Annotated in this window: 66 protein-coding genes, 1 tRNA gene and 1 other RNA gene (2 of these 68 cut by a window edge); 42 read left to right on the forward strand and 26 right to left on the reverse strand. The window is 29.1% G+C overall.

Annotation, left to right across the window (positions count from 1 at the left end; genetic code table 11):
* A protein-coding gene (locus CLCT_RS03595) for an AAA family ATPase (protein WP_149062277.1) crosses the window boundary here: on the forward strand, positions 1-1,378 show its 3' portion. It extends 221 nt beyond the left edge of the window; only the last 1,378 of its 1,599 coding nucleotides appear in the window; the start codon falls outside the window, past its left edge; the stop codon is at positions 1,376-1,378.
* Between the two features lie 2 nt (positions 1,379-1,380).
* Entirely contained in the window at positions 1,381-1,908 is a 528-nt protein-coding gene (gene mog, locus CLCT_RS03600; protein ID WP_149062278.1) for a molybdopterin adenylyltransferase, read from the forward strand.
* Between the two features lie 12 nt (positions 1,909-1,920).
* On the opposite strand, the gene CLCT_RS03605 is transcribed toward mog, so the two are convergent.
* The 10 genes from CLCT_RS03605 to CLCT_RS03650 are packed head-to-tail and all read right to left on the reverse strand — an operon-like array spanning position 1,921 to position 9,625.
* Positions 1,921-2,295 (reverse strand): rhodanese-like domain-containing protein, encoded by a 375-nt coding sequence (locus CLCT_RS03605; protein ID WP_149062279.1) that lies wholly within the window; start codon positions 2,293-2,295, stop codon positions 1,921-1,923.
* A 2-nt stretch (positions 2,296-2,297) separates the two neighbouring features.
* Positions 2,298-2,633: a rhodanese-like domain-containing protein gene (locus CLCT_RS03610; RefSeq protein WP_149062280.1), complete on the reverse strand. Its 336-nt coding sequence runs from the start codon at positions 2,631-2,633 to the stop codon at positions 2,298-2,300.
* Positions 2,630-4,459 carry a molecular chaperone HtpG gene (gene htpG / locus CLCT_RS03615; protein WP_149062281.1) on the reverse strand — a complete coding sequence of 610 codons (1,830 nt, stop codon included), beginning with the start codon at positions 4,457-4,459 and terminating at the stop codon, positions 2,630-2,632. The genes CLCT_RS03610 and htpG overlap by 4 nt, the downstream gene beginning before the upstream one ends.
* Before the next feature lie 11 nt (positions 4,460-4,470).
* Positions 4,471-4,839, reverse strand: coding sequence for a fluoride efflux transporter CrcB (gene crcB / locus CLCT_RS03620; protein ID WP_039668336.1), 369 nt, complete (start codon positions 4,837-4,839; stop codon positions 4,471-4,473).
* Positions 4,836-5,525: a lysophospholipid acyltransferase family protein gene (locus CLCT_RS03625; protein ID WP_149062282.1), complete on the reverse strand. Its 690-nt coding sequence runs from the start codon at positions 5,523-5,525 to the stop codon at positions 4,836-4,838. The genes crcB and CLCT_RS03625 overlap by 4 nt, the downstream gene beginning before the upstream one ends.
* Positions 5,503-6,708, reverse strand: coding sequence for an SH3 domain-containing protein (locus CLCT_RS03630; RefSeq protein ID WP_149062283.1), 1,206 nt, complete (start codon positions 6,706-6,708; stop codon positions 5,503-5,505). The genes CLCT_RS03625 and CLCT_RS03630 overlap by 23 nt, the downstream gene beginning before the upstream one ends.
* Positions 6,702-7,352, reverse strand: a complete 651-nt coding sequence (gene purQ / locus CLCT_RS03635; RefSeq protein WP_149062284.1) for a phosphoribosylformylglycinamidine synthase subunit PurQ — start codon at positions 7,350-7,352, stop codon at positions 6,702-6,704. The genes CLCT_RS03630 and purQ overlap by 7 nt, the downstream gene beginning before the upstream one ends.
* Positions 7,349-7,585 (reverse strand): phosphoribosylformylglycinamidine synthase subunit PurS, encoded by a 237-nt coding sequence (gene purS, locus CLCT_RS03640; protein WP_149062285.1) that lies wholly within the window; start codon positions 7,583-7,585, stop codon positions 7,349-7,351. The genes purQ and purS overlap by 4 nt, the downstream gene beginning before the upstream one ends.
* Positions 7,586-7,593: 8 nt before the next feature.
* Positions 7,594-8,307, reverse strand: coding sequence for a phosphoribosylaminoimidazolesuccinocarboxamide synthase (gene purC, locus CLCT_RS03645; RefSeq protein WP_149062286.1), 714 nt, complete (start codon positions 8,305-8,307; stop codon positions 7,594-7,596).
* Position 8,308: 1 nt separating this feature from the next.
* A complete protein-coding gene (locus tag CLCT_RS03650) occupies positions 8,309-9,625 on the reverse strand; it encodes a S41 family peptidase (RefSeq protein ID WP_149062287.1) in 1,317 nt (438 codons plus the stop codon).
* A 207-nt stretch (positions 9,626-9,832) separates the two neighbouring features.
* Here CLCT_RS03650 and CLCT_RS03655 point away from each other — a divergent pair, with 207 nt between their 5' ends.
* The 5 genes from CLCT_RS03655 (at position 9,833) to CLCT_RS03675 (ending at position 16,662) form a co-directional block, all read left to right on the forward strand.
* Positions 9,833-12,406 carry an ATP-dependent Clp protease ATP-binding subunit gene (locus tag CLCT_RS03655; RefSeq protein ID WP_149062288.1) on the forward strand — a complete coding sequence of 858 codons (2,574 nt, stop codon included), beginning with the start codon at positions 9,833-9,835 and terminating at the stop codon, positions 12,404-12,406.
* A 160-nt stretch (positions 12,407-12,566) separates the two neighbouring features.
* Positions 12,567-13,706: a [NiFe] hydrogenase, small subunit gene (locus CLCT_RS03660; RefSeq protein ID WP_039668343.1), complete on the forward strand. Its 1,140-nt coding sequence runs from the start codon at positions 12,567-12,569 to the stop codon at positions 13,704-13,706.
* 2 nt (positions 13,707-13,708) lie between these two features.
* On the forward strand, positions 13,709-15,424 hold the full coding sequence (locus tag CLCT_RS03665) for a nickel-dependent hydrogenase large subunit (RefSeq protein WP_149062289.1): 1,716 nt from the start codon (positions 13,709-13,711) through the stop codon (positions 15,422-15,424).
* A 15-nt stretch (positions 15,425-15,439) separates the two neighbouring features.
* Positions 15,440-16,132, forward strand: a complete 693-nt coding sequence (cybH, locus tag CLCT_RS03670) for a Ni/Fe-hydrogenase, b-type cytochrome subunit (protein WP_039668345.1) — start codon at positions 15,440-15,442, stop codon at positions 16,130-16,132.
* Positions 16,129-16,662 carry a HyaD/HybD family hydrogenase maturation endopeptidase gene (locus CLCT_RS03675; RefSeq protein ID WP_149062290.1) on the forward strand — a complete coding sequence of 178 codons (534 nt, stop codon included), beginning with the start codon at positions 16,129-16,131 and terminating at the stop codon, positions 16,660-16,662. Before cybH ends, CLCT_RS03675 begins: the two co-directional genes overlap by 4 nt.
* A 23-nt stretch (positions 16,663-16,685) precedes the next feature.
* Here the strand turns inward: CLCT_RS03675 and CLCT_RS03680 are convergent, their stop codons facing one another.
* Entirely contained in the window at positions 16,686-17,108 is a 423-nt protein-coding gene (locus CLCT_RS03680; RefSeq protein ID WP_149062291.1) for a PepSY-like domain-containing protein, read from the reverse strand.
* Between the two features lie 134 nt (positions 17,109-17,242).
* Here CLCT_RS03680 and gltX point away from each other — a divergent pair, with 134 nt between their 5' ends.
* The 3 genes from gltX to CLCT_RS03695 are packed head-to-tail and all read left to right on the forward strand — an operon-like array spanning position 17,243 to position 20,465.
* Positions 17,243-18,538 carry a glutamate--tRNA ligase gene (gene gltX, locus CLCT_RS03685; protein WP_149062292.1) on the forward strand — a complete coding sequence of 432 codons (1,296 nt, stop codon included), beginning with the start codon at positions 17,243-17,245 and terminating at the stop codon, positions 18,536-18,538.
* A 1-nt stretch (position 18,539) separates the two neighbouring features.
* Positions 18,540-18,827 carry a YggT family protein gene (locus tag CLCT_RS03690; protein ID WP_012661430.1) on the forward strand — a complete coding sequence of 96 codons (288 nt, stop codon included), beginning with the start codon at positions 18,540-18,542 and terminating at the stop codon, positions 18,825-18,827.
* The gene (locus CLCT_RS03695; protein ID WP_149062293.1) at positions 18,828-20,465 is read left to right on the forward strand and encodes a lytic transglycosylase domain-containing protein; all 1,638 of its coding nucleotides are present in this window, start codon (positions 18,828-18,830) and stop codon (positions 20,463-20,465) included.
* On the opposite strand, the gene CLCT_RS03700 is transcribed toward CLCT_RS03695, so the two are convergent.
* Positions 20,353-20,847, reverse strand: coding sequence for a hypothetical protein (locus tag CLCT_RS03700; RefSeq protein WP_039668350.1), 495 nt, complete (start codon positions 20,845-20,847; stop codon positions 20,353-20,355). The two genes, CLCT_RS03695 and CLCT_RS03700, sit on opposite strands and share 113 nt — an antisense overlap.
* A gap of 86 nt (positions 20,848-20,933) precedes the next feature.
* Here CLCT_RS03700 and mobB point away from each other — a divergent pair, with 86 nt between their 5' ends.
* From mobB to CLCT_RS03730, 6 genes are all read left to right on the forward strand, one after another.
* Positions 20,934-21,413, forward strand: coding sequence for a molybdopterin-guanine dinucleotide biosynthesis protein B (gene mobB, locus CLCT_RS03705; RefSeq protein WP_039668351.1), 480 nt, complete (start codon positions 20,934-20,936; stop codon positions 21,411-21,413).
* Between the two features lie 9 nt (positions 21,414-21,422).
* The gene (locus CLCT_RS03710) at positions 21,423-22,271 is read left to right on the forward strand and encodes a class 1 fructose-bisphosphatase (RefSeq protein ID WP_039668352.1); all 849 of its coding nucleotides are present in this window, start codon (positions 21,423-21,425) and stop codon (positions 22,269-22,271) included.
* Positions 22,271-22,465, forward strand: a complete 195-nt coding sequence (locus CLCT_RS03715; protein ID WP_149062294.1) for a hypothetical protein — start codon at positions 22,271-22,273, stop codon at positions 22,463-22,465. Before CLCT_RS03710 ends, CLCT_RS03715 begins: the two co-directional genes overlap by 1 nt.
* Positions 22,466-22,478: 13 nt before the next feature.
* Positions 22,479-24,365: a methionine--tRNA ligase gene (gene metG / locus CLCT_RS03720; protein ID WP_149062295.1), complete on the forward strand. Its 1,887-nt coding sequence runs from the start codon at positions 22,479-22,481 to the stop codon at positions 24,363-24,365.
* Positions 24,366-25,307 (forward strand): hypothetical protein, encoded by a 942-nt coding sequence (locus CLCT_RS03725; RefSeq protein ID WP_149062296.1) that lies wholly within the window; start codon positions 24,366-24,368, stop codon positions 25,305-25,307.
* Positions 25,308-25,369: 62 nt separating this feature from the next.
* Positions 25,370-26,113 carry a major antigenic peptide PEB2 gene (locus tag CLCT_RS03730; protein WP_039668356.1) on the forward strand — a complete coding sequence of 248 codons (744 nt, stop codon included), beginning with the start codon at positions 25,370-25,372 and terminating at the stop codon, positions 26,111-26,113.
* A gap of 43 nt (positions 26,114-26,156) precedes the next feature.
* Here the strand turns inward: CLCT_RS03730 and CLCT_RS03735 are convergent, their stop codons facing one another.
* Both CLCT_RS03735 and queC read right to left on the reverse strand, forming a co-directional pair.
* Positions 26,157-26,729: a YceI family protein gene (locus tag CLCT_RS03735; RefSeq protein WP_039668357.1), complete on the reverse strand. Its 573-nt coding sequence runs from the start codon at positions 26,727-26,729 to the stop codon at positions 26,157-26,159.
* Between the two features lie 62 nt (positions 26,730-26,791).
* Positions 26,792-27,457 (reverse strand): 7-cyano-7-deazaguanine synthase QueC, encoded by a 666-nt coding sequence (queC, locus tag CLCT_RS03740; RefSeq protein WP_149062297.1) that lies wholly within the window; start codon positions 27,455-27,457, stop codon positions 26,792-26,794.
* A gap of 52 nt (positions 27,458-27,509) precedes the next feature.
* Here queC and ybeY point away from each other — a divergent pair, with 52 nt between their 5' ends.
* Together ybeY and CLCT_RS03750 are read left to right on the forward strand one after the other, a co-directional pair.
* Entirely contained in the window at positions 27,510-27,923 is a 414-nt protein-coding gene (ybeY, locus tag CLCT_RS03745) for an rRNA maturation RNase YbeY (RefSeq protein ID WP_149062298.1), read from the forward strand.
* The gene (locus CLCT_RS03750) at positions 27,924-28,892 is read left to right on the forward strand and encodes a DUF3298 and DUF4163 domain-containing protein (protein ID WP_149062299.1); all 969 of its coding nucleotides are present in this window, start codon (positions 27,924-27,926) and stop codon (positions 28,890-28,892) included.
* A gap of 4 nt (positions 28,893-28,896) precedes the next feature.
* Here CLCT_RS03750 and CLCT_RS03755 read toward each other — a convergent pair whose 3' ends face one another.
* Positions 28,897-29,307 carry a PepSY-like domain-containing protein gene (locus CLCT_RS03755; protein WP_039668361.1) on the reverse strand — a complete coding sequence of 137 codons (411 nt, stop codon included), beginning with the start codon at positions 29,305-29,307 and terminating at the stop codon, positions 28,897-28,899.
* 114 nt (positions 29,308-29,421) lie between these two features.
* Here CLCT_RS03755 and CLCT_RS03760 point away from each other — a divergent pair, with 114 nt between their 5' ends.
* Entirely contained in the window at positions 29,422-29,952 is a 531-nt protein-coding gene (locus CLCT_RS03760) for a rhomboid family intramembrane serine protease (RefSeq protein ID WP_149062300.1), read from the forward strand.
* Entirely contained in the window at positions 29,949-30,440 is a 492-nt protein-coding gene (locus tag CLCT_RS03765; protein WP_149062301.1) for a SixA phosphatase family protein, read from the forward strand. The genes CLCT_RS03760 and CLCT_RS03765 overlap by 4 nt, the downstream gene beginning before the upstream one ends.
* 409 nt (positions 30,441-30,849) lie before the next feature.
* Here the strand turns inward: CLCT_RS03765 and CLCT_RS03770 are convergent, their stop codons facing one another.
* A complete protein-coding gene (locus CLCT_RS03770) occupies positions 30,850-31,050 on the reverse strand; it encodes a molybdenum cofactor biosynthesis protein (protein ID WP_149062302.1) in 201 nt (66 codons plus the stop codon).
* A gap of 95 nt (positions 31,051-31,145) precedes the next feature.
* Here CLCT_RS03770 and CLCT_RS03775 point away from each other — a divergent pair, with 95 nt between their 5' ends.
* The 3 genes from CLCT_RS03775 to CLCT_RS03785 are packed head-to-tail and all read left to right on the forward strand — an operon-like array spanning position 31,146 to position 33,308.
* On the forward strand, positions 31,146-31,829 hold the full coding sequence (locus CLCT_RS03775) for an aspartate/glutamate racemase family protein (RefSeq protein WP_149062303.1): 684 nt from the start codon (positions 31,146-31,148) through the stop codon (positions 31,827-31,829).
* Positions 31,829-32,896 carry a tyrosine-type recombinase/integrase gene (locus CLCT_RS03780; RefSeq protein ID WP_149062304.1) on the forward strand — a complete coding sequence of 356 codons (1,068 nt, stop codon included), beginning with the start codon at positions 31,829-31,831 and terminating at the stop codon, positions 32,894-32,896. Before CLCT_RS03775 ends, CLCT_RS03780 begins: the two co-directional genes overlap by 1 nt.
* A gap of 43 nt (positions 32,897-32,939) precedes the next feature.
* Positions 32,940-33,308 carry a hypothetical protein gene (locus tag CLCT_RS03785; RefSeq protein ID WP_149062305.1) on the forward strand — a complete coding sequence of 123 codons (369 nt, stop codon included), beginning with the start codon at positions 32,940-32,942 and terminating at the stop codon, positions 33,306-33,308.
* A gap of 2 nt (positions 33,309-33,310) precedes the next feature.
* On the opposite strand, the gene CLCT_RS03790 is transcribed toward CLCT_RS03785, so the two are convergent.
* Complete coding sequence (locus CLCT_RS03790) at positions 33,311-34,168, reverse strand: DMT family transporter (RefSeq protein WP_149062306.1); 858 nt, start codon at positions 34,166-34,168, stop codon at positions 33,311-33,313.
* 84 nt (positions 34,169-34,252) lie between these two features.
* Between CLCT_RS03790 and murA the strand changes: the two genes are divergently transcribed.
* Both murA and CLCT_RS03800 read left to right on the forward strand, forming a co-directional pair.
* Complete coding sequence (gene murA, locus CLCT_RS03795) at positions 34,253-35,509, forward strand: UDP-N-acetylglucosamine 1-carboxyvinyltransferase (RefSeq protein ID WP_149062307.1); 1,257 nt, start codon at positions 34,253-34,255, stop codon at positions 35,507-35,509.
* Positions 35,506-36,666: a molybdopterin molybdotransferase MoeA gene (locus tag CLCT_RS03800; RefSeq protein ID WP_149062308.1), complete on the forward strand. Its 1,161-nt coding sequence runs from the start codon at positions 35,506-35,508 to the stop codon at positions 36,664-36,666. The genes murA and CLCT_RS03800 overlap by 4 nt, the downstream gene beginning before the upstream one ends.
* Before the next feature lie 28 nt (positions 36,667-36,694).
* On the opposite strand, the gene CLCT_RS03805 is transcribed toward CLCT_RS03800, so the two are convergent.
* Positions 36,695-36,991: an invasion antigen C gene (locus CLCT_RS03805; protein WP_039668370.1), complete on the reverse strand. Its 297-nt coding sequence runs from the start codon at positions 36,989-36,991 to the stop codon at positions 36,695-36,697.
* 110 nt (positions 36,992-37,101) lie between these two features.
* Between CLCT_RS03805 and CLCT_RS03810 the strand changes: the two genes are divergently transcribed.
* The 9 genes from CLCT_RS03810 to CLCT_RS03850 all read left to right on the forward strand — a co-directional run bounded on the left by CLCT_RS03810 (position 37,102) and on the right by CLCT_RS03850 (position 44,220).
* A tRNA-Gly gene (locus tag CLCT_RS03810) sits at positions 37,102-37,176 on the forward strand.
* A 71-nt stretch (positions 37,177-37,247) separates the two neighbouring features.
* On the forward strand, positions 37,248-37,916 hold the full coding sequence (gene flgA / locus CLCT_RS03815; protein WP_149062309.1) for a flagellar basal body P-ring formation chaperone FlgA: 669 nt from the start codon (positions 37,248-37,250) through the stop codon (positions 37,914-37,916).
* Positions 37,913-38,491 carry a UbiX family flavin prenyltransferase gene (locus CLCT_RS03820; RefSeq protein WP_149062310.1) on the forward strand — a complete coding sequence of 193 codons (579 nt, stop codon included), beginning with the start codon at positions 37,913-37,915 and terminating at the stop codon, positions 38,489-38,491. Before flgA ends, CLCT_RS03820 begins: the two co-directional genes overlap by 4 nt.
* A complete protein-coding gene (gene coaD / locus CLCT_RS03825) occupies positions 38,488-38,970 on the forward strand; it encodes a pantetheine-phosphate adenylyltransferase (RefSeq protein ID WP_170230433.1) in 483 nt (160 codons plus the stop codon). The genes CLCT_RS03820 and coaD overlap by 4 nt, the downstream gene beginning before the upstream one ends.
* Positions 38,961-39,545 carry a dTMP kinase gene (gene tmk, locus CLCT_RS03830; protein WP_149062312.1) on the forward strand — a complete coding sequence of 195 codons (585 nt, stop codon included), beginning with the start codon at positions 38,961-38,963 and terminating at the stop codon, positions 39,543-39,545. The genes coaD and tmk overlap by 10 nt, the downstream gene beginning before the upstream one ends.
* Complete coding sequence (gene hisS, locus CLCT_RS03835) at positions 39,538-40,764, forward strand: histidine--tRNA ligase (RefSeq protein ID WP_149062313.1); 1,227 nt, start codon at positions 39,538-39,540, stop codon at positions 40,762-40,764. The genes tmk and hisS overlap by 8 nt, the downstream gene beginning before the upstream one ends.
* Positions 40,761-42,590, forward strand: a complete 1,830-nt coding sequence (speA, locus tag CLCT_RS03840; protein WP_039668375.1) for a biosynthetic arginine decarboxylase — start codon at positions 40,761-40,763, stop codon at positions 42,588-42,590. Before hisS ends, speA begins: the two co-directional genes overlap by 4 nt.
* Positions 42,587-43,192: a serine O-acetyltransferase gene (gene cysE, locus CLCT_RS03845; protein ID WP_149062314.1), complete on the forward strand. Its 606-nt coding sequence runs from the start codon at positions 42,587-42,589 to the stop codon at positions 43,190-43,192. Before speA ends, cysE begins: the two co-directional genes overlap by 4 nt.
* On the forward strand, positions 43,189-44,220 hold the full coding sequence (locus CLCT_RS03850; RefSeq protein WP_149062315.1) for a UDP-N-acetylglucosamine--N-acetylmuramyl-(pentapeptide) pyrophosphoryl-undecaprenol N-acetylglucosamine transferase: 1,032 nt from the start codon (positions 43,189-43,191) through the stop codon (positions 44,218-44,220). Before cysE ends, CLCT_RS03850 begins: the two co-directional genes overlap by 4 nt.
* Here the strand turns inward: CLCT_RS03850 and CLCT_RS03855 are convergent.
* Genes CLCT_RS03855 through CLCT_RS03875 form a run of 5 tightly spaced genes read right to left on the reverse strand, consistent with a single transcriptional unit; the run spans position 44,213 to position 47,454 of the window.
* A complete protein-coding gene (locus tag CLCT_RS03855; RefSeq protein WP_039668378.1) occupies positions 44,213-44,830 on the reverse strand; it encodes a YggS family pyridoxal phosphate-dependent enzyme in 618 nt (205 codons plus the stop codon). The genes CLCT_RS03850 and CLCT_RS03855 overlap by 8 nt on opposite strands.
* A 6-nt stretch (positions 44,831-44,836) precedes the next feature.
* A complete protein-coding gene (locus CLCT_RS03860; RefSeq protein ID WP_039668379.1) occupies positions 44,837-46,084 on the reverse strand; it encodes an RNA polymerase factor sigma-54 in 1,248 nt (415 codons plus the stop codon).
* Positions 46,084-46,809, reverse strand: coding sequence for an LPS export ABC transporter ATP-binding protein (gene lptB, locus CLCT_RS03865; protein ID WP_039668380.1), 726 nt, complete (start codon positions 46,807-46,809; stop codon positions 46,084-46,086). Before lptB ends, CLCT_RS03860 begins: the two co-directional genes overlap by 1 nt.
* The gene (gene tsaE / locus CLCT_RS03870) at positions 46,802-47,209 is read right to left on the reverse strand and encodes a tRNA (adenosine(37)-N6)-threonylcarbamoyltransferase complex ATPase subunit type 1 TsaE (protein ID WP_039668381.1); all 408 of its coding nucleotides are present in this window, start codon (positions 47,207-47,209) and stop codon (positions 46,802-46,804) included. The genes lptB and tsaE overlap by 8 nt, the downstream gene beginning before the upstream one ends.
* The gene (locus tag CLCT_RS03875) at positions 47,206-47,454 is read right to left on the reverse strand and encodes an RNA-binding S4 domain-containing protein (protein ID WP_039668382.1); all 249 of its coding nucleotides are present in this window, start codon (positions 47,452-47,454) and stop codon (positions 47,206-47,208) included. The genes tsaE and CLCT_RS03875 overlap by 4 nt, the downstream gene beginning before the upstream one ends.
* A 113-nt stretch (positions 47,455-47,567) precedes the next feature.
* Here CLCT_RS03875 and CLCT_RS03880 point away from each other — a divergent pair, with 113 nt between their 5' ends.
* The 8 genes from CLCT_RS03880 to rnpB all read left to right on the forward strand — a co-directional run bounded on the left by CLCT_RS03880 (position 47,568) and on the right by rnpB (position 53,824).
* Complete coding sequence (locus tag CLCT_RS03880) at positions 47,568-48,788, forward strand: argininosuccinate synthase (protein WP_039628318.1); 1,221 nt, start codon at positions 47,568-47,570, stop codon at positions 48,786-48,788.
* A 12-nt stretch (positions 48,789-48,800) separates the two neighbouring features.
* On the forward strand, positions 48,801-49,244 hold the full coding sequence (gene rplI, locus CLCT_RS03885) for a 50S ribosomal protein L9 (protein WP_149062316.1): 444 nt from the start codon (positions 48,801-48,803) through the stop codon (positions 49,242-49,244).
* The gene (gene hslV / locus CLCT_RS03890) at positions 49,244-49,786 is read left to right on the forward strand and encodes an ATP-dependent protease subunit HslV (RefSeq protein WP_039668385.1); all 543 of its coding nucleotides are present in this window, start codon (positions 49,244-49,246) and stop codon (positions 49,784-49,786) included. The genes rplI and hslV overlap by 1 nt, the downstream gene beginning before the upstream one ends.
* Positions 49,783-51,102 carry an ATP-dependent protease ATPase subunit HslU gene (hslU, locus tag CLCT_RS03895; protein ID WP_039668386.1) on the forward strand — a complete coding sequence of 440 codons (1,320 nt, stop codon included), beginning with the start codon at positions 49,783-49,785 and terminating at the stop codon, positions 51,100-51,102. Before hslV ends, hslU begins: the two co-directional genes overlap by 4 nt.
* Positions 51,099-51,971, forward strand: a complete 873-nt coding sequence (era, locus tag CLCT_RS03900; RefSeq protein ID WP_039668387.1) for a GTPase Era — start codon at positions 51,099-51,101, stop codon at positions 51,969-51,971. Before hslU ends, era begins: the two co-directional genes overlap by 4 nt.
* On the forward strand, positions 51,961-52,971 hold the full coding sequence (locus tag CLCT_RS03905) for a hypothetical protein (RefSeq protein ID WP_149062317.1): 1,011 nt from the start codon (positions 51,961-51,963) through the stop codon (positions 52,969-52,971). Before era ends, CLCT_RS03905 begins: the two co-directional genes overlap by 11 nt.
* A complete protein-coding gene (locus tag CLCT_RS03910) occupies positions 52,934-53,473 on the forward strand; it encodes a hypothetical protein (RefSeq protein WP_149062318.1) in 540 nt (179 codons plus the stop codon). The genes CLCT_RS03905 and CLCT_RS03910 overlap by 38 nt, the downstream gene beginning before the upstream one ends.
* 26 nt (positions 53,474-53,499) lie before the next feature.
* Positions 53,500-53,824, forward strand: an RNA gene (gene rnpB / locus CLCT_RS03915) — RNase P RNA component class A.
* Here rnpB and CLCT_RS03920 read toward each other — a convergent pair.
* The 3 genes in view from CLCT_RS03920 to fliD are tightly spaced (at most 17 nt apart) and all read right to left on the reverse strand, a layout consistent with a single transcriptional unit that may run on beyond the window.
* Positions 53,819-54,055, reverse strand: coding sequence for a hypothetical protein (locus CLCT_RS03920; protein ID WP_149062319.1), 237 nt, complete (start codon positions 54,053-54,055; stop codon positions 53,819-53,821). The genes rnpB and CLCT_RS03920 overlap by 6 nt on opposite strands.
* Positions 54,031-54,402 (reverse strand): flagellar export chaperone FliS, encoded by a 372-nt coding sequence (gene fliS, locus CLCT_RS03925; RefSeq protein ID WP_039668391.1) that lies wholly within the window; start codon positions 54,400-54,402, stop codon positions 54,031-54,033. The genes CLCT_RS03920 and fliS overlap by 25 nt, the downstream gene beginning before the upstream one ends.
* Before the next feature lie 17 nt (positions 54,403-54,419).
* On the reverse strand, positions 54,420-55,864 hold the 3' portion of the coding sequence (gene fliD / locus CLCT_RS03930; protein ID WP_149062320.1) for a flagellar filament capping protein FliD. Its footprint extends 844 nt past the window's final position; 1,445 of the gene's 2,289 nt are visible here — the last part of the coding sequence; its start codon lies beyond the right edge, outside the window; it ends in the stop codon at positions 54,420-54,422.

The raw sequence follows: 55,864 nt of genomic DNA on the forward strand, positions 1-55,864 counted from the left end.
TTTGTGGCAAAAAATTCCTTTAGAATATGCTAAAGATTACAATTTAAGTGAGTTTTTTTTGATTCTTATTTTGCTTGCTTTTCTTGTAAGTTTTTTACTCTTTCTTAATAAAAAAAATAAAGATAGACAAAATTTACTTTCTTTAGAAAAAAATATTTTAGAAAAAAATGAACAAAATAACACTATACAAGATGTGGTAAGTGAAGTTAAATTTAAAGATGTAGCAGGGGTTGATGAGGCTAAGGTAGAGCTTTTAGAAATTGTTGATTTTTTAAAAAATCCTCAAAAATATAAAGATTTTGGCGTGAAAATGCCAAAAGGGGTTTTACTAGTAGGGCCTCCTGGAGTGGGTAAAACTTTGATAGCAAAAGCAGTAGCAGGTGAGGCTGGGGTACCATTTTTTTATCAAAGTGGAGCTAGTTTTGTAGAAATTTATGTAGGTATGGGTGCAAAAAGAGTTAGAGAGCTTTTTTTAAAAGCTAAATCAAAAGCTCCAAGTATCATTTTTATAGATGAAATTGACGCGGTTGGTAAAAGTAGGGGAGATTTTTCTAATGTAGAAAGAGATAGTACTCTAAATCAGCTTTTAACTCAAATGGATGGATTTGAAGATAATAGCGGTGTTATAGTGATGGCTGCTACAAATAAAATCGATCTTATGGATAATGCGCTGTTAAGATCAGGGCGTTTTGATAGAAGAATTTTTATATCTCTGCCTGATTTTAAAGATAGAATGCATATTTTACAAAATTATATGAAAGAAAAAAAATCTAGTGTAGATTTAGAAAAAATTGCAAAAGCTAGTGTGGGTTTTAGCGGAGCAGCTTTAGAGACTCTAGTTAATGAAGCGGCCATTAATGCTATAAGAAGAAAATCAGATTTAATAGAAGAAAATGATTTTTTTGCAGTGCTTAATAAGGTTTTAATGGGTAAAAAAAAGATTTTCTCTCTAAGTGATAAGGAAAGAAAAATTCAAGCCACATACCAAGCAGCTAAAGCTTTGTGTGCTTTTTATTTTGATGTTAAATTTGAAAAAATTACTTTGATAGAAGATAGATTTAAAGAGTATGAAAATACCATCAAGTCAAAATCAGAATTGCTAAACAAAATAAAAGTTTTTCTAGCAGGCTCAGTTGCCATGGAGCTTATTTTTAATGAAAGCTATACCAATGCACAAAGTGATCTTTTGAAGGTTAAAGAATTGCTTACTTTCATGGAAACTTTTGCTATGGCAAATGAGGGTTTATTGCAAGAGCAAAAGCAAGAAGTGAAAGAATTTTTAGAATTAATGAAAGAAAAAGTAGTGAGCTTAGCTAACATTCTTTTAGAAAATGAAAAAATAGAAAAACAAGATGTAGAAAAAATCATAATGGAGTAAAAATGGTAAAAATAGGAATTTTAGTACTTTCAGATAGAGCAAGTAGTGGAGTTTATGAAGATAAATCTGGAATAGAGATAGAAAAAATTTTAGATTCTTATATAAAAAATGAAAAAAGTTTTTATTATGAACTAATTCCTGATGAATATGATTTAATTATAGAAAAATTAGCTTATTTGGCTGATGAAGTAAAATGTGATTTGATTTTTACTACAGGGGGTACAGGGCCTGCTTTGCGTGATGTGACACCAGAAGCAACACAAGCAGTGTGCGATAAAATGCTTCCGGGTTTTGGAGAGTTAATGCGTGCAAAAAGCTTAGAGTATGTACCAACAGCTATACTTTCAAGACAAAGCGCAGGCATAAAAGGAAAATCATTGATTATCAATTTACCGGGTAATCCAAAAGCTATAAGAGAATGCATTGAGCCTATATTTCCTGCTATTCCTTATTGTGTGGATTTAATAGGTGGAGCTTATATTGAAAATAATGAAGAAGTAATTTCTGTATTTAGACCAAAGAAAAAGTAAGTCCAGTTAGACTTACTTTGAGGTTTCATATCCTTGTGATAAAAGTGCGTTCATACCACCTTTTAAATTAGTAACTTCTATGCCATTTTGATCTAGCAAAGCAGAAGCTTTAGCGCTTCTTGAACCGCTTCTACAAACTATAGCGATAGGTTTGTTACTTGAAATCTTTTTAATTTCCTCAACGAAATTTTTATTTACACTACCATCTTCATTATAAAAGCTAATTTTAATGGCATTTTTTATAGTACCAGTTTGTGCCCATTCGCTAGGTTTTCTAACATCAATTACTTGATAATTTTCCAAAATATCCGCATTAATATCGATATTTTTAACTTCTGCTAAAACAAAACTAACACAAAGTGCTAAAGATAAAAATATTTTTTTCATAATTAACCTTCCTTTTTTATAGCTTCATAACCTTGTGATAAAAGCGCTACCATGCCACCATCTAGATTAGTACATTCTATACCTAGAGCATCTTCTATCATCATAGCAGTGTGTTTGCTTCTTGAGCCTGTAGCACATACAAAGGCTATGTTTTTATTTTGATAATCTACTTTTTCTTTAAACTCTTGGATGAAATTTTCATTCATAAAGCCATTATCATCGCAAAGTGCGATGAGTGTAGCTTCTTTTATAACCCCGCTTTTCCATTCGCCAGGAGTTCTTACATCTATAATACAAAATTCGTGCAAAATATCTTTAGAAATAGCTATATTTTTCATTTTTCTAAAGCCTTAGAAACGATTTTACTTAAGGCATTGTTAAATTCGCTAGGGTTATCTATACCCATACCTTCACTAAGTTTAGCCATATTTAAAAGAATATGTGCCATTTCATTAGCTAAGGTATCATTTTCTTTTAAGGCTTTTAAAATTTCATGATTAGGATTGATTTCAAGTATAGGTTTAACTTGCTGTTCTTGCCCCATTTGTTTAAGAATTTGTTGCATAGCAAAATCAGGTTTATTTTGATCATAAACAATACAGCTTGGACTATTTGAAAGTCTTTGGCTAAGTTTTACCTCTTCAACTTCATCTTTTAAAACTTCTTTTATTTTGATGAGTAAGCTTGCAAATTCAGCCTTTTGTTCTTCGCTAGTTTCTTCACTAGATAGATGATTGATAGCACTAAATTTTAAGCCTTCAAATTCATTCATCATAGGCATAACTATGGTGTCAATTTCCTCATCAAGCAATAAAACATTGATATTTTTTTGTTTATAACTTTCAAGAAGCGGAGAATTTCTTAAAAGTTTTTCATTTTTTCCACTAATATAAAAAATTTCATTTTGACCTTCAGTTAAGTTTTGTTTATACTCTTCAAGATCAATTAATTCTTCTTTATTTGAGTTTTTAAAGTATAAAAGTTTAGCTATAGCGTCTTTATTTTCACCAAAACCATATAAACCTTCTTTTAAAACTTTTCCAAAATTGTCATGAAATTTAAGATAATTTTCTTTATCTTTTTCTTTGAATTTTTTAAGTTCTGCTAAGATTTTTTTAACACTTGCTTCTTGAACGCTTTTTAAAATTTTATTTTCTTGTAAGATTTCACGACTTACATTAAGCGGTAAATCTTCTACATCAATAATTCCGCGTACAAATCTTAAATAAGTTGGTAATAATTCTTTATCATCATCGCTTATAAAAACTCTTTTTACATAAAGTTTTAAACCACTTTTATAATCTACTCTGTATAAATCAAATGGAGCTTGTGCAGGTATAAAGAATAAAGAATTATATTCTATAGAACCTTCAGCTTTTGTGTGAATATAAAGCATAGGTTTGTTTGAGTCATGAAAGTTTTGTTCGTAAAATCTTTCATAATCTTCAGCTTTTAAACTTGCTTTATTTTGTCTCCATAAAGCACTTGCTGTGTTAATTTGAGTATTTTTTAATTCTTTTTTAGGTTCTTTTTCACCTTCTTCTAACGGCAAATACTCTTCTTTTTCCATAAAAATAGGAAATTGTATGTGATTTGAGTATTTTTCTACTATACTTTCAATGCGGTATGAGTTTAAAAATTCTTCATCTTTTAAATGCAAGGTTATGCAAGTGCCTTGCTCATCTTTATTTGCATCTTCTATTTCATAACCACTAGCATCAGAAGTCCAAAGATAAGCTTTATCATCTAATACTTTTTTGCTTAAAACTTCTATTTTAGAAGCTACCATAAAAGCAGAGTAAAAGCCTACGCCAAATTGTCCTATAAGTTGTGAGTCTTTTTTAGCATCACCGCTTAAGTTTTCTAAAAAACTTTTTGTACCACTTTTAGCAATGGTTCCAAGGTGATTGATCAAATCTTCTTTATTCATACCTATACCATTATCGCTTATGGTTAGGGTTTTTGTTTCTTGATTGAAGTTGATTTGAATTTTTGGTTCAAATTTTAGATTTTTATAAGCATCATCACTCACGCTTAAATAACTAAGTTTATCAAGTGCGTCGCTTGCATTAGAAATAAGCTCTCTTAAAAAAATTTCTTTGTTTGAATACAAAGAATGAATCATAAGTTGTAAAAGTTGATTAACTTCAGTTTGAAATTGCATTTATATCTCCTTTATTTAAAAATTAAAAAACCAATCCATACTGCCAAAAGACAAAGGATAACATTTAAAATAATATTTAGAAAAAAGTGAAAATAATCACCACTTTGCAAAAATAGTAAATTTTCATAAGAAAAAGTTGAAAAAGTCGTAAAAGCACTTAAAAAACCTGTGCTAATTAAACTTTTAGTAAAAATATGCACACCTTTAGAGTTTGCATAAGAAAAAAACAAGCCCATTAAAAAAGATCCTATGATATTAACAAGTAAGGTACCATAAGGAAAATCATGTGGAATGATTTTATTAAAAAAGCTACTAGTAAGCATTCTGGATATGGCCCCTAAAAAGCCACCAAAACCTACAGCCAAAACCGTACTAATCAAGCTTTTGACCTTTCGTTATCTAAGATTGTTTGCATTTTTTCTCTAGTTTGCTCAAGCCAATCATCTTTACTTATATCAACAAGATCAAGAAATACTATTTTTAAAACGCCACTATTTGCGCTAAAGTTTTGTGTATCTAAAATTTTAGCTGAATCAACAATTACCACAGGTTGGACTTTTAGATTAAGTTTTTTACTTAAAATTTTAGCTCCAACTTTAAATTTTAAAAGTTTTTGTGTTTTAGATCTTGTACCTTCTGGAAAAATAGCCAAAATTCTATCTTCTTCTAGTCTTTCTTTGGCTTCTTTTAAAAGTTTTACTAGACCTTTTGGACTTCTATCTATACAAATAATTTTAGGTTTTTTAATCAAAGTTTTAAAAACGGGGAGTTCACCAAGTTCTTTTTTTGCTATCCAAGATATATTTTTTGGACATAAATCTTCCAAAACAACTATATCTAACAAGCTTTGATGATTGATTAAAAGTAAATTAGCTTGAGGATGTATAGAGCCTTGGGTTTGGATTTTATAATTTATTACATATTTTTGCAGTTTTGACCATGCTTTTCTGATTTTCCAAATTTTTTCCTGTGATTGCAATAATAAAAAGGCAATGCATAAAAATATAATAGATAAAATAAATTCAATCCAAAATACTAAAGCCTTAAATCTTTGATAAATCTTCACTTTTTACCCAGCCTATTTTTCCATTATTAAATAAAATTTTTTTATATTCATCTCTTGAATCTAACACTTCTACTTCTTGGTTATATTTTCCAGAATAAAAATGAGTTGAGTTAAGAGTTGGTAAAATTTGCACTTTGCTTTCAGCTTTTAATATGGCTTTATATATGTTATTTTGGGCTAAAAAACTTGCTATTAGAGCCAAAATTGCTAAGCCTAAAGCTATATAGCTTTTCTTAAATACAAACCATAAAGCAAAAATACCACACAAGCTCCACAAAAATACTTGCTTGTAAAAATTAAAGTCATTAGTTTTTGGATTTAAATCACTTTGTGTGCTTATGCTATCTTCTTTAAGTTCTATTTTTAAAGAAAAATCTTTTAATTCTTTAGAATTTAAATTAAAATAAGAAAAATCAAAACGTGTTTTGCTTTTATCTAAAATAGCATAATAAAACCCACTTTGTTTTTCAAAATCACCTTTAATAGCCTCTACGCCTTGTTTTTGAATATCTTTTATGTTAAAACTTGCTAGGTTTGTATTTTCTCCTACAAGTTCTATAAATAAAATTATATTATCATTATCAAAATGGCTTGTTTTTACTTGTTTTACTTCTAAATTATTTGCAACTATGTGTGAGTATTTATTAGAAGGAGCGTCGATTTTTTTAAGTCTAATAGGTTTTATAATTAGTGATGAGCTTTGAAAAATATGATCATTTCTGCTTAAAGAAACGATGATTTTATTTAAATTAGCATTTAAACTTTTTGCTTCAAACCATAATTTTGTATGATATGAATTAGCCTTTTGTTCCCAAATAAGATTAGGATTAATCCAAAGCATATCATCATTTTTTTCAAAACTCACATTTAAATCAAAACTTACATTAGTTGTGGTGATAACCTCAAGATCTATAGCAAAAGCTTCATCTATGTAAGCCTCATCAGTGTATTCTTTTGTATTTAATACTAAAGAACCTTGAGGGATAAAATTTTCATCATTGATTTTGCTTTCATAATTACTCTCATCACTTGGAGCGATAGTTTGATAAATTTGCTTAGCTTGATCGTCTAATTGATTGTAGTTTTTTTCTAAGATGTTATAATCTTCAAAAACGCTATTTTCTTGAGCATATAAATTAAACGCTAGTAAAAAAACACAAAAAACTTTGAAGGTTTTTAGCAATTTAAAAATCCTTCAAACATTTTAAGTCCTACTTTTGAGCCAAGTATATCATCACACATTCTTTCAGGGTGTGGCATAAGTCCAAAGACTTTTTTATTTTCATCGCAAATCCCAGCTATATCATTTAAAGAGCCATTTGGATTGTTGATATATCTTAATAAAATCATATCTTTATCTTCTAGCATTTTAATACCATCTTCGCTATTAAAATAATTTCCTTCACCGTGAGCAATAGGTAATTCTATAATGTCATTTTTTTGGAAATTTTTCAAAAAAGCATTATTGTTTGATACCACTTGTAATGCTTGCATTTTAGAAATAAAACTTAAGCTATTGTTGTGTTTCATAGCTCCCTTTAAAAGACCAAGCTCTAATAAAATTTGAAAACCATTGCAAATACCTAGAACATATCCACCTTTTTGTACATGTTCTTTAAGTGTTTTCATGGCAGGAGCAAGTTTTGCAATGGCTGCACATCTTAAATAATCTCCATAAGAAAATCCACCTGGTAAGATAATTAAATCTGCACTAAAATCTTGTCTTTCATGCCAAATGATTTCAGTTTTTACGCCTAGTTTTTCAAAAGCATAAGCTGTATCAAACTCGCAATTAGTTCCAGGAAAACGAATAATAGCTACTTTCATAATATTATCTCATAATCTTCTATCACAGTATTTGCAAGCAATTCTTTACACATTAAATCAACTTGTTTTAAAGCTTTTTCTTTATTATCACAAGCTATATCAAAACTAATTTGTTTTGAGGTTTTAACATTTGTTATGTTATTAAAATCTAAAGAATGTAAAGCCTTTTCTATGGCTTTGCCTTGAGGATCTAAAACTCCATTTTTTAGTGTGATATTTACAATTACTTTCATTATTTTTCCTAACTTAAAATTCTTTTTAATACTTCTTCATAGGCCATTTTTACATTACCTAAGTCTTGTCTGAAGCGATCTTTGTCTAATTTTTCATTAGTTTTGCTATCCCAAAATCTACAACTATCAGGGCTAATTTCATCAGCTAGTATCATATTTCCTTCACTATCAATACCAAATTCTAATTTAAAATCAATCAATCTTAAACCTTTAGATTCAAAGAATTTAACCAAGATAGAATTGATTTGTCTTGCAATATTTTTTATTAATTCTAAATCTTTTTCACTTTTTACTAAATTTAAAATCAAACAATGTTCATCATTGATAATAGGATCACCTAAATCATCATTTTTATAACAAAACTCAACTACAGCAAAAGGTAAAATTGTACCTTCTTTAATGCCTAATCTTTTTGTTAAAGATCCTGTAGCTACATTTCTAGTAATAACCTCAATAGGTATAATATTGCATTTTTTAACAATTTGTTCTTTATCGCTGATAGTTTCTACTAGATGTGTTTTAATACCTTCTTTTTCTAAAAGATGAAAAATTTCAGTACTAATTTTACAATTTAACGCACCTTTTCCTGCTTCGTTACCTCTTTTTTCTGCATTAAAAGCAGTTAAATCATCTTTAAATTCTGTGATGAGTAAATTCTCATCATCAGTCTTAAACATTTTTTTACCTTTTCCCTCGTATAAAAGATCTAGTTTTGTTGCCATTTTACTCTCCTTTTGTGATATTTAAAATTTTGATTGCATCTATTGCAGTTTTTAACTGTATATCATTATCAATTTGCTCTTTAGTGATGATATTTTTATTGTCTTTATTATCTTTTTTCTTTTCTTGATGTCCGATTTTGTCAAGTTCAGCTTGTAAGTGTTTTTTTAGATCGCTTTCTTTGATTTCAAAGCCATGATTTTCTTCTTTGCTTACTTTTCCTGGGAATACTTCTATATCAGGACTAACCCCGACAGCTTGTATGGTTCTACCACTTGGTAAATAATATTTTGCTATAGTAAGTCTTAAGCCTTCTTTGCCTTTTTCATCCATAGGTAATATAAGCTGTACACTGCCTTTTCCAAAGGTTTTTTCGCCTATGATAATAGCGCGTTTGAAATCTTGTAAAGCTCCGCTTACAATCTCACTCGCGCTAGCACTACCACCATTTACAAGCACTACTAAAGGTGCGTTGGTGATTTTTTTACCAGGATTTGCTTTAAATTCTACATTCTCACTTTCTATTTTTCCTTTTTGTGAGACAATAACTCCTTTATCTACAAAAAGATTTACCAAACCTACAGCTTGATTTAAAATACCACCTGGGTTGGTTCTAAGATCTAGTATAATTCCTTTTACATTAGAATGTTTTTTGATAGCTTTACTAGCTTCATCTACGACATTTTTATCAAAATTAGTCACTCTTAAATAAAGCAAGTTTTCATTTTCGATTAATTTTGTATAAACGCTATCTACTTTTATAATATCTCTTTTTAAATTAACATCAAATGGTTTTGTATCGCCTTTTCTATAGATAGTTAGAGTAACCTTTGTCTTGGGTTCTCCACGCATTTTAGAAACAGCTTCATTTAAAGTCATACCTAAGGTTGATTCGTTATTAATTCTTAAGATAATATCATCAGTTTTAATGCCTGCTTTATCCGCTGGACTTCCTTCTATAGGAGCTACAACGCTAATTGCTCCATCTTTTTGCGTAATGGTAAAACCAAGTCCACCAAATTCCCCATTAGTTTGCTCTTTAAGTTCTTTATAACCTTTTTCATCTAAGAAAGAAGAATGAGCATCTAAATTTGTTAGTAAACCTGCTATGGATTTATCAACCAAATCTGTATAATTAACATCATCAACATAGTATTGTTCTATGATAGACATGGTTCTTGTGAGTTTAGATAAAGCTTCTATTTTCTTTTCTGCTTCACTAGGAGCGGGATTTTTAGCTTGTAAATTAGTAAAAATAAAAGAAGCGGTTACTAAACTACAAATACTAGCTGCGATAATAAGATTTCTTTTTGTCTTCAAAGGAAAAACTCCAAAATAAATATGAATTCATAAAATAACTATCTAATTTTAGTTATTTTTGCTTAAAAAATCGTAAATAAAGTAAATATTTTTATGATATTAGTGTATATATATAAAAAATTATTTATAAATATAACTAAATAAACTTGACAATAATAGACTAAAGTTATATAATACATCTCATATAAAAGTAAAAAAGGAGTAAAAATGGCAAATATACAAGATTTTTTAACAGATTCTATGCTTTCAAATATAGAAAGTGCAATTTCTTTGGCCATTCATTCTAAGAATAGCGAAATAAAACCTTTGCATTTATTATGGGCTTTAAGTGTTGATGGTTCAAGTTTACTAAATCAAGTTTTTAATAAATTAAATGTTTCTAAAGAGGCATTTGAGTTAGAAGTTAAAAGTAAAATTTCATCTTTTCCTACTAGCTCAAATGTAAATAAAGATAATATTAAATTTTCAAATGAATTTATTAATTCTTTAGAAAAAGCAAAAGGCTTAGCTTTAGAAAACAAAGATAGCTATTTAGCTGTGGATATGTGGCTTGTTTCAGAAAGTACGAGTGGGGTTATTAAAGAACTTTTATCTAAATTTGTAGATTTAAATGAGTTTAAAAAAGAATTAGAATTTATTAGAGCTGGAACTAAAATAGAAACCAAAACAAGCGACGAAACGCTTGATTCTTTGTCTAAATTTGGTATTGATTTGACTATGAAAGCCAAAAACAATGAACTTGATCCTGTCATAGGCAGGGAAGAAGAAATTCAAAGATTAATGCAAATTTTAATCAGAAAAACTAAAAATAATCCTATTTTATTAGGTGAGCCAGGGGTAGGAAAAACTGCTGTAGTAGAAGCTTTAGCGCAAAGAATAGTAAAAAAAGATGTTCCTACTTCATTGCAAAATAAAAAAGTCATAGCCTTAGATATGAGTGCTTTAATAGCAGGAGCAAAATATAGAGGTGAATTTGAAGATAGATTAAAAGCGGTTGTAAATGAAGTAATAAAACATAAAAATATAATTTTATTTATAGATGAAATTCATACCATTGTAGGTGCGGGTGCAAATGAAGGAAGTATGGATGCAGCAAATATTTTAAAACCTGCTTTAGCAAGAGGTGAGCTTCATACTATAGGTGCTACAACCTTAAAAGAATATAGAAAATATTTTGAAAAAGATGCTGCTTTACAAAGAAGATTTCAACCTGTAAATGTAGCTGAACCTAGTGTAAATGAAGCTTTGGCCATGCTTAGAGGTATAAAAGAAAAATTAGAAATTCATCATAATGTAACTATTAATGATAGTGCATTGGTAGCAGCTGTAAAACTATCTAAGCGTTATATAGCTAATAGATTTTTACCTGATAAGGCGATTGATTTAATTGATGAGGCCGCAGCAGAATTAAAAATGCAAATAGAAAGCGAGCCAAATTCTTTAAGAAAGGTTAGAAAACAAATTGAAAGCTTGGAGGTGGAAAATGAAGCTTTAAAAATGGAAGAAAATGAAGCTAATGAAAAAAGATTAGAAGAGATTAAAAAAGAATTAGCAAATTTAAAAGAAGAGCAAATCAAACTTAATGCTAAATTTGAAAATGAAAAAGCAGTATTTAATGGCATAAGTGCAAAGAAAAAAGAAATCGATACTTTAAAAAATGAAGCTATTTTAGCTAAAAATAAAGGAGATTTCCAAAAAGCTGCTGAAATAGAATATGGCAAAATTTTAGAGTGCGAAAAAGAGGTGTTAAATTTAGAAGAAAAATGGAAACAAATGACACAAGAAGGAGTTTTACTTAAAAACCAAGTAGATGAGGATTTAGTAGCTGGTATTTTAAGCAAATGGACGGGTATTAGTGTGCAAAAAATGCTTACTTCCGAAAAGCAAAAATATTTACACATTCAAGAGTATTTACAAGAAAGTGTCATAGGACAAGATGAGGCTTTGAGTGCTTTGGCTAAAGCTATTAAGCGTAATAAAGCAGGGCTAAATCAAGCAACTAAGCCTATAGGAAGCTTTTTATTTTTAGGGCCAACTGGAGTAGGTAAAACAGAAAGCGCAAAGGCTTTGGCTAAATTTTTATTTGATGATGAAAAAGCTATGGTTCGTTTTGATATGAGTGAATTTATGGAAAAACACAGCATATCAAGACTTTTAGGTGCACCTCCAGGATATATAGGGCATGAAGAAGGAGGGGAATTAACTGAAGCTGTTAGAAGAAAGCCTTATAGTGTGATTTTATTTGATGAAGTAGAAAAAGCTCATAAAGATGTATTTAATATACTTTTGGGAATTTTAGATGATGGTAGAGCTACAGATAGTAAAGGTGTAACGGTTGATTTTACTAATACTATTATTATTTTAACTTCTAACATAGGTGCAAATTTTATTATGGAGTTAAAGGGTGAAGGAAGAGAAAAAGCTATCAAAGAAGCCCTTAGAAGCTTTTTTAGACCTGAGTTTTTAAATCGTTTAGATGATATTATTACTTTCAACCCTTTAGGGGAAAGTGAAGCTGAAAAAATAGTTAAATTGCTTTTTAATACTTTGCAAAAAAGTCTTGAAAATAGAGGCATTAGGGCAAGTTTGAGTGATAATGCTGCTAGGTTAATAGCAAAGGTTGGTTTTGATGTAGATTTTGGTGCAAGACCATTAAAAAGAGCTTTATATGATATGGTAGAAGATAAATTAAGTGATATGATATTATCTGATGAATTAAATGAAAATGATGAGATTATTATAGATTCTAAAGATGATGGGATTATCATTATTAAACAATAAGCAAGTGTAATACTTGCTTATTTTAGAGTAAAATTATCTTATTAACATTAAATTGTAAATACTTCGTATATTTGTTTAAAAAAATATTATTTTTTTATCTATTCTTAACAATAAATGTTTTAAAATCTTTAATGATATTTCTATATTTAAGGAACAACAAATGAGTGATTTAGATATTTTTAATCGCCGTTTAGACGCATTAGAAAAACTTCCTCTTTTGAAAAATGAGATTTCTATCTCTAAAGCCTTAGAACAATCAGGTTTTTCAAGAAGAGATTTTATGAAATGGGCTAGTGCAATGACTGCATTTTTAGCACTACCTGCTAGCTTTACTCCAGTAGTTGCAAGAGCTGCTGAGCTTAGTGATAGACTTCCAGTGATTTGGCTTCATATGGCTGAATGTACAGGATGTTCTGAGAGTTTATTAAGAAGTGATGCTCCTACTATTGATAGTTTAATTTTTGATCATATTTCTTTAGAATATCATGAAACTATAATGGGTGCAGCAGGTTGGCAAGCTGAGCATAATCTTGAAGCTGCTATGGAAAAATATAAAGGTAGATATATTTTAATGGTAGAAGGTGGTATACCAACAGGTGCTACAGAAAACTTTTTAACTATAGGACCACACGGTAAAACAGGTAGGCAAATAGCAGTTCAAGCTTGTGATAATGCTTTGGCTATTTTTGCTATAGGTACCTGTTCGGCTTTTGGTGGTATTCAAGCTGCTAGACCTAATCCAAGTAATGCTGTAAGTTTAAGTAAAGTTACAAATAAAACAGTTATTAATGTTCCAGGTTGTCCTCCAAGCGAAAAAAACATTATAGGTAATGTGATTCATTATATATTGTATCAGACATTACCAGCGCTTGATGCTTATAATAGACCAAAATGGGCTTATGGATTAAGAATTCATGATCTTTGTGAAAGAAGAGGACGCTTTGATGCGGGTGAGTTTGTGCAACAATTTGGTGATGAGGGGGCAAAAAAGGGGTATTGTCTTTATAAGGTAGGCTGTAAAGGACCTTATACTTTTAATAATTGCTCAAGAGAAAGATTTAACCAACATACTTCATGGCCAATCCAAGCTGGACATGGTTGTATAGGTTGTTCTGAACCAGATTTTTGGGATACTATGGGGCCTTTTGAAGAAGTGATGGCAGGAAGATTGTTTGATACTGTTTATGGTTTGGGTGCTGATAGTATTTCAGATAAAATTGGTATAGGTGTGCTTTGTGTAACAGGTGTTGCTGTTGCTGCGCACGCTGTGATTGCTTCATTAGAAAAGAATAAGGATTAAGAATGTCAAAAAGAATTATTATAGATCCACTTACTAGAATAGAAGGACACTTAAGAGTTGAAGTGGTGGTTGATGAAAATAATGTCATTAAAGAAGCATATTCAGGATCAACTCTATGGAGAGGTTTGGAAACTATTGTAAAAGGACGTGATCCAAGAGATGCAGGCTTTTTAACTCAAAGAATTTGTGGTGTTTGTACTTTTTCACATTATAGAGCAGGGATTATTGCAGTAGAAAATGCTTTAGGTATTACCCCACCATTAAATGCTGTTTTAACTAGAACTTTAATGAATGCAGCTTTATACATGCATGATCATGTGGTGCATTTTTATCAACTTCATGGGCTTGATTTTGTTGATGTTGTAAGTGCCTTAAGTGCTGATGTAAAAAAAGCAAGTGATGAAGCATTTAAATATACCGATATGCCTTATGCAACAGGCGCAGATAAACTTTTAGAAGTACAGCAAAGACTAAAAACCTTTGTAGATAAAGGAAATCTTGGACCGTTTGCAAATGCTTATTATGGACATGCGACTTATCGCTTTACTCCTGAGCAAAACCTTATTGCGCTTTCACATTATTTGGAATGTTTAAGAATTCAAAGAACAATAGCTCAAGCTATGGCGATTTTTGGTGCTAAAAATCCTCATCCTCAAAGCTTAACAGTAGGTGGTGTGACTTGTGTTATGGATCTTTTAAATCCATCAAGAATGGCTGAATATATGACTAAATTCCAAGAAGTAGCTGATTTTATTAATCGTGCTTATTATCCAGATATTATAATGGCTGCAAAAGCTTATTCTAAAGAAGCAAGTGTGTTAAATGATGTAGGAGTAAATAATTTCTACACTGAAAAAGAATTCCAAGTTTCTAGCGATGAATGGCTGTTTGAAGGTGGTATTATTAGAAATGGTGATTTGAGTAAAGTTGAAGAAGTAGATGAAGCTAAAATCACTGAAGAGGCTACAAGATCATGGTATGCAGACAATGAAGCTTTACATCCTTATGATGGTAAAACTAATCCAAACTATACAGGCTTAATTGATGGTGAAAGCATTGATGATAAAGGCAATATGGTTCATAGTAAGGTATTTGATACTAAAGGCAAATACAGCTGGATTAAAGCTCCAAGATATGAAAATTTACCTATGCAAGTTGGACCATTAGCAAATATTTTGGTAAATTATGCTAAGGGTAATAAAATTGTAGTAGAAGCGGTTGATTTATTCTTAAAAACAACAAATTTACCACTTAAAGCACTTATGAGTACTTTAGGAAGAACAGGTGCTAGAGCGATTGAAGCTAAAATCATTGCTGATTATGGTTTAAAAGCATTTGATTCTTTAGTTGAAAATTTAAAAACAGATGAAAGCACTTGTGCTACTTATGTAATCGATAAAAATAAAGAATATAAAGGTAGATTTATGGGAAGTGCACCTCGTGGCGCTTTGAGTCATTGGTGTAGAATTAAGAATGGTGTAATTGAAAATTGGCAAGCAGTAGTTCCTTCTACTTGGAATGCAAGTCCAAAAGATGCAAATGGAGTAGGCGGTAGCTATGAGCAATGTCTTATCGGTATGAAACTAGCTGATGTTAAACAACCTTTAGAAATAATAAGAGCTATTCACTCTTATGATCCTTGTATAGCATGTGCTGTGCATGTAATGGATACTAAAGGCAATAATCTTAGCGAGTATAAAGTTAATGTAAATTTATAAGGAAAGGACTTTAGTATGGATTCTAAACATTCCTTAAATTCAAACAGAAAGGCTGAATACGAATTTAGTATTGGCCTTCGTTTTACACATTGGTTAAGAGCAGTTGCAATCGTGATTTTAGTAGGGACTGGATATTATATTTCTTATGTATTTCAATCTCCATCTATTTCATCTGAACCAACTTTATTTATGCAGGCAAAATATCGCATGGTACACCAAATTTTTGGATTTATCTTAATAGCTTGTGTGATTTTTAAAACATATTTGTTCTTTTTTGATTCAAAAAGTGATGGTGAGAGAAAAAGCATAAAAGATATTTTTAATATAAAATTATGGATAGAGCAGATTAAATTTTACATTTTTTTAGGAAAGCACCCGCATTTACAAGGTGTATATAATCCTTTGCAATTTGTAACTTATTTTTTCTTTTATCTTGTTATGTTTGGGCTTATTTTGACAGGATTAATCCTTTATATGCATGTATATCATGAAGGCTTGGGTGGATTTTTATATAATATCTTAAGACCTATTGAGGTAATGTTAGGTGGATTGGCTGATGTTAGAACCTATCATAGAATTTTAATGTGGGTTGTGTTGATTTTTGTTCCAGTACATATTTATATGGCTGTATTTAACTCAGTTAAAGGTAAAGATGGTGCTTTAGATGCTATCTTTAGTGGTTATAAATTTGTAAGAGAAAATCGTTGAAACTTCTAGTTTTAGGTATTGGTAATATTATGTTTGCAGATGAGGGCTTAGGCGTTCATCTTTGCAAACTTTTAGAAAAAAATTATAAGTTTTATCATGAAAAAGACTCGGTGAGTTTTGTAGATGGTGGAACTTTGGCTTTACAACTTAGCTATATTATAGCCGAATATGATGAAATGATTGTGATTGATTGTATTGCAGCAGATGATGCTAAGATTGGAGATATTTTTTTCTTTCCTTATGATGTAATGCCAAAAAAAGTTAATTGGAGTGGTAGCGCGCATGAGGTTGAAATGCTTCAAACTTTACAATACATGGAGCTTATGGGAGATTTACCTAAAACTCAAATTTTAGCTTGTGTACCAAAGCGTATAGAGCCATTGAGTTTTGAACTTTCAAAAGAAGTCTTAAATGCTTTAGAAAAAATGGAGAAAATTTTACTTGATTTTTTAGAGAAAAAAGGCTTTACTTATGAGAGAGTTGCTAATTATAACATACAAGAGCTTGCTCTAAATTCTTATAAAAGCTAAGCAAAAAAAGCTTAGCTTAATTTTTAATCATCAAATTTTTGTCCTAAGAAATTTCCATTTACATCAGTATAAATTTCCATCATATTATTTAGTTTAAATTTATAACCCTGAATTTCTTTTTCAACTTTAATTATACTTGCATTTGGGTGCATTTTTTTAATCGTTGCTAAAACATTTGGACTTAAAAAAGAAGTATCAATCGGTCTGTATTTTGCATCAATTTCTTTCCAATCTCCATTAATAAAAAACTCAAGTTCGGTTCCATTGTCTAAATAAACATCAAAGCTATCAATATCTTGTTTAACTAAAGCTATGTTTGAGCCTGTAAAGTGCTTTTGTATAAAATTTTTAGAATTTGCTGGTAAAGCATTTACACCTACAACCATATCTTTAGCAAAAACACAACTTGCTAGAGCTAATGCTATTAAAGCTATTTTTAATTTCATTTTTTTATCCTTTAAATTGAATTATTTGTGAAATCATATAAATATTGAGTGAATTTTGTGTGAACTTTGTTTTTTTAAAATAAATAGCAAGTATTTAATTGTATAATGATAAAAAAGTTTTAAAAGGATAAATAATGTATAGGTTTGCACCATCGCCTACTGGAGATATGCATATTGGAAATTTAAGAGCAGCTTTGTTTAATTATATTAAAGCAAGACAAGAAAATACGGATTTTATTTTGCGTATTGAAGATACGGATAATGCTAGAAATATTGCTGGAAAAGAAGAAGAAATAAAAGCTATTTTAAAAGAATTTGGTATAACTTGGCAGTATTATTATGTACAAAGTGAGAATTTGAAATTTCATCGTCAAATGGCTTTAAAGCTAGTAAGTGAAAAAAAAGCTTTTGCTTGTTTTTGTACTGAGGATGAATTAGCTCATAAAAAAGAACTAGCTAAAAGTAAAAATCAAGCATATAGATACGATGGTACTTGTGAAAAACTTGCAGATATTGATGTATTAAATTGTGAAAAACCTTTCGTAATCCGTCTTAAAAAACCTCAATCGCAAATGAAATTTATAGACTATATTAAAGGTGAGATTAGTTTTAATCCCGAAGATATTGATAGTTTTGTGATTATGAGGGCTGATAAAACCCCAACTTATAATTTTGCTTGTGCGGTTGATGATATGCTAGAAGGTGTTACTTGTATTATAAGGGGCGAAGATCATGTTTCAAATACTCCTAAGCAAGAACATATTAGAGCAAGTTTGGGTTATGATAAAAGCATGACTTATGCACATTTGCCTATCATTTTAAATGAAGAAGGTGTTAAAATGAGCAAAAGAGAGGCTCATTCTAGTGTAAAATGGATGCTTGATAATGGATATTTAGCAAGTGCTATTGCAAATTATTTAATCCTTTTAGGCAATAAAACTCCAAAAGAGATTTTTACTTTAGAAGAAGCTATAGAATGGTTTGATTTGAAAAAAGTTTCAAAATCTCCTGCTAGATTTGATACTAAACGCTTGATGCAAATCAACCGTGAGCATATAAAAATGCTTGATAATAATAAATTAAATTCTTTATTAAATTTAGGTAAAGATGTAGCGGAGCTTGCAAAATTTTATACTCAAGAAGCTAGCACTTTAAATGAGATAAAAGAAAAAATACAAGCCATTTTTGCAGTTAAAAATTATAATGAATTTGAAAACGAATGTAAGTTGATTAAAGAAAATTTAAAAGATTTGGATTTACCTCAAGAATATGATGAGTTCAAAAAGATTTTAATGGAAAAAACAAAATTAAAAGGTAAAAATTTCTTTATGCCTTTGCGTTTAGTATTAACAGGGGTTACTCATGGACCTGAAATGAGTGAAATTTATACTTTAATCAAGCCTTTTATTGAAGAAATTATAAAGGAGTAAAATGGGAGTTGGAACAAGTTTGATTGTATCTTTGGTACAAATTTTTTCTTTAGTGATTGAAATTTATGTTTGGATTATAATTATTGCTGCTTTAATTTCTTGGGTAAGGCCCGATCCGTATAATCCTATAGTACAAATTTTATATCGTTTAACTAATCCTGCTTATGCTTTTGTAAGAAGGTTTATTCCTACTACTATAGGGAGTATTGATTTAGCACCTTTGATTATTATTTTAGGATTAAAATTTATCCAAATATTTTTATCAAATTTAATTTTAGGAAGTTTATAAGTGTTGAAAAAAAGTGTAGTGTTACTCTTAGCTGGAGTAGTTTTTGCAAATAGTGCGATGTATTCTTATAAAGAATTAGAACAAAAACCAAATTCTTTAGCTAAGGATTATTATTTATATCGTTTATTAGAAAAAAATGAATTTAAAAAAGAAGAAGTTGAAGGTTTAAAAGAACATATTTATCGTTATGCAGGGCGTATTAAAAATGCTATTGAAATGATCATTCCACCTTTGGGATATAATAAAGAATATGAAGCTTGTTATAAATTTAATACGCAAAATATCTTAGATGCTAATGCTACTTGTCAGCTTATAAGATTAAACAGTTTAACTTTTATACAAGACCTTAATGCTTCAACGCGTAATGAGATGAAAAAAAATATCCCACAAGATAATTCAAATTTAGTAAAGCTTTTAGAAGCTTTTAATGCTAAAGATCCTCTAAGTTATGCGGTTTTAAATTATGATAGTGTAAATTTTTATAAAATTTATGGCTTTTTAAAAGATAAAAAGGATTTTTTTTTAGAAAAAGATTTTGTTGATGAGTTAGCAAAAGAAAAAGAATTTACAAATTTTGTAAAAGAAATTATCATTAAGAAAAAAAATCCATTGATAAGAAAATCTTTGGTCAATGTAGATGCAAATTTAACTTTTCAAGATAATGCTTTTTATCTGGGTGTGAATGCTATTTTAGAAAATGATGATAAAAAAGCATTGGAATTTTTCCAAGTAGCAAAAGATACTTTTAAAAGCAAGCCTTTAGTAGATAATGCAAATTTTTGGATTTATTTAATCACTCAAGATAAAAAGTATCTTGATGAGCTTGCTCAAAGTGATTCTTTAAATATTTATAGTCTTTATGCAAGAGAGTTAAAGGGCTTGCCTTTGCCTAAAATAGAAGAATTAAGTCCAAAAAAACAAAAAAATGATTTTGATATGAAAGATCCTTTTGCTTGGCAAAAACTTGCAAAAGAAATTGCAAAAGGCACTCCTAATGAGCTAGAAAAACTTGCAAAAGATTTTTATACTAAAGAAAATATCGCTATTTATGCTTATATTAAAGAAAGAGCTGAGGGTTTTAAAAAACATTATTTCATTATGCCTTATTTTGAGTATTTAAAAGATTATTCTACACAAAGAAAGGCTATGATTTTAGCTTTAGCTAGACAAGAAAGCCGTTTTATCCCAACAGCCATTTCAACCTCTTATGCTTTGGGTATTATGCAATTTATTCCATTTTTAGCTAATCATATAGGCAATAAAGAATTACAAATTTCAAATTTTGACCAAGATATGCTTTTTGACCCAAAAACAGCCTATACTTTTGCAAATCATCATTTGGATTATTTAGAGTCTAAGCTTAATTCTCCGGTTTTTGTGGCTTATGCTTATAATGGAGGTATAGGATTTACCACTAGAATGCTCAAAAGAGAAGATATGTTTAGAGCAGGAAAGTACGAGCCATTTTTATCTATGGAGCTAGTTCCTTATGCGGAAAGTAGGGTGTATGCTAAAAAGGTTTTAGCTAATTATATTGTGTATTTGCATCTTCTGAACGATAATACACCGATTTCGAAATTTTTTGAAACTTTAACTCAAAACACTGATTCTCAAAACATAAATCAAGTTTTAAAATAGGTTTTTGTACCAACTCATTAAGAGTGATTTTGTAATAACTTGCATAATCACTCTTAATGATATATTTAAACAACTCATCATTTTGACCTAAGGCTTTTGAGTTAGTTTTTTCTCCATCTATGAGTATTGAAATTTGTTCTTGTTTGATATTGATATTTGGTAAAAAACTAAGCACAAAAACTTCTTGCTGACTTTTTTCATCTAATACAGGATTTAGATAGCTTAATAAAGCAACCACTCTATTATCTTTATAATTAAAATTGATTTTTTGTGCATACATAAGAGTTTGGCTTTTTAAGTCGATTTCGCTTTGTTTTTGGGTTTTATTTGAACATGCAGTAAAAATAAGTGTTAAAAAAATAATCATATAAATTTTTTTCATATTTTATTCCTAATTTTTTTATAATTATAAGCTTTTAACTTTTAAAAAGATATAATTTTGTTTATTTTCTTTGATTTAAGGAAGTTATGAAAAGATTAGCAATGGCTTTTAGTGGGCCTTCCAATTCAGGTAAAACAACTTTAATAACTCAAGTTGCTAAATATTTTATGCAACAAAATTATAAAGTATGTATTATAAAACATGATCCAAAAGATAAAGCAAGTTTTGATATAGCAAAAAAAGATAGTTTTAAATTTTTTCAAAGCGGTGCTGATGTAATGGTTTTAAGCCCTACAAGGACAACTTTATTTACACATTCTCCAAGTACTTTAGATGAAGCTATTTCCAAACTAGGGGAATTTGATTTTTTATTTATAGAGGGCTTAAAAACCTTAGATATGCCAAGAATTAGTGTTTTTTGCAAAGAAGTAGATGAGAGCTATTTTGCTTATTCTAAGGCTATTGCAAGCTATGAGAAAATCGAAAATAAAAATTTAACTTGGCTTTATTTGGATGATTTAGAAAGTATTTGTGATTTTATATTAAAAAATTCAAAAAAAGTATAGGGGTAAAATATGCAAGAATTAATTAACGATATACAAAAAACAGTGATTGAAATTTCAAAAGAACTTAGATATTTAAAAGATTTTGATTATACTACTTCTCAAAATGCCACTGGAGATAATCAATTAAAACTTGATGTAAAAAGCGATGAGATCATCACTAGAATTTTAAAGCAAAGCAAAGGCATAAAAAGCTTAATTAGTGAGGAAAAGCAAGAGCAATTATTAATCAATGAAAATGAAAAATATGTTGTTGCTTATGATCCTTTAGATGGTTCATCTTTGGTAGATGTAAATTTTGCTATAGGTTCTATTTTTGCTATTTATGAGCAAGAAGCTAGTGCAAAAAATCTAAAAGCAGCAGTTTATGCTATTTATGGTGTGCGTTTAGAGCTTATAGTATGCATAGACACTCCTAAGCTCTATAGGTTAAATGAAAATGATGAATTTGTTTTTGTTAAGGATGTAAAATTAAACGAAAAAGGCAAATTAAATGCAAGTGGTGGGACACAAAAAAATTGGTCAAATACTCATAGGGCTTTCATAAAAGCTTTATTTGATGAGGGGTATCGCTTAAGATATTCAGGTGCTATGGTAAGTGATTTACACCAAATTTTACTCAAAGGTGGAGGATTATTTTCATATCCTGCAACAAGTGATGCACCAAATGGAAAATTAAGAGCATATTTTGAGGTATTTCCTTTTGCTTTTATTTTTGAAAAAGCAGGAGGGCTTTCTACTAATGGAGAAAATGATTCTTTGCTTGATTTAGAATTTGAAAAAATCCATGCAAGTACGCCATGTTTTTTGGGTTCAAAATATGAAATTGAAAAACTAAAACAAGCTTATAAAGGGCTTTAATGGCTGAAGTTAAAGATGAATTTGAACTAGCTTTGGAAGTTAAAAAAAATGAACTTCAAGCTTGTCAAAATGATAAAAACTTAAAATCTTGTTTACCTTGCTCTATGATTTTTGAGTGCTCTTTAAGAAAAGAGTATATTGATGCAGTTTATAAGAGCATGTCTAAAGGTAAAGAAGGTGGATTTGATTTTTAATTAAAGGTTGAAAATGCGTTATATTACTACTCCGATATATTATGTAAATGATGTGGCTCATATTGGTCATGCTTACACTACGATTATAGCAGATACTTTGGCTAGATTTTATCGCTTGCAAGGAAAAAAAACATTCTTTTTAACAGGTACAGATGAACATGGTCAAAAGATAGAGCAAGCTGCTAGTGTTAGAAATTTTACCCCTAAAGAGTATGCAGATGAAATCAGTGCTAAATTTAAAAAACTTTGGGATGAGTTTGAAATTTCTTATGATTATTTCATTAGAACTACGGATGAAAATCACAAATTAAGCGTACAAAAAGCATTTAAAAAAATGTTTGATAAAGGTGATATTTATAAAGGAACTTATGAAGGCTTTTATTGTGTTTCTTGTGAGAGTTATTTTACCCAAACTCAGCTTGTAAATGAGTGTCATTGTCCAGATTGTGGTAAAAAAACACAGCTTCTAAAAGAAGAAAGTTATTTTTTCAAGCTTTCTAAATATCAAGATCAAATTCTTAAATGGTATAAAGAAAAAGAGCCGATTTTACCCAAAAATAAGGCTAATGAGTTGATTCATTTTGTAGAAGGTGGCTTAAAAGATCTTTCTATTACAAGAACGAGTTTTGAATGGGGTATAAAGCTTCCAAAAGAATTAAATGATGAAAAACATGTGGTGTATGTTTGGCTTGATGCTTTGATGAATTATGTGAGTGCTTTGGGTTATGGACTTGATGATAAAAATATGGATCTTTGGCCTGCTCATATTCATTTTGTAGGTAAGGATATCTTGCGTTTCCATGCAGTGTATTGGCCTGCGTTTTTGATGAGTTTAGAACTTCCTTTACCTAAATTTATAGCAGCACATGGTTGGTGGACTAAAGATGGTGAAAAAATGAGCAAATCTAAAGGCAATGTAGTAGCACCTAAAGAAGTAGCAGATATTTTTGGTTTAGAAGCTTTTAGATATTTTTTACTCAGAGAAGTTCCTTTTGGTAATGATGGGGATTTTTCACACAAAGCATTAATCACTAGAATCAATGCAGAATTAAGTAATGAGCTTGGAAATTTATTAAATAGAATTATCGGCATGAGTGCTAAGTATTCTCAAAATATTATTGATTGTAAAGATGTGAATTTATATTTTAATCAAGAATTAAACGAATGTAAAGAGTATTTAAATAATGCGATCAATGCTTTAGAAAATATCCAGCCAAATCGCTATTTAGAAGAGCTTTTTAAGGCTTTATCTTTAGCAAATTTAAGTATTAGCAAGTATGAGCCTTGGAATTTAATTAAAAATGATCAAATGCAAAAAGCCAATGCCTTAGTGGCTTTATGTGCTAATATTTTAACAAAAGTTACTATTTTACTTTCAGCTGCTATGCCAAAAACAGCTTTAAAAATTGCCAAAGCTTTAAATTTTGAAATTTCAAACGAAAACTATCAAAAACTAATTTTAAATAATCAATTATGCGGTTTAAAATCAAGTGCATGTGAAGCTTTGTTTCCAAAAGTTGAATTAACCCAAGAAAACAAAAAAGAAGAAAAAGCAGAAGAGAAGTCAAGTTTAGCTCAAATTAAAATTGATGATTTTAAAAAAATTGAAATAAAAGTAGCACTAGTAAAAGATTGTCAAAATATAGAAGGAAGTGAAAAACTTTTAAAATTTCAACTTGAGCTTGAAAATGGCGAACTAAGACAAGTGCTTTCAGGTATTGCTAAATTTTACAAAGCTAGTGAATTAATAGGTAAACAAGTTTGTGTGATTACCAATCTAAAAAAAGCTAAAATTTTTGGTCATGAAAGTCAAGGTATGATTTTAAGTGCAGAAAAAAATGGTAAATTAGTTTTAATTAGTCCACAAAGTTTTATAGAAAATGGAGCCGTAATAGGCTAAATGAATATTTCTAATTTTATTGAGCTTGTTAATGCCCAAGTTTTAAACTATGGAGCAACTTCTAGTGTTTATGATTTTAGTATAGATTTAAACAAAGTCAAACAAGCAAGTGTATTTTTTGCTAAAAATAATGAACAAGCTAGTTTTGCTATAAAACTTGGAGCTTATGTCATAGTAAGCGAGGAGAAATTAAATCTTGAAGATAAAGATGTGTTTTATCTTCAAGTTGATGATCTTGAAGAAGCTGTTTTTAGGTTTTTTAGATTTTTATGCGAAGAAAAATCCTATGAATTTATATATTGCAATCATATAGAATTAAAATTTGCAAAAGCCTTTAATTTTAAAGCCTTAAACTCAAATATTTTATTAGATTTTGATCTTTTAAAAAATTCTAAAGAAAAAACTTTATTTTGCTCTGATGATGAAAAATTTATTCTAAAATTAAAATCAAATTTTCATACCTTAAAAGCTTGTAAATATGAAATTTTAGGTTCAAAATCTTTATTTCAAACGAGCTTACTTTGTAAAAATTTGTATTTTAAAGATTTAAAATTTGCATTTTTTTATGCACATATTTTTGCTAGTTTTATTGAATTTATAGAAAGTCAAAAATTGCCCTTTAGTTTTAATGATAAAAAATTAGAACTTTTTAAAGCTTATTTTTTAAACTCAAAAAATGAAATTTGTGCTTTTGGGGGTAGCTCTAGGGTAATTTTACTCGTGGAAAATGATGAGGATTTTGACTTTATAGCACAAAAACTTCAAGATACCAAGGGTTTTAAAACCGCATTAAAAAATTCTTTATTTTGTGATTTTTCTTATACAAATTTAAAAGAATTAAAAAATTTTCTTGATTTTAGATATTGCTTGATAAAAGAAAACATAGAAGACTTTTTAGAATGTTTTTTTGTCTATGAAAAAAATATTAATTTATTTGATTAAAAAAATATATACTTTAAAAAGCTATATTTTTAATTTTATTTTATTAATTTAAAGGAAAAAATATGAAAAAAATTTTATTTTTAAGTTTATTTGCTGCAGCTGCATTGAATGCTGAAATTTTAGTGTATGGTCCAGGCGGTCCAGCTCCTGTTTTAAAAGAACTTGCTAAACAATTTGAAGCAAAAAACGGAGAAAAAGTTATCGTTAATGCAGGACCAACACCTAAATGGATCAAACAAGCCAAAATGGATGCTGATATTATTTATTCTGGTAATACATCTATGATGGATGGATTTGTTAAAGCTATGTCAAAACAAATCAAAATACAAGATGTTCAGGTTTTAAATGCTAGAGGTTCAGGCATGATAGTAAGAGCTAATAACCCTAAAAAAATTAAAAAATTTGAAGACCTTTTAAAAGATGGTGTTAATGTTATGGTAGTTGATGGAGCAGGGCAGGTTGGCTTGTATGAAGATATGGCTTTAAAAACAGGAAAAATCGAAAACCTAGAAAAACTTAGAAAAAATATCAAAGTGTATGCTAAGAATTCAAAAGCAGCAGTTGATGAGTGGAAAAATAATCCAAATATTGATGCTTTAATTATTTGGACACATTGGATTAAAGCAGTTGGTGAGAAAGAAAATAAATTTATTAAAGCAGATAAAAATTCAATTATTTATAGAGCTGCTGAAATAGTACCAACACAAAAAGGTTTAAAGAATCCAAAAGTAGCTGAATTTATAGAATTTACACAAAGCAAGGAAGCGCAAAAAGTATGGGAAAAAGAAGGTTGGTTAGCTAAATAAATTAAGTTAAAGCATTTTACTTTATTGTAAAATGCTTTTTAAATTATTTTTCGTTAATTTCTGCTTCTATATTTATTTGCACTTCATCACTAAGTGTCAAACTAGAGGTATCTGGAGCAAATTTAAAATCACTTCTTTTAATTTGTCCTTGTAAAGTAAACCCTGCTTTTTCTTTACCACTATCTGTCTTAATAACTCCACCAATTTCAGTATCTAAAACAATATCTTTACTTACGCCAGCAATATTTAAAGAGCCATACATCTTACCTTTTTCATTAGAAATTTTTTCATATTTGCTCATAGTAAAAGTGATGTTTGGGTGAGTTTTTGCTTTGAAAAAATCATCTTGTTGTAAATGAGCATCTCTTGCTTTATTTTCAGTATTTATAGAAGTAACTTTTACATTTGCCTGAAGTTTATTAAATTCAAATTTAGTACTATCAAAATCAACCACTGCATCATAGTCTTTAAAATTTCCATTTACATTACTAATTTGCAAATGCTTGATTTTAAAAGCTACATTTGTATGAGCTTTATCTAGAATAAATTCTTTACTTAAAGCATTGCTTGCTAAAATTGAAGCAGCTAAAAACGAACCAAGTAATATTTTTTTCATTAATTCTCCTTTTTTAATATGTAAAATCTATTATACAAACAAAAATAAAATGAAAGCAAATTTTAAATGTATTCTATAAAATCTTTCACATTGGCTTCTTTAAAGCCTTTTAATCTTAATAAACAACTATCACATTTGCCACAAGCTTTATCTTCTCTTTCATAGCAAGACCAAGTGCATTCTAAGGCCACCTTTTCTTTTAAGGCTAATTCAACTATTTGTCTTTTGCTTAGATGAACTAATGGGGTTTTAATTACAACATTACAAGTTTTTGTTGTGCCTTCATTGATAAACTCACTTGTTTTTTGTATGAAATTTGCACTACAATCAGGATAACCACTACTATCTTCTTGTACTACTCCTATGAAAATACTTTCGCATTTTTCTTTTTCAGCTATGGCTCCTGCAATAGATAAAAAAATGCCGTTTCTAAAAGGAACATAAGTATTTGGAACTTCTTTTTCGTGTAGCTTTTCTTTGGGAATTTCTAAATTTAAATCCGTTAAAGAATTACCACCAATATTTGCTATAAATGAAACATCTAAAATATATTTTGTTTTTATATTAAGTTTTTCACAAATTTTATTAAAACATTCTCTTTCTTTAAGCATGGTGCGTTGATTGTAATCAAAATGTAAAGCAATGATTTCATATCCTTCTTTTTTGGCTAAATATACACATAAAGTACTATCCATACCACCACTTATAATACAAAGAGCTTTTTTCATATTTTTCCTTAATTTTGATATAATTTGAAATTATAAAATCAAAAGGATAATAATGATTTTTTGTGAAGAAGAAATGGATATTTCTTTTCTTGAAAAAATTGCTCAAAAAATGAGTGATCAAAATATAGAACTTGTTTTAGTAGATGAAAAAACCATGCATGAAATTAATTTTAACCAAAGAGGAGTAGATAAAACTACAGATGTCTTGTCTTTTCCTTTGGTGCAAAATTGTGAACATTTGCTTGGCAGCATAGTGATAAATTTAGATGAAGTAGATAAAAAAGCTATGGAATATAAACACAGCAATGAAGAAGAGATGGCATTGCTTTTTATACATGCTATGCTTCATTTGCAAGGTTATGATCATGAAGTAGATCAAGGGCAAATGAGACAAAAAGAACAAGAATGGATTGAGTATTTTAAACTACCAAAAAGTTTAATTATAAGAACACAAGAAGGAGATTGAATGATTAAAAAAATAATATTAAATTTAGGTTTATGTGTAAGTTTATATGCATATAATGAAAATACATTTGCATTAAATATTTTAGAAGGAAAGGAATTTGATATTCACTTATATAGTTCCATTAAAAGTAACACTAGTTACGGTTTTGTCCAAACAAAACAAAAACAATACAGTTTTTGGGGTAGTGCTAAGAATGGTGAGTATTATATAGATATAGTAGATTTTGGAACTTGCGTTTTAAAAGATATACATAAAAATAAATTCGATGCTTTATGTAAAATAGATGAAGTAAAAAAAGAATTTAGCTTTTTAGCCAGCAAGACAAATACGATGATTTATCAGTTATCACTTAAAGAACAAAAACAACTAGATGCTAATAAAACTATAGAATTTGACTTTAGTGAAGATATTTTAAAATTGATAAGTAAAAATGAAAAATTAAATAAAATTATTGATGATTTTAATGAGAATTTAGATAAAAATTCATTAAAACAAAAAGCAAAAGAAAGCTTTGAAAAATGGAGTAAAGAAAACATTTCCAATAATGAGTTTTTTTCTCAAGCTTATATGTTTTATCAAGATGAGCATATTATCTCTTTAGGAAAAAATATTTATGAGTATAAAGGTGGTGCTCATGGTATGACTAATTTTTTAAGAAAAACTTATAGTGTTGATGATATGAAACTTATAAATATAAAAAATGAGTTAAAAATAGAAAGTGAAGATTTTCAGAATATGATTAAGCAAAAGATTTTAAGTTTATACAGTGAAAATGAATTATTTGATATTAAAGAATTTAAAATGAGTGAAATTTTTGAAGTAAGAAAAGATGGATTAAATTTTATATGGGAGCCTTACGAGATAGCTCCGTATTCAACAGGAGCAGTTGAAGTTTTTATAAGTTTTGATGAATTGAAACCCTTTTGGAAGAAAAATTCAAAACTTGCTTATTTGAGTAAAATCAAATAAGCATTTAATCATCAAATTTTTGTCTTAAAATCGTTCCATTATTATCTATGTAAAGCTTCATTTGATTGTTTAGTTTGATTTTATAATAAGAAATTTTTCTTTCTATTTCTATGATTGCTGTATTAGGGTAGATATTTTTGATGGTATTTTGTATTGCTAAAGGTAAAATCGCATAATTTAACGAGCTAAAATTTTCAGCCTCTTTAAATTCTCCATTAAGCGAAAACTCAATCTCACTTCCATCGCTTAAATAAATCTCATAAGAATAACCATCTTGTTCTACTAGGCCTATTTCTGCATTAAAATAATCTTTGATAAATTGTTTGATATTTACCGGTAAAGAATCAGGTGCTATAACTATACCTGCATTAAGGGTATTTAGAGTGATCAAAAAAGCAAAAGCTAGTTTTTTCATTTTTAACCTTATTTTATTTTTTGACGATATTGTACCTTATTAATGTGAATTTTATGTGTAAGCTAGAATTTAAATAGCTTTTTGTTATAATTATTAAAAATACAAAGTAGGGTAATGATAGCTTCTTTTCTAATTGCTTTAAATATTGTGATATTTGTTTTTGTGAATTATCTTTATTTTGGATCCTTAAATTTAGATGCTATTTTAGGTTTAAATTTATTTTTCTTTCAAGGATTTTACTGGCAAATTCTAAGCTCAATGTTTATGCATGGAAATTGGCCTCATTTGATTTTAAATATGATAGTACTTTTTCAATTTGGCTCTATGCTGGAAAAATACTTAAAAAGCTTTAAATTCGCTTTGCTTTATTTAATTGGCGGAATTCTTTGTTCTTTACTTAGTGCTTTTTATGTGTATTTAAGTTTTGATGGTAGTTTTGTAAATGTAGTGGGTGCAAGTGGTGCTATATGTGTTTTAATGGGATATTATGCATATTTGGATAAAACCGCCACTAAAGGACTTATTGTAGCTATATTATTAATGAGTTTTGTACCTATTTTTATGGGTGTAAATATAGCTTGGTATGCACATATTTTTGGCTTTATATGCGGATATCTTTTGGGTAAATTCAAGGTTATAAAATGAAATATATCTATTTTATCCGTCATGCTAAGGCTCAAAAAGAAAACTACGAACAAGATTTACAACGCGAGCTTAGTTCTAGCGGAAAAGATGATCTAAAAACTATGATTTATAGGATTAAAGATTTAGAATTTAAAGCCCAAAGCATTATTTCAAGTCCTGCTAGGCGTTGTATAAAAACAGCGCAAAAACTCTGCAAAAGCTTTTCTTTAAAAGAAAAAGATATTAAGATAGAAAAAAACTTTTATGATAGTAATTTAGAGGATGTATTAAATTTTATAAAAGAATTAAAAGAGAGTAGGGTAGTGCTAATTATGCATAATCCTTTATTGCAAGAACTCTGTGAATATTTAGCTCATATAGATTTAGAAAACTTTCCAACTTCTGCTATTTTATGTATGCAATTTGATATAAAAGAATTTAAAGATATAAAAGAATACAGCGGGGAAGTTGTGTTCTTTGATTATCCTAAAAGTCAAGAAAATAACTAATCTACATTTTTAAACTTCAATTTTATTTAAGCAAAAATATAAACTAAAATTTAGTTGAAATAAAAAATATACATCTTTAGTCTTTCATAGCTACATAAAATAACTTATAATATTTTTCAAAAAATTATACTTATTTTTTTATGGATAAGTTACTTTCACTCAAAAATTAAAATGCTTTAAAATACTATATTATAGGTATTTTAAAATACATTTTACTTGTGAAAGTGTAGATAAATATAAAAGTTTGAAAATTATAGTTTTCAATACAAAATATATATAATTTCAATATTTTACTATTTATCATATAATTTTACATATATATTAAGTTTAAATTAAAATATTTTTATAAGACTAAAAAAAGATAAAATGATGAGTAAAAAAAAGTTTAGCTTGTAAGGAATTTTTGGTTTTATTTGGATTTTTGGATTAATCTTGAAAGTTGTCTTGCTAAAAGTTTAGCACTATTTTCATCTTTACTAAGTTTTTTCATATTTTCTCTAAATTCATAAAGTCTTTTTTCTTGTGCAAAGTCATTATTTGAAGTATTATTTTGTTTTGAGTTATTGCTTTGGTTTGCTTGCTTTTGTGCGGTTTTTTTCTTGAAAAACATATTATTTTACCCTATTTTGTTTTTTATAATTATAGCTTGATATTTTTTAAGTAAGATTTTTTTATAATTTTTATATTAAGTTTAAAAGGAAAAAATTGAAAACCATAGGTTTAATAGGTGGAATGAGTTATGAAAGCACACTTAGCTATTATGAAATAATCAATAAATTAACAAATGAAAAATTGGGAAAATTACACAGCGCTAAGATAGTTTTAACTAGCGTTGATTTTGAAGAAATAGAAGAATGCCAACGTAAGAATGATTGGCAAAAAGCAAGTGAAATTTTAACCCAACATGCCCTACTTTTGCAAAAATATGGAGTTGATTTTATATTAATTTGTACTAATACTATGCATAAATGTTATGAAAATATACAAAAAAACATTCAAATTCCTATCTTACACATAGCTAAAGCTATGCTTTTAGAGCTTCAAGAGCAAAATATCAATAAAGTATTATTGCTAGGGACAAAATACACCATGCAGGAAGATTTTTATAAACAACTTTTAATTAACTCAAAGATTGAAGTTTTTATCCCTAAAAGGGATGATATTTTAAAACTTAATGGTATCATTTTTAATGAGCTTTGCAAAGGTATTATAAATGAAGAATCAAAAAGATATTTATATGATTTGATTGCTCGATTTCCGCAAGTTCAAGGAGTTATTTTGGGTTGTACTGAACTTGGCTTGATTATAAAAGAAAACTCTAAAAAGCTATTTGACAGTACATATATTCATGCAAAAATGGCTACTTTGAAAGCCTTGGAGAATGAGTGATGAAATATCCTCTAGATTGTGAAGAAAATTTTGAAAAGTCATTTTTATTTTGGCTTTGTAGATATATGAAATTTAAGCTTAATTCTTTATCAAATAAAGAATTAAAAGATCCTCAAGCTTTGGCTGTAGTAAATTTAGCCTTAAGTAAGGGTGTTAAAAATATACAAGAGCTTGATGCTTATGTAAAAAAAGCAAGAAATGCAGGACTTAGCGGTGTAAATACGTATTTTAATCCTTTGAAAAAACTTTATGAGTATTTGTTGTTTTATAAGCTTTATTCGCTAAAACAAATTGACGAAGAACTTTTAGTAGAAATTTTAGCAAGTATTAGTGCTTCTTTATCTGATGCGAGTAAAAAAAATTATCGCATAGCTGTGATTAATTTTTTTGCATTTTTAGATAAACAAAATGAAGAAGATCAAAAGGCGCACATTTTTGATATTAATCTTAAAAATTGGGCAGGTATAAGTGGTTCTAAAGGAGTTAAACTACCTGAGTATATGAGCGAAGATGAAGTGAGTAAATTTTTAGATGCTATTGATAATACAGATTTTAAAAGCAACACTATACGCAATCGCTTGATTATTAAAATCATCATTTTTACAGGAATTAGGGTTAGCGAGGCTATTAATATAAAATTAAAAGATATTAGCGATGAAAATGATCTTTATATCATACGTATTAGAGCTAAAGGCAATAAATACCGCGTTGTAATGATTAAAAAAGAGCTTATAGAGTATCTTTTAAAAGATGTAAGAGTAAATTATCTTTCTTGTGATGGACTTTTATTTGTCAATCGCAATGGTAAAGCCCTAACCCAAGCTTATGTTTCGCGTATAGTAGAACAAATTTTATTTAAAGCAGGAATTCGCAAGCAAAAAAACGGAGCTCATATGCTAAGGCATACTTTTGCCACCCTACTTTATAAAAAACAAAAAGATTTGGTTTTAGTCCAAGAAGCACTAGGCCATGCAAGTTTAAATACTTCAAGAATTTACACACACTTTGACAATGAAAAGTTAAAACTAGCTGCAGAAGTAGCTAAAAAACTTCACGATAGAACTTAATGTTTATAAAAAATCCGATATATCCTTAAAGAAAGGATATATCATGCAAATAAATGATCATGCTAATAAAATTAATTCTTATATTTTAAACACTAAAAAAGAAGAAAAAGAAAGTAAAGAGAATAAGAATTTTATAGAATTTAAGTTTACACAAGGTGTGAAAGAGCTTGAAAAAAGTGTTAAAGATAATCAAAATAACAGTGAATCTGAAGATCAATCAAGCAAGCTTTATAGCGAGTTAGCTAAGATACAAGCTAAAATTGCAGAATTAAATGTAAAATTACAATCAAGCCAAGATCCACAAAAAGCCCAAATGATTAATTCTCAAATTCAAAGTTTAAATGCACAAATGCAAAGTATATATGGCCAAATCATGCAAATACTTTCTCAAGCTATGCAAAGTATGCAATGATTTTAATGTTTTTTAGCATTTAAAAACACACTAAGAATGATTAAGGCAAAAGCAAAAAGATCAATCATACTATAAATAGTTCCTAAAAATAAAAAACTCATAAAAGCAGCAGCCACAGGTTCTATACAAGCTATCATACTAGCTTTAAAAGCTCCTATTAATTCAACTCCTTTTAAGTATAAACAAAAAGCCCCTATTGTGCCTATAAATACAATCGTGCTCATAGCTAAAAAGGAATTTAAAGAAAAATCATGTTTTGGGATATTTCCTTGTAATAATACAAAAAGCAAAAAAGAAGCAAATAAACTAGCCAAACCCATGATTAAAAATAAGCCATATTTTGCTATGATAAGCCTAGCACTCAAAGAATAAAACGCCACTCCAAGAGCTCCAAAAAAAGCCCAAATAACACCTCTTATATCAAGTTTTAATGTATTAATATCCCCATTTGTTATAAGTAAAAATAAGGCAAAAAGTATTAAAAATAAAGCGATTAGCTCTATTTTTTTAGGTAAAATTTTATTTTTAAAACACATAAAAAGCATTATGATTAATGGTGCGTTGTATTGTATCATTGTGGCAGTTCCTGCATCGGTATAATAAATAGCCTTAAAATAACCATATTGAGTTATCAATAAACCAAAGATAGAAAAAATCAAAAGAGAGCTAAGTTCTTGTTTTTGCTTTAGTAATTTTAATTTGAAATTTTGTGCACCCAAAATTATTAAAATAATGCCTGTAAAAAGCAAACGATAAAAACTCACCCATTCAGCAGAATAATTATTTTTAAACAAATACTCAGCCAAAACTCCACTTACTGCCCAAAATATCCCACCAAGTATGACTAGAAAAACACCCAAAAAACACCTTTAATCTTATTAATTTATATAATATTTGTAGTAAAATATTATTATATCATTATGTATATATTTTAAGGAAAATTAATGACTTATTTAGAGATTGATGGTGTTGAAAAGTTAAATGGAGAAGTGGTAATAAGTGGTGCAAAAAATGCTGCACTCCCTTTGATAGCTTCAAGTATTTTAGCTAAAAATGAAGTTCAAATTTCAAATTTACCGAATGTAGCAGATATTTGCACCCTACTTTCTTTACTTGAAAATTTAGGAGCAAATTATACTTTTAAAGACAATTTTGCAAAAATAAATACAAATAATTTAAATAAAACCATAGCAAAATACGACATCGTGCGTAAAATGCGTGCTTCTATACTTACCTTAGGGCCTTTACTAGCTAGATTTGGAAATTGCGAAGTTTCTTTACCAGGAGGTTGTGCTATAGGTCAACGCCCTATTGATTTACACCTTTTAGCTTTAGAAAAAATGGGAGCTAATATTGAGATTAAACAAGGTTATGTAGTAGCTAGTGGAAAGCTTAAAGGTGCTGATGTGATGTTTGATAAAATCACTGTCACAGGCAGTGAAAATATCATTATGGCAGCAGCCTTAGCTCATGGTAAAACTAGACTTTTAAATGCTGCTAAAGAGCCTGAAGTGGTACAACTTTGTGAGATTTTAGCTGGAGCTGGGCTTGATATACAAGGCATAGGATCTTCTGAACTTGAAATTTATGGCACAAGTGGAGAACTTTTAGAATTTAAACCTTTTGAGATTATTCCTGATCGTATTGAAGCAGGAACTTATCTGTGTGCAGGAGCTATCACTAACTCAAAAATCACTCTAAAAAAAGTCAATGCAAGCCATCTTAGTGCAGTTTTGGCAAAGCTAGAGCAAATGGGTTTTAGCTTTGATATTAATGAAGATAGTATTAGTATAAATCCTGCTAAAGAAATCAAACCAGTTGAAATTTTAACTAGTGAATATCCAGGCTTTCCAACGGATATGCAAGCACAATTTATGGCTTTAGCTTTAAAAGCAAATGGCACAAGTATTATCGATGAGAGATTATTTGAAAATCGTTTTATGCATGTAAGTGAGCTTTTAAGAATGGGAGCTGATATAAGATTAAATGGGCATATTGCTACTATAAATGGCACTAAAGAGCTTTTGGGAGCTGATGTTATGGCTACTGATTTGCGCGCATCTTCTGCTTTGATTTTAGCAGCTTTAGCAGCTAAAGGAACTAGTAAAATTCATAGAATTTATCATCTTGATAGAGGGTATGAAAATTTAGAAGAAAAATTTAAGAAACTAGGCGCAAGTATAAGAAGGCTTGAAGAATGAGAGATATTTTTGCAACTTTAGATTTTTTAAAAGAACAAATCAAAGCAAAAAATGAATTTCAAAGAGTAAATTTAACACAGGCTTTGGGGTGTATTTTATATGAAGATATTTTTGTAAAAAAAAACCTACCCGCTTTTGATAATTCTGCCTTAGATGGCTATGCATTAAATTATACACATAAGAATGAATTGCTAGAAATAAAAGGAAGTATTTTAGCAGGTGATAAAAATGATTATATTATAGAAAAAAATGAATGTTATAAAATCATGACAGGAGCTAAAATTCCTCAAAATGCAAATACCATTTTAATGCTTGAGGAAGCTTTGCTTGAAGATGAAAAGCTCAATGCTAAAAATGCTAAAGAAAACAATGCTATCCGCTTTAAAGGCGAGGAAGCAAAGCTCGGAGAGCTTTTGTTTAAAAAGGGACAAAAAATCACTTCAGGTATGGTAGCTATGTTTGCTGCTCAAGGAATTTATGAGTTAAATGTCGTTAAAAAATTGCGTGTTGGGATTTTTTCAAGTGGAGATGAGCTTGTAGAGCCTTGGGAAAATGCTGATGAATACAGTATATATAATGCAAATGCTTTTGGAATTTATGCTATTTTGCAAGATTATGCTGATGTTGAGTATTTAGGACTTATAAAAGATGATTTAAACGCATATAAAGAGCTTTTAGAAAATAAAGAATTTGATATGCTTATAAGCAGTGGTGGAGCTAGTGTAGGTGAGGCTGATTTTATCAAACAAGCTTTGCTTGAGTGTGATTTTAGCCCTATTTTTGAAAAAGTCAATGCTAAACTTTGTAAACATGTAAAACTTTTTAGTAAAAGCGATATGCTTTTTCTAGCCCTACCAGGAAATCCTTTAGCTTCTTTAGTTTCAACGTATATTTTTGCAAAAAATATACTCAATTTACTTTATGGTAAAGAACTTTTGGAATTTGATAAAGTAAGATTGACTAAAGATTTAAATTTCAAAGGTCAAAGAAATGATTTTACTTTTGGAAAATTAGTCGATGGGTATTTTAAACCAAGTGAAGCTAAATTTGGCTCAGGTATGCTAAAACCTTTATGTGAAAACACGCATATTTTAATCACTCAAATTGATGATACAAAATTAGCAAAAGATCAAGAAGTTAAAGTTTTAAAAATTTAATAGGGTTACACTACCCTATTTTGAATGATTAACTTCTTGCTTTATCTAAGGTTTTGAAAAGATTGTTTAAGATATTTTCTTCATTTTTTTGGTATTTGCTTTGGCGTAGTTTCTCCCAAGCATATACGCTATAATCTTTAGAAATCGAACCTATATTTAAATCTGTATTACTAAAAGCATTGTTGCTATCTTTTTTATACTCTTTTTCTTCTTTGTCTTTAAGTGCATTAAGTGTAGCTTGAAATTCATCTGAAGATGTGTTTTTTTCTTTGATTTTTGTCATATTATTTAGGGCTAGCGGACTATTTTTATCATTTACTTGCATGAGAACTCCTTTTTTAAAATTTAATAACTACAAGCAAAAAACATTCCTTAATTTTAAAAACTTGACAATAAAATAAAGTTTTGATAAAATCACACTCTACATTTTAAAATGCGGGAATAGCTCAGGGGTAGAGCACAACCTTGCCAAGGTTGGGGTCGCGAGTTCGAATCTCGTTTCCCGCTCCACTTCTTTTAACTAAAATCAAACTTTTTTAATGTATTATATGATTAATATATTTTTATAAAAGGTTGCTGTATTGTTTTTTAAACAAATCATTCTAGTTTTATTTTTCTATACTTTTAGCTTTGCTTCAAATTTTGATGAAGTAAAATTAGCTTTGATTAAAGAATTTAAGACAAATTATCCGCAACTAGAAATTATTTCTTTAGATCTTAATACTCAATCAAGCTTGCCTGCTGATTTTAATCAATACATTTTTTTAAAACTAGGTAATCATAATTTTGATAGAGCAGATGGTTTTGTAAAGGCTGAATTTAAAACTCCAGAGCAGTTTAAAAAAAATATATTTTTTAAGTATTTTTTAAGGGCAAAATTAGAAGTTTTGCAAACCACGCGCCCTATTGCGCGCAATGAAAATTTAAGTCCTGCTAGTTTTAAAATTTTAAAAATTCCTTTTGATAAAGCCCCTCAGGGTATATTAAAAAAAGATGAAATCGCAAATTTAATAGCCAAAAGCAATATAAGAGAAAATATGATTTTAAAATATAATATGTTTAAAACCAAAACCCTTATACAAAGAAATGATTCTGTTTATGGGGTTATCAAAGATGGGGATTTAAGCATGATAATAGAGTTAAAAGCCTTGCAAAGTGGAAATTTAAACCAAAGAATTCGCCTTAAAAATAAAGATGGAAAAGTCGTGCATGGTAAAGTTATTAGTAAAAATTATGTGGAGCTAAAATGAAAAAAATTTTAGTAGGTATTAGTGGGGCTAGTTCTTGTGAACTTGGATTTTTATTGTTGAAACATTTAAAAGAAAAAGGGCAAATTTATGCCATTATAAGTAAAAATGCAAAAATAAGCTTTACAAAAGAAAATTCTCTTTTAGAAAATATAGACTTTTTGCAACACATAAAAGATAATTTTGAACTTGAACATGTAAATTTTTTAGATAATGAAGATATTAGTCAATGCGTTGCAAGTGGATCTTTTGGCATAGAAACGACTTTTATCACACCTTGCTCAATTAATACTTTGGCAAAAATTGCTTGTGGTATAAATGATACTTTACTTACAAGAGCTGCAGGAGTGGCTTTAAAAGAACGCAAAAAACTCATACTTGGAATAAGGGAAATGCCCTATTCTACTTTAAATTTAGAACAAATGACTAAACTTTCTAGCTATGGAGTTATTATCGCTCCTCCTGTAATGGCAAGTTATGCTAAGATTGATAATTTGCAAAAACTATATGAATTTATCATAGGAAAATGGCTTGATTTAGCAAATATTGAGCATAATTTATACCAAAGGTGGCAATGATGGCTAGTTGCATATACCCAGGAACATTTGATCCTATCACTAATGGACATTTAGATGTGATTGTTCGAGCTAGTAAGATGTTTGAAGAAGTAGTCGTTGCCATAGCTAAAAGTGAGAGTAAAAAGCCTATGTTTAACTTAGAACATAGAGAAAAAATGGTAAAAATTGCTACAAAAGACTTAAAAAATGTTAAAATTGCAACTTTTGATAACTTACTAGTAGATCTTGCTAAAAATTTGCAAATAAATATCATTATAAGAGGCTTAAGAGCGGTGAGTGATTTTGAGTATGAATTACAACTTGGTTATGCAAATCACATGCTTTGGGAAGATTTTGAAACTATATATCTTATGCCAAATTTAAAAAATTCTTTTATTTCAAGCTCCATAGTAAGATCAATTTGTATGCATAATGGCGATGTGAGTAAACTTGTGCCAAAAGAAATTATACCTTTATTAAAGGAGAGAGATTGTATATAGCTTTTGAAGGGGTTGATTGCGTGGGTAAAAGCACGCAAATAGAGCTTTTAAAAAAATATTTTCATAATGCATTTTTTACCAAAGAACCAGGTGGAAGTGAGCTTGGAGTGCATTTGAGAAAAATTTTATTAGAAAGTAAAATGCAATTTTCTAAAAAGGCTGAGCTTTTGCTTTTTTTAGCAGATAGAGCAAACTTAATCGACATGCATTTAGCGCAAAATAAAAATAAACTTATCATTTCAGATCGTAGTTTTATTTCTAATATGGCTTATGCAAGATGTGATTTTGATCAAAATATTTTATTTGAGTTAAATTCTTTTGCCACAGGTGGGCTTTTTCCACAAAAGGTTGTATTTTTATGTGGTTCTAAAGAGCTTATTGAGCAAAGACTTTCTAAAAAAGATCTAGATAGTATTGAAAAAAGAGGGATTGAGTATTTTTTAAATATCCAAAAAGCTTTAGAAGAAACTTTAGAGTTTTTAAAAACCAAGATAGATATAAAAATTTTAAAATTAGATGCTTCTTTGAGTATTGAAAATTTACATGAAAAGGTTAAGGAATTTATAGATGATTAATGCTTTAAAAGGAATGAAAGATTTACAAGATGATCAAGCTGCTCTTTATGAAAAAGTAGTAAAAACTTGTGAAGAAGTAGCTAAAAACTATGGTTTTGCTTTTATTAATTGTCCGCATTTAGAACTTACCAAACTTTTTAAAAGAAGTGTTGGAGAAAGCTCTGATATAGTTGGCAAAGAAATGTATGAATTTGTTGATAAAGCAGGCAATGAAGTGTGCTTAAGGCCTGAAGGGACAGCTGGGGTGGTAAGATCATATATAGAAGCTAAAATGGATAAGGCTCAAAGTGTTAAAAGATGGTTTTATCATGGCTCTATGTTTCGCTATGAAAGACCACAAAAAGGAAGATTGCGTGAATTTCATCAATTTGGAGTAGAAAGCTTTGGTATAGCAAGTGTGTATGAGGATGCGAGTATTATTTTAATGTTAAATGAAATTTTTAAACGCTTAGAAATTCATACAAGTTTGAAAATTAATTCTTTAGGCTGTAAAGAATGTATGGGTGTGTATAAAGAAAAACTCATAGCTTTTTTAAATTCTAAAGAAAGTTTTTGTGAGGATTGCTTAAGAAGAAAAGACTTAAATCCTATTAGAGTGCTTGATTGTAAAAATGATCATTGTCAAAGTTTAATCGAAAATGCGCCAAAACTAAGTGAGAATTTATGCCCATGTTGCAAGAAAGATTATGAAAAATTGCAAAAACTTTTAAAAGAAAATGATGTTGAGTTTGAGTGTGATGAGAAATTAGTGCGTGGGCTTGATTATTATTCTAAAAGTGCATTTGAGTTTGTTAGTGATGAAATCGGTGCAAAAGCTGCTGTAGCTGGTGGTGGAAGATATGATAGATTGATTGAATACTTAGATGGTAAAAGTGGCTATGGCGTGGGTTTTGCTATGGGTATAGAAAGGATTATGGCTATTTTAGAGCAAAAACAAAGCGTAAAATCAAGAGAAGGAATTTATCTTTGTGCTATGGATGAAGCTTATATAGATACTATTTTTAAATTAGCAAATACTTTAAGAAAAAAACATAAAGTATATTTAAGCTATGAAGCAAAAAAACTTGCAAAGCATTTAAACCAAGCAGATAATGCTAATGCTAAAATCTTTTTGTGTATAGGTGAAGATGAGATACAAAAAGAAGAGATTTTTTATAAAAATTTAGAAAATAAAGATACTAAAAATATAAAATTAGCAAATTTGGAGAATGAGTTATGATTGATTATGGTATTAATATTTGGGGTGCAAATAATTTTATCATCGAAAATGGCAAAGTATGTGTAAATCATGGTAAAAAACCTGCTATTATAGATATAGTAAATACTTTGCGTGATGATGGTTATAAGGGGCCATTATTGCTTCGTTTTCCTCATTTAATCCATAAGCAAATTGAACAAATTTATGAAAAATTTTCTAAAGCAAAAAAAGAATTTAACTACAAAGGTTCTTTTAATGCTGTGTATCCTTTAAAAGTCAATCAATATCCAGGTTTTGTAAAAAATTTAGTTAATCTAGGTAAAGAATATAACTATGGCTTAGAAGCAGGAAGTAAGGCTGAGCTTTTACTAGCTATGGCTTATAACAATGAAGGCGCTCCTATAACAGTTAATGGTTTTAAAGATAAAGAACTTATAAATATGGGCTTTATAGCGTGTGAAATGGGTCATAATATCACTTTGACTATGGAAGGACTTAATGAGCTTGAAGCGATGATTGAAATTGCTAAAAATCGTTTTAAACCAAAGCCAAATATAGGATTAAGGGTGCGTTTGCATTCAGCTGGAGTAGGAATTTGGGCAAAAAGTGGTGGTATAAATTCAAAATTTGGTTTAACATCTACTGAACTTATTGAAGCAGTAAATCTTTTAAAAGCCAATAAGCTTTTAGATCAATTTACTATGATACATTTTCATTTGGGTTCGCAAATTACCGAAATTCATCCTTTAAAAAAAGCTCTAAATGAAGCAGGTAATATCTATACTGAGCTTAGAAAAATGGGTGCAAAAAATTTAAAAGCCATTAATCTTGGTGGGGGTTTAGCAGTAGAATACTCTCAGTTTAAAAATGAAACAAGTAGAAATTACACCTTAAGTGAGTATGCAAACGATGTTGTGTTTATTTTAAAAAGCATAGCAGAACAAAAAAAAGATTTAGAGCCTGATATTTTTATAGAAAGTGGGCGTTTTGTAGCAGCTAATCATGCTGTTTTGGTAGCGCCTGTTTTAGAACTTTTTTCTCAAGAATACACAGAAAGTAAGCTTTTGTTAAAAGATAAAAACCCAAAACTTATTGATGAACTTTATGATTTGTATAAAAACATTAAAGCTTCTAATGCGCTTGAGTATTTACATGATAGTATTGATCATATGGAGAGTATTTTAACCTTGTTTGATTTAGGTTATGTAGATTTACAAGATCGCTCTAATAGTGAAATTTTAGTACATTTGATTATGAGAAAAGCTATTTCTTTAGTGGGTGATCAAGCTGATTTATCGAGTTTGCAAAATGAAGTACAAGAAAAATATTTAGTGAATTTTTCAGTATTTCAGTCTTTACCTGATTTTTGGGGCTTGGAACAAAATTTCCCTATCATGCCACTTGATAGACTCAATAAAAAACCTACAAGAAGCGCAAGTATATGGGATATAACTTGTGATAGCGATGGAGAAATTTCTTATTCTAAAGATAATCCTTTGTTTTTACATGATATTGATGTAGAAGCTGAAGATTATTTTTTAGGATTTTTCTTAGTGGGAGCTTATCAAGAAGTCCTTGGTATGAAGCATAATCTTTTTACACATCCAACCGAAGCTTGTATAAGTATTAATGAAAAGGGTTTTGAAGTAGAAAGCGTACTAGAGGCCCAATCTATTTTAGATACCTTAGAAGATCTTGACTATGATATTCATGCAATTATGGATAATATTAATGAAAAAATTTATGCTTCAAAACTTGTTAATGAAAGTCAAAAAAAGCATATTTTGGGTGAAATTTATTTATTCTTAAACGATAATGGATATTTAAAAAGCATAGGTTCTAAATGAGTATTTTTAAACTAATCAAGGAAGATTTTTCTATGCCAAAGCAAAAAGATCCTGCATATAGATCTTGCGTGGAATTAGCTTTTAACTATCCTGGTGTTTGGGCTGTGGTAAATTATCGCTTTGCGCATTTTTTTTACCAAAAAGGGTTTAAAAAAATAGCAAGGATTATTAGTGGGATTTCGCAGTTTTTTACCGGAGTTGATTTACACCCTGGGGCGCATTTGGGTAGAAGGGTATTTATAGATCATGCAAGTGGGGTTGTGATTGGCGAGACTTCTATTATAGGTGATGATGTTTTGATTTATCAAGGTGTTACTTTGGGTGGAACGAGTTTAGATAAAAATACCAAAAGACACCCTACTATAGAAGATGGCGTAATCATAGGTTCTGGTGCTAAAATTTTAGGTAATATTACCATAGGAAAAAATGCAAAAATAGGCTCAAATGCAGTTGTGTTAAAAGATGTTGGGCCAAATTTAACAGCTATTGGCATACCTGCTTATATTAAAGAATATGGTAAGATTGATTATGAACAAAAAATCGCTAAATTAGAAGCAAGACTTGCTATTTTGGAAGAAAAGCTAAATAAAGAGGACAAATGATAGCAATTACAGGTGGAGGCACAGGAGGGCATTTAGCTATAGCTAGATGTTTGTTACAAAGTGCAAAAAAACAAGACATAGAATGTATTTACATAGGAAGTGAAAATGGCCAAGATAGACTTTGGTTCGAAAATGAAAATAGCTTTTATAAAAAATACTTTCTAAGCTCTCAAGGCGTTGTTAATAAAAAAGGTTTAGCTAAGATTCAATCGTTTTTGCATATTATAAAACTTGCAAGAAAAACAAAACAAATTTTAAAAGAACATAATATTAAAGCAGTTTTTAGTGTGGGTGGATATAGCAGTGCTCCAGGCGCTTTTGGTGCTTTAATGGCAAATATCCCACTTTTAATCCATGAGCAAAATTCAAAAATGGGAAGTTTAAATTCACTTTTAAAACCTTTTTCTAAAGCTTTTTTTACTGCTTTTGACGATCAAGTTAATAAAACAAATACTTTCTTTTGTCCTTATCCTATTAGTGAAATTTTTTCACAAAAAGCAAGAGTAAGAAAAGAATTAAAAAATATTATTTTTCTTGGTGGCTCTCAAGGAGCTAAATTTATAAATGATCTTGCTTTAGAAAATGCCTTATACTTTAAAGAAAAAGGTATAAATATCATTCATCAATGTGGTAAAAATGATTATGAAAGATGTAAAAAAGCTTATAAAGATTTAAATGTCAATGTAGAGCTTTTTGACTTTGATAAAAACATTATAGATAAAATTTCTAAAGCAGATTTAGCTATATCAAGATCAGGTGCAAGTAGTCTTTTTGAGCTTAGTGCAAATTTACTTCCTTGTGTTTTCATTCCTTATCCATATGCGGCTAAAAATCATCAGTATTTTAATGCTTTGTATTTAAAAGAGCGTAATTTATGTGAAATTTTAACTCAAGAAGAAAAACATAAATTTTTAAACTTAGTGGAAAATTTCTCACTAGAAGAAAAATCTTTAGCCTTGCAAGAATTAAAAAGTGAAAATGGTGCAGATTTTATGATAGAAAAAGCAAAACAAATGGGGTTTATTTAAATAGAATACTCCCTAAACGCACCATATTTGAGCCACATTTTATAGCTAGCTCAAAATCCCCACTCATACCCATAGAGCAAATTTTTGCCCCGTGTTTTTGTAAATTTTCATAGATTTTAAAAGTTTGCTCAAAGCTTTCTTGAACTTTTTCCTCATCCATAGAACCTATACACATAATGCCTACTAGATTTAAATTTTTACACTCTTCTTGTATTTGCAAATACTCTTCTATGGCCTTATTTTGTTCTATGCCACTTTTAGAACTTTCATTAGCAGTATTAATTTCTAATAAAGCATCTAATTTATAATCAAGTCTTTTATCTACAGCTTTGGCGATTTTTAAGCCATTGCAAGATTGCCAAAGTAATGGGTTTTGTTTGATTAAAAGATTAATTTTATTACTTTGAAGATTACCTATAAAATGCCATTTGATTTCTAAATCTTGAAGTTTTTCTTTTTTTAAAGCCAAAGCTTGGACTTGATTTTCTCCAAACTCTATAACACCTTGTTTAAAAAGCTCTCGAATTTGTTCATCTTGAACATACTTGCTAGCTGCTACTAAACGCACATTTTGTTTTATGGTTTTTTCAAAAATACTTTCTAAATTCATCTTTTCCTACATCAATTCATATAATTTTTTACGCTCACTTGAGCTTCCTATACCAAGTTGCATACGATATTTAGTGATAGTTCTACGCCCTAGTTGTACACTTGGGAATTCTTTTTGAGTGAGTTCAAGAATTTTTAAATCACTCAAAGGCTTTTTGGGATTTTCTTTTTTAATTAAGTTACTAAGAAAATCTTTAATTGTTGCATTAGAAGTTTCACCATCATCAACTGCGGTGGTAAAGAAAGATTTTAAAGGTATTAAGCCTCTATCACAACTTAAGTATTTGTTTGCAATTGCTCTTGAGATAGTTGAAGCATTTCTTTCAAGATCTTGTGCTAAATCTTTAAGCTGCATGGGTTTGATATCCCCGCCCATGAAAAAATCATATTGATATTCTATAATCATAAGTCCTAGTTTATAAAGGGTAGCTTTACGCATGGCTAGTGCATCGATTAAATTTTTAGCATCTTTCAAATAAGCGCTTAAAAACTCATGATCTAAACCATCTGTTTCAAAAGCAATTTCAGGGTAATAATCATCATTGATTTTAATTTTAATTTCACCATTTTCTTGATAAATAAATATATCAGGAATGATTTCCATACTCTCTTCAAAATACTCCAAAAAAGGCGGAATGGAGATTTTTTTAATTATCGCTATAGCCTTTTTATACAAAGGATCTTTGATAAAATCTTTTGCATTTTCTAAATTTAAAATTAGCATTTTACAAAATTCATAAAGCTCATCATCTAAGTCAAAATGCTCTAATGCAAAAATAAAAGCTTCTTGATTATCTTTTGCCCCTACCCCAACGGGATCAAGGTATTTAAATCTTTGTCTGATTTTTTCTACTTCTAAAGGATCAAATTCACCTAAAATTTCCTCATCATACTCAAAATAACCTTCATGGTTTAAACATTCTATGATTTTTTCAGCAATGGTTTGGGATTTTTTAGTAGGAAAAAATGGTGGTATGATTTGCTCGCTTAAAAGTTCATATACATTTTTTACTTCCAAGCTTTTTGCGTCAATCATTTGCGTGGTGGTATTTTTACTAAAATATTCTTGATAATATTTGTTTTGATTGCTTGTAATACTTGAGTTTTCTTTGATCTCTATAAAAGGATTTTCTTTAGCAAATTCATCTAAGCTTTCTTTTAGATCTTCAATATTAGCTTGCAATATAGGAAGCCAAGATCTTAAGGTTTGCGATAGTTTTGCTTTTTGTGTTATAGAGGTTTTTTGTTTAAGCATTATTCAAGTCTAAACTCACTTCCAAGATAGTATTTTTTAACATCTTCATTATGTGCAATTTCATTAGCATTGCCACTAGCTAGCAACCTTCCGCTTTTAATTACATAAGCTCTATCGCAAATTGCTAGAGTTTCTCTTACATTATGATCAGTGATTAAAACACCTATATTCATAGCTTTTAAGTCATTAATCAAGCTTTGAATTTCACTCACTGCGATAGGATCAACCCCGGCAAATGGTTCATCAAGAAGTAAAAATTTAGGATCACACATAAGTGATCTTGCTATCTCACAACGCCTTCTTTCACCCCCGCTTAAACTCATACCTTTTCTATGTCTAATAGGTTCTATGCTAAGTAATTCTAGCATTTGCTCTATCTTTTGTTCTAATAAATTTTTATCTTTATATATTACTTGGGCGGCTAAAAGTAAATTTTCTTCTACACTTAAATCTTTGAAAACACTACTTTCTTGAGGTAAATATCCAATGCCAAGCTTTGCTCTTTTGTTAAGCGGTTCTTTTGTAATATCTTGTGAGTCTAAAAACACTTGTCCACTTGTTGGTAAAATAAGCCCACATATCATATAAAAACTTGTAGTTTTTCCTGCCCCATTAGGCCCTAAAAGCCCTACAACTTCCCCGCTTTGTACTTCTAGTGAAACATCGTGTATGATTTTTGTTTTTTTAATGATTTTTTCTAAATTTCTAGCTTCTAGCTTACTCATGTATTATATACTTTCTTTTATTTTCATAAGGAATGATTTGTAAAATTATATTAAAAATTTGATATTTATCTAAGTATTTTTTTAACTTTTCATCACCCCACTCTACCAAATGCAAACCCTCTTCAAAAAAATTTTCAATCAAACCATTTTTTAAAAGTCCATCAAAACCTTCTTGATAAATATCATAATGATACATTTTACCTTGTTGAAAACCATACTCTTGCATGATAGAAAATGTAGGAGAATTAAGCGTTTTTTCTACCCCAAGAAATTGAGCATAATTTTGAACCAAAGTAGTTTTACCACTGGCTAAATCCCCTTGAAGTAAAATAACTCCATTTTTAGGTAAAATTTCACAAAGCTTATAAAGCTCATTTTGACTTAAAATCATTTCTTTCATTGAATTTTTATCACATATTTTTCTTGCATAGCTTTTGGTATGCTTTTGGTTGTTGGTATGTCTAAAACTTTATAGATATTAGTATATTCTATAAATTTAATGCTTATTTCATCACCAATTTTTACTTCTTTACTAGCTTTAACCACTTGATTGTTTATACTTACTACGCCACTTTTGCACATATCCTCTGAAATAGCACGACGCTTAGTAATGTTAACTACATTTAAAAACTTATCTATTCTCATAAAAATATTTTATCAAAAAATACAAGAAAATGTTATAAAATGTTTAAGTATTTTACATTATATTAAGCTAAATTCGTTAAATTTTAAAATTATTTTTACAAAGAGGAAAGACAATGAAAAAAGATATCAAAAAAGTGGTTTTAGCATATTCTGGTGGACTTGATACAAGTATAATTTTAAAATGGTTGCAAGATGAGTATAAATGTGAAGTGGTAACTTTCACAGCAGATATTGGACAAGGTGAAGAGCTTGAGCCTGCTAGAAAAAAAGCACTTTCTTTGGGTGTAAAAGAAGAAAATATTTTTATTCAAGATCTAAAAGATGAATTTGTAAAAGATTATGTATTTCCTATGTTTAGAGCAAATGCTATCTATGAAGGAGAATATTTACTAGGTACAAGTATAGCAAGACCTTTGATAGCAAAAGCTTTAGTAGAAATAGCAAATAAAACAAAAGCAGATGCTATTAGCCATGGGGCAACAGGTAAAGGAAATGATCAAGTGCGTTTTGAATTAGGTGCTTTGGCGCTAAATCCAAATTTAGCCATCATTGCTCCTTGGAGAGAATGGGATTTAAATAGCCGTGAAAAACTCTTAGCTTATGCGCAAAAACATGGCATTGATATAGCTAAAAAGCCAGGTAAGTCACCTTATTCTATGGATGCAAATTTATTGCATATTTCTTATGAAGGTTTAGTGCTTGAAGATCCTGCGGCTAAACCCGAAGCAGATATGTGGCGTTGGGTGAAAGATTTAAAAGAAACTCCAAATGAAAGCGAAGTGATAGAGCTTGAGTTTAGCAAAGGCGATTTGTGTGCTATTAATGGAGAAAAAATGTCTCCTGCGCAGCTTTTAGCAAAACTTAACGAGCTTGGTGCAAAACATGGTATAGGTCGTCTTGATATTGTTGAAAATCGCTATGTGGGTATGAAAAGTAGAGGTTGTTATGAAACTCCAGGTGGAAGTATACTTTTAAAAGCACACCGTGCTATCGAAAGTATCACTCTTGATAGAGAAGCAGCACATTTAAAAGATGAATTGATGCCAAAATATGCAAGTTTAATTTATAATGGTTATTGGTTCTCACCTGAAAGATTAATGCTTCAAGCCTTAATTGATGAGTCACAAAAATACGTTAATGGTAAAGTTAAACTTGAATTATACAAAGGTAATGTAATGGTAATAGGCAGAGAAAGTGCGAATGATAGCTTATTTAGTGAGGCTTATTGTACTTTCGAAGAAGATGCTGTGTATGATCAAAAAGATGCAGCAGGTTTTATAAGATTAAATGCTTTAAGATTTATCATTGCAGGTAAAAATGGAAGAAAATTTTAGAAAAGGAAAACAATGAAAGTATTATTGATTAAAGATGTAAAAAGCTTAGGAAAAGCAGGAGAAATTAAAGAAGTAAAAGATGGATATGGACAAAATTTTTTAATTGCTAAAGGTTTTGCTAAAGCTGCTACACATGAAGTTTTGAAACAATATGAAGCAGAGCAAAAGAAAAAGGCAGAAAATTTAAGATTTGAGCTTGCAAATTTGGAAAAATTAAAAGAAGAATTATCTAAAATCACTATTTGTATAGCTAAGCCTGTAGGAGCCAATGGAAGCTTGTTTGGTGGAGTTACTAAAGATGAAATTGCACATGCGCTAAAGGATCAAAAAGGCATAGAGCTTGATAAAAAAAGCTTAGAATGTGATACTATAAAAGAGCTTGGTGTGCATGAAATTTCAGCAAAATTAGGCCATGCAATTCATGCTGTATTTAAGCTAGAAGTTAAAGGAGAATAATGTTTCACGCAACTACAATTTTAGCTTATAAAGGCAAAAATAAGTCTGTAATTGGCGGAGATGGACAAGTAAGTTTTGGAAACACTGTTTTAAAAAATAATGCGGTTAAAATTAGAAAATTAAATAATGGAAAAGTGTTAGCAGGCTTTGCAGGAAGCACTGCTGATGCTTTTAATCTTTTTGATATGTTTGAAAAACTACTTTCTAGTTCTAAGGGTGATTTGCTAAAAGCTGCAATAGATTTTTCAAAAGAATGGCGTAAGGATAAATACTTAAGAAAACTTGAAGCAATGATGCTAGTATTAGATAGAAATCATATATTTTTACTTTCAGGAACTGGAGATGTGGTTGAGCCTGAAGATGGCGCTATAGCAGCTATTGGTAGTGGTGGCAATTATGCACTTTCTGCTGCAAGAGCTTTAGCTAAGCATTCAAATTTAGATGAGGAGGAATTAGTCAAAGAAAGTTTGCAAATAGCTGGTGAAATTTGTATTTATACCAATACAAATATTAAAACTTATGTAATTGAGGATGATAAATGAATTTAACTCCAAAAGAGATTGTGAAATTTTTAGATGATTATGTAATTGGACAAAAAAATGCCAAAAAAATCATAGCAATTGCTTTAAGAAATCGTTATAGAAGAATGCAACTTAGTCCTGAACTTCAAGATGATATCATGCCAAAAAATATTTTAATGATAGGATCAACTGGGGTTGGTAAAACAGAGATTGCAAGACGCCTTGCTAAGATGATGGGGCTTCCTTTTGTAAAAGTTGAAGCAAGTAAATATACTGAAGTTGGTTTTGTTGGGCGTGATGTAGAAAGCATGGTTAGAGATTTAGCTAATGCTGCTTTAAATTTAGTAAAAAATGAAGAAAAAGAAAAAAACAAAGAAAAAATTAATGAATTTATAGAAAATAAGATTTTAGAAAAACTTTTACCGCCTTTACCAAAGGGTGTTAGTGAAGAAAAACAAGAAGAGTATCAAAAATCTTTAGAAAAAATGCGCATGAAATTAAAAGCTGGTGATTTAGATGATAGCACAATAGAAGTTGAAATTTCACAAAGCGTATTTGATACTAATCCAAATTTACCACCTGAAATGGGTGCTATGCAAGATATAGTAAAAGTTATTGGTGTGGGTAATAAAAAAGTTAAAAAAGAAATGAAAGTAAAAGATGCAAGAATAGCTCTAGCTCAAGAAGCAAGTGAGAAAATTCTTGATATGGAAAGTATTAAAGGCGAGGCTTTAAGAAGAGCAGAAAATGAAGGGATTATTTTTATCGATGAGATAGATAAAGTAGCAGTTTCAAGCTCCAATTCAAACCGCCAAGATCCAAGCAAAGAAGGGGTGCAAAGAGATTTGCTTCCTATAGTTGAAGGTAGTACTATACAAACTAAATTTGGACCTTTAAAGACTGATCATATTTTATTTATCGCTGCAGGTGCTTTTCATCTAAGTAAGCCAAGTGATTTAATCCCTGAGCTTCAAGGGCGCTTTCCTTTAAGAGTTGAGCTTGATTCATTAGATGAGGATGCTTTATATGCTATTTTAACAAGACCTAAAAATTCATTACTAACACAATACATTGAGCTTTTAAAAACTGAAAATGTAGAGCTTGTTTTTGAAGATGAAGCTATTAGAGAAATAGCAAAAATAGCAAGCAAGGCTAATGAAGAAATGCAAGATATTGGCGCAAGACGTTTGCATACAGTAGTGGAAAAACTTTTAGAAGATATTAGTTTTGAAGCAGATGAATACGCAGGTAAGGTATATAAAATAGATGATTTTAAAGTGCAAGTTAAGCTTGGAGATATCATAGAGAATAAAGATTTAGCTAGGTATATCTTGTGAAAAGTGGCTTTATAAGCATAGTGGGTAGAACTAATGCAGGAAAAAGTTCTATCCTAAATTCTTTATTAGAAGAAAAAGTTGCTATGGTTTCTCATAAGCAAAATGCTACAAGAAGAAAGATTAATGCGATTATAATGCATGAAAATCATCAGCTTATTTTTATAGATACACCAGGTTTGCATGTAAGTTCTAAGGTTATGAATCAGCTTATGATTGATTTGGCGATTAAAAGCATTGCTGATTGTGATGTGATTTTATTTGTAGTTAGTATTTATGATGATATTAAAGATTATGAAAATTTTTTAAATTTAAACCCTAAAGTACCACATATTGTGTTAATTAATAAGGTTGATTTAGTAAAAAAAGAAGTTTTGCTTAAAAAATTAAACGAGTATTCTCAGTTTAGCTCACATTTTAGTGCTATTATGCCCTATTCTGCTAAGAAAAAATTTTATAAAAACATTCTTTTAGATGAAATGGTTAAGTATTTGCCTGAGCACCCGTATTATTTTGATCCTGAGTTTATTACTACAACAAATGAAAAGGATATTTATAGAGATTTTATCTTAGAAGCCATATATGAAAATTTAAGTGATGAAATTCCTTATAGTACTGAAGTAAAAATAGAAAAAATCAAAGAACTAGAGCAGATTTATTATATCAATGCCACTATCATTACAGATAGTAATTCTCACAAAGGAATGATATTGGGTAAAGATGGTGCTACAATTAAGCGTATAGGTAAAGAAGCTAGAGTGAAAATAGAAAAATTAGCACAAAAAAAGGTAATGTTAAAATTGTTCGTTCAACTTGAGAAAAATTGGCACAAAAACGAGCAAAACCTTAAGAAAATACTTTATGATGAGTAAGAAAATTATTCTAAAAGATTTTCTTGCTTATGAAAAGCTTTTATATATTAAATTTGCAAATCCTATTAGCGAAGATGAAATTTTAAAAAAGAGTTTTGAAGAGCTTGGTCTTAAAGATGATTTTTCTTATAAGTTAAAATATTTTCAAGATAATTCTTTTACATATGTATTCTTGTGCAAGTATGAAGATATTTTAGATATCGATTATGTGATCCCAGAACCCCTACTTTTTGAAGCGTATTTTAAGAATAATACAAATAATGAAAATCTTGCATTATTGTTTAAGGAAAAATACATAGTTTTAGTGGAATATTTAGGATGTGAATTTCAAAATTGTAAAGTTATGCCATTAAACATCTATGATAAAATATATGAAGAAAAATTAAAAAATACTTATAAGCACATTATAAGCATAGATGATACTCAAAATCTTAGCAGTTTTGATAAATTTAATAGTAATATTTTTTATCAAAAATTGTTAAAAAATTGTGATCAAGTCAAGATTAATTTTACCAACAAAGAAAAAATAAATCATTTAAAATCTTTTAGTTTTAAGATTTTATTGGCTTTTGTTTGTGGAGTTTTACTAGCTTTAGCTTATCCTTTGTATTTATATATACAAAAATCATTTTATGAAAATGAGAGAACAAAATATGAAAATTTAATAAAAAAGCAAGATGGTATTTTAGAACAGGTAAAAATAAATCAAAAGCAAAATCAAGGGTTTAAAAAACTACAAGAAGAAAATGAGTTAAAGGTTGATTTGTTGCAAAAATTTTATACAAATACGCTTTGTTATAAAGATTTTTATGATTTTTTAAGAGTTTTAAATTCTCATCAATCTTATATAGAGGCTTTACATGTTAAAAATAATGATTTTATTATAGAGCTTAAAAATGACTATGAATTTTATGAAGATTTTAAAAAACATCATTTTGTATTAAAAAATAAAGAAGTTAATAATGGAAAAATCACTCTTGTTTTTGAAAAATCTTTATAAAAATTTAGAAAATATCTTTGCTAGATTATCTGAGCGTGAATTTATATTATCTTTGATAGTTGTTTTTGTTTTTGGTTTTTTCATAGTTTATATGGGTGTTTTTGGCTATTTTGAAAAACAAATGAAGTTGTCAAAAGATGAACTATATAATTTACAAACAAAATATGAGCAAAAACAAGAAGTGATTTCTGATTTAAAAGAAGATGAAAATATATCTTATAATGAACAGTTGTTTTTTAATATAAACAGAGATTATCAAAGCATTTTAAAGGATATAGAAAAGAATCTTAATGGAGCTCAATCTTTGCAAATTCAAAGTTACAAAAGTCAAGATGAATATTTTGCTTATTATGAATTAAGATTAAGTTTTGTTGGTGATTTTATTTTTTTAACGCAGTTTTTGCAAAAACTAGATCCTTATATAAAAGTTAAAAATTTGGAACTTATAAAATATGAAAATAAATTAAAAATTACACTAAATCTTGTTTTTGCTCTGGTATAAAAATAATTTTTTTGGTAGAATTTGTCTAAACATGGCAAGCGATCGCTTCTTTTTGAAGAGGAAAGTCCGAGCTGCAATAAGACAAAGATTCCATCTAATGGATGGCTAGGGCAACCTAAGGGAAAGTGCAACAGAAAGAAAACTACCATATTTTATATGGAAAAGGTGAAACGGTAGAGTAAGAGCCTACCAGTAGCTTTGGTAACAAAGCTAGCTATGTAAACCCAATCTGCAGCAAGAAGGGGTGGTTTTTGTCTTATAATATAACCCTTCGCTTGAACTTGTTTGTAAAAACAAGTCTAGATAAATGATCGTTCTTGACAGAACTCGGCTTATAGCCATGTTTTACTTTATATAAGCAGAAGCTTTTTTGAGTTTTTGTAAATTAACAGCTATGTCATCTTGCTTTTTTTTCATAAAAGCTATCGCTTCATTAGTCAGTGCTAAAGCCTCATTGGGACAATCTTTATAATCAGGTTTTTCCATAAGTTTAACTATTTTTTCTACATCTTCAGTATAAACAGCTAGTTTAAACTCATCAATCCAATTTTTTTCACTCATTTTTGGTGTACTTCTCTCCAAGCTTCCAATAAGCCTTTTACTACATTTATTACTTCATCTACTCTTGCTTCGCTGTTTTCTATATTTGCTAAAGAAAGAAGTTGTAATTCTCTAGTGTACAAGCCACTTAAATAATGTGCTACTTCGCCGCCCTTATCATAATCAAGACAATTTAACAATTCAATAAAAATAGCACTAGCTCTTTTTACATAATACACTCTTTCTTCTATATTTTCATTTTGTATAGCTATTTTTATCCTACTTGAAAAGCGTAAAATCCCAGCATAAAGCATTTCGATTAATTTTTCTTGAGATTCTACACCCACTTGATTTTGTGAATATGCACTATAAACCGCACTATTTACCATTTAAAATCCTTTCATTATTAAGAATTTTGATTATTTGCTGCATTAATCATATTGGTAATAACACTTGCTTGATTATTTAATTTTGCAATTATACCATCATATGCAGCCCATCTTGACCACATTGTGTCATATCTGCTTTCTATAGATTTTTTAGTTGCATCTATAGTTTCATTTAGATTTTTTGATTCTTTGGTTAATGCATCCTTATAGCCACCAAAAGATCCATCAGAGCTTACCATTTCCTTCATGGTATTTTTTAAAATTCCAAAAGTTCCTGTTTCTTCTTTGTAAGTTGAATACATAGTTTTAGGACTTAAACCGAATTCTTTTAAGAAATTTTTATCTCCTTGAATTTCTAGATTGCTACCTGAAGTTCCTTTGATTTTAAGCTGTATTTTTTGATTTTGCGTTCCTTGGTTGATTACTTCAAAGCTAGCCTCCAACCCTTCTAAACCAAAACTATTGATATGTTTAACTAAATTTTGAGCCATTTCTACATCATCTTTTCCAGTTAAAACAAAATCAGTTCCATCTTTGTTTTTAGACAAATCAATAGTTTCGTCATTATAAATAATCTTGAAATCTTTACCTTTAAATTCAACTCCTTTAGGATATTTTGTAGCTAAACCACTAAAATTATCCCCTATTAAGTCAATATCTTCAAATCCACTACTTCCAACAAAAAATTTCTCTGCCATTTCAGGATCTTCGTTAAATTTGGTATTAAATTTAGAAGAATCAAAAGTCATCACTCCATCTGATAAAGTTAATCCATAATCTGCTAAAGATAAACTAACTTTAGATGATACTTTAATACCTTCTGAAGTATCACTATCACCTTCTATAACAGTTCCATCTACTGTTATAGTTTTAAGTAAAATATCATTAATTTGAGATTTGATATTATAAATTTCACTTACACCTACAAAATTTCCTTTAGTTCCTGCCTCAACATCATATTTTGTAGCAGCGGTAATATTTTGCATTAAATCATTATAAGCAGTAGCTAAATTTTGCATAGCCTCTGATAAAGCTTCAGTATCTTGACTTACGTTAAAATTAATTTCACCTTTTTGTTTTAATTCTAAAGTTACATCAGTACCTATATCTGTGATAGTATTAGTTGGTCTTGACATTTTAACACCATCTACACTAAAAATTGCATCCATACCTTTTTGAATATGATTGGTACTATCTTTGATATTATAACCTTGAGGGGTGCTAGTATCTAAAGTAATTCCAAATTTAGAACTTAATAAATTGGTAGCTTTACTATCTCTAGTATAATTATCATAATCAATATTACCATTTGAATCTTTAGCATAGCCCCCATCAAATACGCTAAGTTCTCCTCCATTAGTAGTTCTAAATTTACCATTTTTTAAATCAAGTTCTATTTTTCCATTTGTTTGTTTTTTTAATTCATCTGCTAAACTTTGGTAGGTAGTCTGATCATCAATAT

This window comes from Campylobacter lari subsp. concheus, assembly GCF_008245025.1.
Classification (GTDB): Bacteria; Campylobacterota; Campylobacteria; order Campylobacterales; family Campylobacteraceae; genus Campylobacter_D; species Campylobacter_D concheus.

Excerpts from the sequence above, each read along its gene's own strand:
- hisS (WP_149062313.1), top strand. The coding sequence starts at position 39,538 with ATGATTAATGCTTTAAAAGGAATGAAAGATTTACAAGATGATCAAGCT.
- tsaE (WP_039668381.1), bottom strand. The coding sequence starts at position 47,209 with ATGAAAGAAATGATTTTAAGTCAAAATGAGCTTTATAAGCTTTGTGAA.
- hslV (WP_039668385.1), top strand. The coding sequence starts at position 49,244 with ATGTTTCACGCAACTACAATTTTAGCTTATAAAGGCAAAAATAAGTCT.
- CLCT_RS03800 (WP_149062308.1), top strand. The coding sequence starts at position 35,506 with ATGAGAGATATTTTTGCAACTTTAGATTTTTTAAAAGAACAAATCAAA.
- CLCT_RS03910 (WP_149062318.1), top strand. The coding sequence starts at position 52,934 with ATGGAAAAATCACTCTTGTTTTTGAAAAATCTTTATAAAAATTTAGAA.
- gltX (WP_149062292.1), top strand. The coding sequence starts at position 17,243 with ATGTATAGGTTTGCACCATCGCCTACTGGAGATATGCATATTGGAAAT.
- CLCT_RS03760 (WP_149062300.1), top strand. The coding sequence starts at position 29,422 with ATGATAGCTTCTTTTCTAATTGCTTTAAATATTGTGATATTTGTTTTT.
- CLCT_RS03765 (WP_149062301.1), top strand. The coding sequence starts at position 29,949 with ATGAAATATATCTATTTTATCCGTCATGCTAAGGCTCAAAAAGAAAAC.
- CLCT_RS03905 (WP_149062317.1), top strand. The coding sequence starts at position 51,961 with ATGATGAGTAAGAAAATTATTCTAAAAGATTTTCTTGCTTATGAAAAG.
- CLCT_RS03655 (WP_149062288.1), top strand. The coding sequence starts at position 9,833 with ATGGCAAATATACAAGATTTTTTAACAGATTCTATGCTTTCAAATATA.
- purQ (WP_149062284.1), bottom strand. The coding sequence starts at position 7,352 with ATGAAAGTAGCTATTATTCGTTTTCCTGGAACTAATTGCGAGTTTGAT.
- CLCT_RS03805 (WP_039668370.1), bottom strand. The coding sequence starts at position 36,991 with ATGCAAGTAAATGATAAAAATAGTCCGCTAGCCCTAAATAATATGACA.
- CLCT_RS03680 (WP_149062291.1), bottom strand. The coding sequence starts at position 17,108 with ATGAAATTAAAAATAGCTTTAATAGCATTAGCTCTAGCAAGTTGTGTT.
- CLCT_RS03880 (WP_039628318.1), top strand. The coding sequence starts at position 47,568 with ATGAAAAAAGATATCAAAAAAGTGGTTTTAGCATATTCTGGTGGACTT.
- CLCT_RS03715 (WP_149062294.1), top strand. The coding sequence starts at position 22,271 with ATGGCTGAAGTTAAAGATGAATTTGAACTAGCTTTGGAAGTTAAAAAA.
- cybH (WP_039668345.1), top strand. The coding sequence starts at position 15,440 with ATGGATTCTAAACATTCCTTAAATTCAAACAGAAAGGCTGAATACGAA.
- CLCT_RS03780 (WP_149062304.1), top strand. The coding sequence starts at position 31,829 with ATGAAATATCCTCTAGATTGTGAAGAAAATTTTGAAAAGTCATTTTTA.
- speA (WP_039668375.1), top strand. The coding sequence starts at position 40,761 with ATGATTGATTATGGTATTAATATTTGGGGTGCAAATAATTTTATCATC.
- rplI (WP_149062316.1), top strand. The coding sequence starts at position 48,801 with ATGAAAGTATTATTGATTAAAGATGTAAAAAGCTTAGGAAAAGCAGGA.
- CLCT_RS03735 (WP_039668357.1), bottom strand. The coding sequence starts at position 26,729 with ATGAAAAAAATATTACTTGGTTCGTTTTTAGCTGCTTCAATTTTAGCA.
- CLCT_RS03730 (WP_039668356.1), top strand. The coding sequence starts at position 25,370 with ATGAAAAAAATTTTATTTTTAAGTTTATTTGCTGCAGCTGCATTGAAT.
- CLCT_RS03665 (WP_149062289.1), top strand. The coding sequence starts at position 13,709 with ATGTCAAAAAGAATTATTATAGATCCACTTACTAGAATAGAAGGACAC.
- CLCT_RS03725 (WP_149062296.1), top strand. The coding sequence starts at position 24,366 with ATGAATATTTCTAATTTTATTGAGCTTGTTAATGCCCAAGTTTTAAAC.
- purC (WP_149062286.1), bottom strand. The coding sequence starts at position 8,307 with ATGGCAACAAAACTAGATCTTTTATACGAGGGAAAAGGTAAAAAAATG.
- murA (WP_149062307.1), top strand. The coding sequence starts at position 34,253 with ATGACTTATTTAGAGATTGATGGTGTTGAAAAGTTAAATGGAGAAGTG.
- CLCT_RS03875 (WP_039668382.1), bottom strand. The coding sequence starts at position 47,454 with ATGAGAATAGATAAGTTTTTAAATGTAGTTAACATTACTAAGCGTCGT.
- htpG (WP_149062281.1), bottom strand. The coding sequence starts at position 4,459 with ATGCAATTTCAAACTGAAGTTAATCAACTTTTACAACTTATGATTCAT.
- CLCT_RS03770 (WP_149062302.1), bottom strand. The coding sequence starts at position 31,050 with ATGTTTTTCAAGAAAAAAACCGCACAAAAGCAAGCAAACCAAAGCAAT.
- purS (WP_149062285.1), bottom strand. The coding sequence starts at position 7,585 with ATGAAAGTAATTGTAAATATCACACTAAAAAATGGAGTTTTAGATCCT.
- metG (WP_149062295.1), top strand. The coding sequence starts at position 22,479 with ATGCGTTATATTACTACTCCGATATATTATGTAAATGATGTGGCTCAT.
- ybeY (WP_149062298.1), top strand. The coding sequence starts at position 27,510 with ATGATTTTTTGTGAAGAAGAAATGGATATTTCTTTTCTTGAAAAAATT.
- lptB (WP_039668380.1), bottom strand. The coding sequence starts at position 46,809 with ATGAGTAAGCTAGAAGCTAGAAATTTAGAAAAAATCATTAAAAAAACA.
- CLCT_RS03855 (WP_039668378.1), bottom strand. The coding sequence starts at position 44,830 with ATGAATTTAGAAAGTATTTTTGAAAAAACCATAAAACAAAATGTGCGT.
- mobB (WP_039668351.1), top strand. The coding sequence starts at position 20,934 with ATGAAAAGATTAGCAATGGCTTTTAGTGGGCCTTCCAATTCAGGTAAA.
- CLCT_RS03785 (WP_149062305.1), top strand. The coding sequence starts at position 32,940 with ATGCAAATAAATGATCATGCTAATAAAATTAATTCTTATATTTTAAAC.
- CLCT_RS03850 (WP_149062315.1), top strand. The coding sequence starts at position 43,189 with ATGATAGCAATTACAGGTGGAGGCACAGGAGGGCATTTAGCTATAGCT.
- CLCT_RS03710 (WP_039668352.1), top strand. The coding sequence starts at position 21,423 with ATGCAAGAATTAATTAACGATATACAAAAAACAGTGATTGAAATTTCA.
- CLCT_RS03750 (WP_149062299.1), top strand. The coding sequence starts at position 27,924 with ATGATTAAAAAAATAATATTAAATTTAGGTTTATGTGTAAGTTTATAT.
- CLCT_RS03820 (WP_149062310.1), top strand. The coding sequence starts at position 37,913 with ATGAAAAAAATTTTAGTAGGTATTAGTGGGGCTAGTTCTTGTGAACTT.
- CLCT_RS03700 (WP_039668350.1), bottom strand. The coding sequence starts at position 20,847 with ATGAAAAAAATTTATATGATTATTTTTTTAACACTTATTTTTACTGCA.
- CLCT_RS03660 (WP_039668343.1), top strand. The coding sequence starts at position 12,567 with ATGAGTGATTTAGATATTTTTAATCGCCGTTTAGACGCATTAGAAAAA.
- fliS (WP_039668391.1), bottom strand. The coding sequence starts at position 54,402 with ATGGTAAATAGTGCGGTTTATAGTGCATATTCACAAAATCAAGTGGGT.
- CLCT_RS03860 (WP_039668379.1), bottom strand. The coding sequence starts at position 46,084 with ATGCTTAAACAAAAAACCTCTATAACACAAAAAGCAAAACTATCGCAA.
- cysE (WP_149062314.1), top strand. The coding sequence starts at position 42,587 with ATGAGTATTTTTAAACTAATCAAGGAAGATTTTTCTATGCCAAAGCAA.
- CLCT_RS03755 (WP_039668361.1), bottom strand. The coding sequence starts at position 29,307 with ATGAAAAAACTAGCTTTTGCTTTTTTGATCACTCTAAATACCCTTAAT.
- queC (WP_149062297.1), bottom strand. The coding sequence starts at position 27,457 with ATGAAAAAAGCTCTTTGTATTATAAGTGGTGGTATGGATAGTACTTTA.
- CLCT_RS03690 (WP_012661430.1), top strand. The coding sequence starts at position 18,540 with ATGGGAGTTGGAACAAGTTTGATTGTATCTTTGGTACAAATTTTTTCT.
- coaD (WP_170230433.1), top strand. The coding sequence starts at position 38,488 with ATGATGGCTAGTTGCATATACCCAGGAACATTTGATCCTATCACTAAT.
- CLCT_RS03610 (WP_149062280.1), bottom strand. The coding sequence starts at position 2,633 with ATGAAAAATATAGCTATTTCTAAAGATATTTTGCACGAATTTTGTATT.
- hslU (WP_039668386.1), top strand. The coding sequence starts at position 49,783 with ATGAATTTAACTCCAAAAGAGATTGTGAAATTTTTAGATGATTATGTA.
- CLCT_RS03605 (WP_149062279.1), bottom strand. The coding sequence starts at position 2,295 with ATGAAAAAAATATTTTTATCTTTAGCACTTTGTGTTAGTTTTGTTTTA.
- mog (WP_149062278.1), top strand. The coding sequence starts at position 1,381 with ATGGTAAAAATAGGAATTTTAGTACTTTCAGATAGAGCAAGTAGTGGA.